The 47,023-nt window shown below is 45.5% G+C and carries 45 protein-coding genes (1 of these 45 only partly in view); 35 read left to right on the top strand and 10 right to left on the bottom strand.

The window, feature by feature from the left end; all coding sequences use genetic code 11:
* Window positions 1-267: 267 nt before the first annotated feature.
* Complete coding sequence (locus AC58PQ_RS09105) at window positions 268-1,341, top strand: anthranilate phosphoribosyltransferase (protein WP_497241634.1); 1,074 nt, start codon at window positions 268-270, stop codon at window positions 1,339-1,341.
* 258 nt (window positions 1,342-1,599) lie between these two features.
* The gene (locus tag AC58PQ_RS09100) at window positions 1,600-2,580 is read left to right on the top strand and encodes a C40 family peptidase (protein ID WP_497241633.1); all 981 of its coding nucleotides are present in this window, start codon (window positions 1,600-1,602) and stop codon (window positions 2,578-2,580) included.
* 80 nt (window positions 2,581-2,660) lie between these two features.
* On the opposite strand, the gene AC58PQ_RS09095 is transcribed toward AC58PQ_RS09100, so the two are convergent.
* On the bottom strand, window positions 2,661-3,170 hold the full coding sequence (locus AC58PQ_RS09095) for an NUDIX domain-containing protein (protein WP_497241632.1): 510 nt from the start codon (window positions 3,168-3,170) through the stop codon (window positions 2,661-2,663).
* Between the two features lie 197 nt (window positions 3,171-3,367).
* Here AC58PQ_RS09095 and AC58PQ_RS09090 point away from each other — a divergent pair, with 197 nt between their 5' ends.
* The 5 genes from AC58PQ_RS09090 to AC58PQ_RS09070 all read left to right on the top strand — a co-directional run bounded on the left by AC58PQ_RS09090 (window position 3,368) and on the right by AC58PQ_RS09070 (window position 8,470).
* Window positions 3,368-3,820, top strand: a complete 453-nt coding sequence (locus AC58PQ_RS09090) for an ACT domain-containing protein (protein WP_056610603.1) — start codon at window positions 3,368-3,370, stop codon at window positions 3,818-3,820.
* A gap of 29 nt (window positions 3,821-3,849) precedes the next feature.
* Window positions 3,850-5,136: a homoserine dehydrogenase gene (locus AC58PQ_RS09085; protein ID WP_497241631.1), complete on the top strand. Its 1,287-nt coding sequence runs from the start codon at window positions 3,850-3,852 to the stop codon at window positions 5,134-5,136.
* 64 nt (window positions 5,137-5,200) lie between these two features.
* Complete coding sequence (gene thrB / locus AC58PQ_RS09080; RefSeq protein WP_497241630.1) at window positions 5,201-6,178, top strand: homoserine kinase; 978 nt, start codon at window positions 5,201-5,203, stop codon at window positions 6,176-6,178.
* Window positions 6,175-7,041 (top strand): prephenate dehydratase, encoded by an 867-nt coding sequence (pheA, locus tag AC58PQ_RS09075; RefSeq protein WP_497241629.1) that lies wholly within the window; start codon window positions 6,175-6,177, stop codon window positions 7,039-7,041. The genes thrB and pheA overlap by 4 nt, the downstream gene beginning before the upstream one ends.
* Before the next feature lie 202 nt (window positions 7,042-7,243).
* Entirely contained in the window at window positions 7,244-8,470 is a 1,227-nt protein-coding gene (locus AC58PQ_RS09070; protein ID WP_497241628.1) for a LysM peptidoglycan-binding domain-containing protein, read from the top strand.
* 68 nt (window positions 8,471-8,538) lie between these two features.
* Here the strand turns inward: AC58PQ_RS09070 and sigW are convergent, their stop codons facing one another.
* Window positions 8,539-9,150, bottom strand: a complete 612-nt coding sequence (gene sigW / locus AC58PQ_RS09065) for an RNA polymerase sigma factor SigW (protein ID WP_497241627.1) — start codon at window positions 9,148-9,150, stop codon at window positions 8,539-8,541.
* A 518-nt stretch (window positions 9,151-9,668) separates the two neighbouring features.
* Between sigW and AC58PQ_RS09060 the strand changes: the two genes are divergently transcribed.
* The 8 genes from AC58PQ_RS09060 (at window position 9,669) to yajC (ending at window position 17,585) form a co-directional block, all read left to right on the top strand.
* Window positions 9,669-10,331, top strand: a complete 663-nt coding sequence (locus tag AC58PQ_RS09060) for a BofC C-terminal domain-containing protein (RefSeq protein WP_497241626.1) — start codon at window positions 9,669-9,671, stop codon at window positions 10,329-10,331.
* Between the two features lie 132 nt (window positions 10,332-10,463).
* Window positions 10,464-10,967 carry a crossover junction endodeoxyribonuclease RuvC gene (ruvC, locus tag AC58PQ_RS09055; RefSeq protein WP_497241625.1) on the top strand — a complete coding sequence of 168 codons (504 nt, stop codon included), beginning with the start codon at window positions 10,464-10,466 and terminating at the stop codon, window positions 10,965-10,967.
* The gene (gene ruvA / locus AC58PQ_RS09050; protein WP_497241624.1) at window positions 10,964-11,593 is read left to right on the top strand and encodes a Holliday junction branch migration protein RuvA; all 630 of its coding nucleotides are present in this window, start codon (window positions 10,964-10,966) and stop codon (window positions 11,591-11,593) included. Before ruvC ends, ruvA begins: the two co-directional genes overlap by 4 nt.
* Before the next feature lie 32 nt (window positions 11,594-11,625).
* On the top strand, window positions 11,626-12,633 hold the full coding sequence (gene ruvB / locus AC58PQ_RS09045; protein WP_477595753.1) for a Holliday junction branch migration DNA helicase RuvB: 1,008 nt from the start codon (window positions 11,626-11,628) through the stop codon (window positions 12,631-12,633).
* 149 nt (window positions 12,634-12,782) lie between these two features.
* Window positions 12,783-14,984, top strand: coding sequence for a SpoIID/LytB domain-containing protein (locus AC58PQ_RS09040; RefSeq protein WP_497241623.1), 2,202 nt, complete (start codon window positions 12,783-12,785; stop codon window positions 14,982-14,984).
* Between the two features lie 9 nt (window positions 14,985-14,993).
* A complete protein-coding gene (gene queA, locus AC58PQ_RS09035) occupies window positions 14,994-16,073 on the top strand; it encodes a tRNA preQ1(34) S-adenosylmethionine ribosyltransferase-isomerase QueA (RefSeq protein ID WP_497241622.1) in 1,080 nt (359 codons plus the stop codon).
* Window positions 16,074-16,121: 48 nt separating this feature from the next.
* On the top strand, window positions 16,122-17,261 hold the full coding sequence (gene tgt / locus AC58PQ_RS09030; protein WP_497241621.1) for a tRNA guanosine(34) transglycosylase Tgt: 1,140 nt from the start codon (window positions 16,122-16,124) through the stop codon (window positions 17,259-17,261).
* Window positions 17,262-17,276: 15 nt separating this feature from the next.
* Window positions 17,277-17,585 carry a preprotein translocase subunit YajC gene (gene yajC / locus AC58PQ_RS09025; RefSeq protein WP_497241620.1) on the top strand — a complete coding sequence of 103 codons (309 nt, stop codon included), beginning with the start codon at window positions 17,277-17,279 and terminating at the stop codon, window positions 17,583-17,585.
* 58 nt (window positions 17,586-17,643) lie between these two features.
* Here the strand turns inward: yajC and AC58PQ_RS09020 are convergent, their stop codons facing one another.
* Window positions 17,644-18,483 carry a phosphatase PAP2 family protein gene (locus AC58PQ_RS09020; protein WP_497241619.1) on the bottom strand — a complete coding sequence of 280 codons (840 nt, stop codon included), beginning with the start codon at window positions 18,481-18,483 and terminating at the stop codon, window positions 17,644-17,646.
* 99 nt (window positions 18,484-18,582) lie between these two features.
* Window positions 18,583-18,963 carry a TIGR04086 family membrane protein gene (locus tag AC58PQ_RS09015; protein WP_497241651.1) on the bottom strand — a complete coding sequence of 127 codons (381 nt, stop codon included), beginning with the start codon at window positions 18,961-18,963 and terminating at the stop codon, window positions 18,583-18,585.
* Between the two features lie 181 nt (window positions 18,964-19,144).
* On the opposite strand from AC58PQ_RS09015, the gene AC58PQ_RS09010 reads away from it, so the two are divergent.
* Both AC58PQ_RS09010 and AC58PQ_RS09005 read left to right on the top strand, forming a co-directional pair.
* On the top strand, window positions 19,145-20,473 hold the full coding sequence (locus tag AC58PQ_RS09010; protein ID WP_497241618.1) for an ArsB/NhaD family transporter: 1,329 nt from the start codon (window positions 19,145-19,147) through the stop codon (window positions 20,471-20,473).
* Between the two features lie 104 nt (window positions 20,474-20,577).
* Window positions 20,578-21,264 carry a DUF421 domain-containing protein gene (locus AC58PQ_RS09005; protein WP_497241617.1) on the top strand — a complete coding sequence of 229 codons (687 nt, stop codon included), beginning with the start codon at window positions 20,578-20,580 and terminating at the stop codon, window positions 21,262-21,264.
* An 8-nt stretch (window positions 21,265-21,272) separates the two neighbouring features.
* On the opposite strand, the gene spoVB is transcribed toward AC58PQ_RS09005, so the two are convergent.
* Window positions 21,273-22,838, bottom strand: coding sequence for a stage V sporulation protein B (spoVB, locus tag AC58PQ_RS09000; RefSeq protein WP_497241616.1), 1,566 nt, complete (start codon window positions 22,836-22,838; stop codon window positions 21,273-21,275).
* A gap of 203 nt (window positions 22,839-23,041) precedes the next feature.
* Between spoVB and AC58PQ_RS08995 the strand changes: the two genes are divergently transcribed.
* From AC58PQ_RS08995 to AC58PQ_RS08950, 10 genes are all read left to right on the top strand, one after another.
* Window positions 23,042-23,326 carry a post-transcriptional regulator gene (locus AC58PQ_RS08995; protein WP_497241615.1) on the top strand — a complete coding sequence of 95 codons (285 nt, stop codon included), beginning with the start codon at window positions 23,042-23,044 and terminating at the stop codon, window positions 23,324-23,326.
* A gap of 99 nt (window positions 23,327-23,425) precedes the next feature.
* Entirely contained in the window at window positions 23,426-24,658 is a 1,233-nt protein-coding gene (secD, locus tag AC58PQ_RS08990; protein ID WP_497241650.1) for a protein translocase subunit SecD, read from the top strand.
* Entirely contained in the window at window positions 24,648-25,574 is a 927-nt protein-coding gene (secF, locus tag AC58PQ_RS08985; protein WP_497241614.1) for a protein translocase subunit SecF, read from the top strand. The genes secD and secF overlap by 11 nt, the downstream gene beginning before the upstream one ends.
* 65 nt (window positions 25,575-25,639) lie before the next feature.
* Entirely contained in the window at window positions 25,640-26,593 is a 954-nt protein-coding gene (locus AC58PQ_RS08980; RefSeq protein ID WP_497241613.1) for a cation diffusion facilitator family transporter, read from the top strand.
* Window positions 26,594-26,660: 67 nt separating this feature from the next.
* Window positions 26,661-29,078, top strand: coding sequence for a single-stranded-DNA-specific exonuclease RecJ (recJ, locus tag AC58PQ_RS08975; RefSeq protein ID WP_497241612.1), 2,418 nt, complete (start codon window positions 26,661-26,663; stop codon window positions 29,076-29,078).
* 26 nt (window positions 29,079-29,104) lie between these two features.
* Window positions 29,105-29,617 carry an adenine phosphoribosyltransferase gene (locus AC58PQ_RS08970; protein WP_497241611.1) on the top strand — a complete coding sequence of 171 codons (513 nt, stop codon included), beginning with the start codon at window positions 29,105-29,107 and terminating at the stop codon, window positions 29,615-29,617.
* 184 nt (window positions 29,618-29,801) lie between these two features.
* Window positions 29,802-31,988, top strand: a complete 2,187-nt coding sequence (locus AC58PQ_RS08965) for a RelA/SpoT family protein (RefSeq protein WP_497241610.1) — start codon at window positions 29,802-29,804, stop codon at window positions 31,986-31,988.
* Window positions 31,989-32,010: 22 nt separating this feature from the next.
* Complete coding sequence (dtd, locus tag AC58PQ_RS08960) at window positions 32,011-32,451, top strand: D-aminoacyl-tRNA deacylase (RefSeq protein WP_497241609.1); 441 nt, start codon at window positions 32,011-32,013, stop codon at window positions 32,449-32,451.
* Window positions 32,452-32,536: 85 nt separating this feature from the next.
* Entirely contained in the window at window positions 32,537-32,710 is a 174-nt protein-coding gene (locus AC58PQ_RS08955; RefSeq protein WP_497241608.1) for a hypothetical protein, read from the top strand.
* Between the two features lie 200 nt (window positions 32,711-32,910).
* Window positions 32,911-34,809, top strand: a complete 1,899-nt coding sequence (locus AC58PQ_RS08950; protein ID WP_497241649.1) for an FAD-dependent oxidoreductase — start codon at window positions 32,911-32,913, stop codon at window positions 34,807-34,809.
* Window positions 34,810-34,903: 94 nt separating this feature from the next.
* Here AC58PQ_RS08950 and AC58PQ_RS08945 read toward each other — a convergent pair whose 3' ends face one another.
* Both AC58PQ_RS08945 and AC58PQ_RS08940 read right to left on the bottom strand, forming a co-directional pair.
* The gene (locus AC58PQ_RS08945; RefSeq protein WP_497241607.1) at window positions 34,904-35,203 is read right to left on the bottom strand and encodes a hypothetical protein; all 300 of its coding nucleotides are present in this window, start codon (window positions 35,201-35,203) and stop codon (window positions 34,904-34,906) included.
* A 302-nt stretch (window positions 35,204-35,505) separates the two neighbouring features.
* Window positions 35,506-35,898 (bottom strand): DoxX family protein, encoded by a 393-nt coding sequence (locus AC58PQ_RS08940; RefSeq protein ID WP_497241606.1) that lies wholly within the window; start codon window positions 35,896-35,898, stop codon window positions 35,506-35,508.
* Between the two features lie 158 nt (window positions 35,899-36,056).
* On the opposite strand from AC58PQ_RS08940, the gene AC58PQ_RS08935 reads away from it, so the two are divergent.
* From AC58PQ_RS08935 to AC58PQ_RS08915, 5 genes are all read left to right on the top strand, one after another.
* Window positions 36,057-36,365, top strand: a complete 309-nt coding sequence (locus tag AC58PQ_RS08935) for a winged helix-turn-helix transcriptional regulator (RefSeq protein ID WP_497241605.1) — start codon at window positions 36,057-36,059, stop codon at window positions 36,363-36,365.
* A 434-nt stretch (window positions 36,366-36,799) separates the two neighbouring features.
* On the top strand, window positions 36,800-38,065 hold the full coding sequence (gene hisS, locus AC58PQ_RS08930; RefSeq protein WP_497241604.1) for a histidine--tRNA ligase: 1,266 nt from the start codon (window positions 36,800-36,802) through the stop codon (window positions 38,063-38,065).
* A gap of 43 nt (window positions 38,066-38,108) precedes the next feature.
* Entirely contained in the window at window positions 38,109-39,890 is a 1,782-nt protein-coding gene (gene aspS / locus AC58PQ_RS08925; RefSeq protein ID WP_497241603.1) for an aspartate--tRNA ligase, read from the top strand.
* A gap of 24 nt (window positions 39,891-39,914) precedes the next feature.
* Window positions 39,915-40,676 (top strand): tRNA threonylcarbamoyladenosine dehydratase, encoded by a 762-nt coding sequence (locus AC58PQ_RS08920; RefSeq protein ID WP_497241602.1) that lies wholly within the window; start codon window positions 39,915-39,917, stop codon window positions 40,674-40,676.
* Window positions 40,677-40,825: 149 nt separating this feature from the next.
* Window positions 40,826-42,145, top strand: a complete 1,320-nt coding sequence (locus tag AC58PQ_RS08915) for a replication-associated recombination protein A (RefSeq protein WP_497241601.1) — start codon at window positions 40,826-40,828, stop codon at window positions 42,143-42,145.
* On the opposite strand, the gene AC58PQ_RS08910 is transcribed toward AC58PQ_RS08915, so the two are convergent.
* The 3 genes from AC58PQ_RS08910 to mnmA all read right to left on the bottom strand — a co-directional run bounded on the left by AC58PQ_RS08910 (window position 42,140) and on the right by mnmA (window position 44,652).
* Window positions 42,140-42,523 carry a DUF3889 domain-containing protein gene (locus AC58PQ_RS08910; RefSeq protein WP_497241600.1) on the bottom strand — a complete coding sequence of 128 codons (384 nt, stop codon included), beginning with the start codon at window positions 42,521-42,523 and terminating at the stop codon, window positions 42,140-42,142. The two genes, AC58PQ_RS08915 and AC58PQ_RS08910, sit on opposite strands and share 6 nt — an antisense overlap.
* 268 nt (window positions 42,524-42,791) lie before the next feature.
* Window positions 42,792-43,475, bottom strand: a complete 684-nt coding sequence (locus tag AC58PQ_RS08905) for an AlkZ-related protein (protein ID WP_497241648.1) — start codon at window positions 43,473-43,475, stop codon at window positions 42,792-42,794.
* Between the two features lie 88 nt (window positions 43,476-43,563).
* Window positions 43,564-44,652 carry a tRNA 2-thiouridine(34) synthase MnmA gene (gene mnmA, locus AC58PQ_RS08900; RefSeq protein WP_497241599.1) on the bottom strand — a complete coding sequence of 363 codons (1,089 nt, stop codon included), beginning with the start codon at window positions 44,650-44,652 and terminating at the stop codon, window positions 43,564-43,566.
* Between the two features lie 483 nt (window positions 44,653-45,135).
* On the opposite strand from mnmA, the gene cymR reads away from it, so the two are divergent.
* The 3 genes in view from cymR to AC58PQ_RS08885 are tightly spaced (at most 28 nt apart) and all read left to right on the top strand, a layout consistent with a single transcriptional unit that may run on beyond the window.
* Window positions 45,136-45,555, top strand: coding sequence for a cysteine metabolism transcriptional regulator CymR (gene cymR / locus AC58PQ_RS08895; protein WP_497241598.1), 420 nt, complete (start codon window positions 45,136-45,138; stop codon window positions 45,553-45,555).
* A gap of 8 nt (window positions 45,556-45,563) precedes the next feature.
* On the top strand, window positions 45,564-46,712 hold the full coding sequence (locus tag AC58PQ_RS08890; RefSeq protein WP_497241597.1) for a cysteine desulfurase family protein: 1,149 nt from the start codon (window positions 45,564-45,566) through the stop codon (window positions 46,710-46,712).
* A 28-nt stretch (window positions 46,713-46,740) separates the two neighbouring features.
* Window positions 46,741-47,023, top strand: the 5' portion of a protein-coding gene (locus tag AC58PQ_RS08885) for a PRC-barrel domain-containing protein (RefSeq protein ID WP_497241596.1). Its footprint extends 239 nt past the window's final position; the window shows 283 of its 522 coding nt (coding positions 1-283); the start codon lies at window positions 46,741-46,743; its stop codon lies beyond the right edge, outside the window.

The raw sequence follows: 47,023 nt of genomic DNA, 5'->3' as shown, positions 1-47,023 counted from the left end.
GTTAACCCCCATCATAATCCGATCCCTCCAAATAGAAAAACTGCATAGAAATAAATTCTACGCAGTCTTTAGAAAAACCTCTCAATATTGTATGTGTTTGTCAACAGCCCCAAACGGGATAGGTGCTTTTTTTTGCTTTGTACAATTTAATGTCATAATACTTGACATCTTCAATTGAAAGTATTACCATTTCAAATATATATCATGAATGATGTTATAAAATATGACATAAATATTATGTGAATAAGCAAGAAAGGAGGAGCCATGATGAAAAGATGGATACAAGCGATGGGTTCTGATCAGACGCGTATGCGAAATTTAACATACGATGAAGCTGTGGAAGCAGCCAGTGAAATGGCGAAAGGGGATTCAACAGACGCGCAATGCGCGGCATTCTTAATGGCGCTATGTATGAAAGGGGAAGCAGATGACGAATTGACGGCCTTTATCGATGTTTATCGCGGCTACTCCTTAAAATACAATGCTCAACCTAACTCGCTTAATTCAATAGGGCCTACGGAAGGGAGGAAGCGATTTCCCGTTACACTGCCTGTCAGCCTATTGCTTGCATCGGTGGGTTTCACACAAGTGATCCAAGGTGGTGAGGCGCTTCCGTCACGACAAGGGACAGCCATGAAAGAAATCATAGAAAGCTTAGGTGTGTCCTTACATCTTTCTGTGAAGGCTTGGCAATCCATGTTATTTCATATACACATTGGTTTTCTCCCTACGGAGCAGTTGTGTCCGCCAATTGGGCGACTTAAGCAGGTGCGAGAACAACTAGGTATACGAACGGTCATCGATACCATAGAGCGAGTTCTGAATCCTGTCCTTTCGACGAATTTAATTATCGGAGTGCAGCAACGTAAGTCCATGGAATCCTTGATTCCAATCTCGATCCGCACTGGCTTTCAACAAACTTATATCGTTAGTGGAATTGAGGGCTCTGAGGATTTGCCTCTTTATGAGAATAGTACGATTCGGATTGTGACACCATGGGGTGATGAGTCTCGGGTCGTCGAGCCACAGAAATTTGGATTCACAAGCACCCCTATGCCATCGCTTACGAAAGAGGATCAAATCACCATGGTGAAACGAATTATTGCTGGTGAGGATGGATTAGAAGTAAAACGCGAACGTGATCACGTCATTTTCAATACCGGGTTAAGATTAAAATGGTTTGAAAAAGTGGATACCTACGAGGAGGGCTTTCAGCTTGCCGAAGCCTTATTACAAAGGAAAGAAGCACAAAAAACCATGCAGCGTTGGATCGAGCAGAGCCAGTATTTGAAGCTGCAGGATCTTGCAGACAGCGATGATTCTCAGGCGGAAATCGGATGAAGACCTTACTATGAAGCTGTTCCTTAGACAGCGAATGGGGGGTCTTTTTTTATAAATATAGACGATATAGTTTCACGTATTAATTTGTCTATATTTTTAGATAAACACTGTGATACTTCCAAGTAGGAAGGAGTAGCCGTTTATTTCAGGGGGTTGGCGAATTGGTAGATGTTACAGCTAAAACTTAATCAATGTATATGTTACCATTTACTAGTGCCATTGTGATTCGTAATTACAAAACGCTAGGAGGCCTACATCATGAAGAAACAATTACTAGCTTTTGCTCTCATTCCTTCTCTTATATTTGGTGCTGTTACAGTCCCATTACCTAAAGCAACGTCTGCTGCAACCACTGGTGAAGTTGTTAGCAGTGTAAGCTTTCGCCAAAGCCCTGATGAGAATTCACCTCGTATCCGTTATTTAAAAGCTGGGGAACCCGTCTCCATTATAGATAAAGTAAATGCCTATTGGTATAGAATTCAAGTGACGAACGGCCAAATCGGTTATGTCTCAACAAATTCTAAGTACATTAAAGCAATCAGTCAAACGACGACGCCAACAACTGGAACAGGGCGGATCGTCGCTAGCGTGAGCTTCCGTACCGCTGCCAATCAGAATGCGACTCGAATTCGTTATCTGCAAGCGGGAGAAACGGTGCAAATTCTAGAGAAAGTAAATGCCTATTGGTATAAAGTCAAAGCATCAGATGGTCGTGAAGGCTACGTGAGTACAAGTCCTACTTACATTACAACTTCTGGTGTAGCAACATCTCCGGGTACTAACACAGGGGGGACAACGAGTGAAAAGGTTCAGAAAGTCATTGCGGCAGGCAAAAAATACTTAGGAACGCCGTATGAGTATGGGTCCAGCCGTGATAACACGTCTACGTTTGATTGTTCTGATTTTGTGCATCAGGTTTTCTTAGATGGCGTTGGACTGAACCTTCCGACCGACTCTAGAGGTCAAGGCGCGTTTGTGAAATCACTGGGACACAATGTGACGGATTGGCATAACCTCAAGGTTGGAGACCTCATGTTCTTTATGTCTTATAAAGGGACGGCGCAGTCCAATTATGCTGGACTAAATAAGTCTACACAAACGATTACGCATGTTGCGATTTATTTAGGCGATGGTCAAATCCTATCGACCTATTCAAAAGAAAGCGGCGGTGTCCGAATTGATTCCATCGCGAATCGACACTGGGAATATCGCTTCTTATTCGGAGGCAGTGCGCTATAGCACGGCAAACAAGCAAATAAGCAAACAAAGAGCAGATAACGAGAAATCGTTGTCTGCTCTTTTTCGGGCACAATCTTGAATTAGATTTGCAGCGGATCCAATAAAGGGTTCCAATGAATGATAGGTGTATCTGTTTCTACTTGAATCCCAGCGGAGCCTACCCAGGGATGCGTAGTAGGGCCAACGGTGAAATAATGTTCGAGTAAGCAGCGGAAAATATAAGGCATAGGTCGGTCTAAGATTGTCGCTCTAGGGACCCAGTGCAGATCACCTTCAGACGTAACGATTCGTGGATCCACATCTGTCTTGCCTACATAGAAAAATTGCTGACGTATTTCTTGGCCATTGAGCCGAAGTAAGACGTATTGCAGATGTAAGTCTTGAATTTCGTTCTGCTCAATGCCTGTTTCTTCCCATACTTCACGAAGGCATGCCGTTCTTGGTTGGCTAATTTCATGCGGTTCGAGATGACCGCCAATTGCGGCCCATAAGCCGGGGGAGAGCGTGCGGGTTAACGCGCGTTTCATCATAAGGAGCTCGTCATGCTTGTTCCATAAAAGTGCGGTAGACATCATTCGTAATGTAATCATGGAGAGATCCCCTCCCTTCGTTGGTTCCGTCTCAGCTTATCATAGAAAGGGAAGGGGCTGCAAAGGCGAATACTTGGATGCATTTTGCCTATTGCTTCACGAGGCATGATTCGATATAATGTCCTCTATAGGGAAACATTAGTCTTTTTGGAGAGGACGGTAGTAAGGTGCCGGAGAGCAAAGAGTTTCTTCCAACCATGAAGCACATCGGACCTGAGAGGTACTACTTAGTCCGTGAGGACATTCTTCCAGAAGGTGTTCTAAAGACAGCACAGGCCAAAGAGTTACTTGCGCGGGGTGAAGTGAAGACGATTCACGACGCTGTAGAACAAGTTGGGCTGAGCAGAAGCGCCTTCTATAAGTATAAAGATGGCATTCATCCACTCAGTAAGCTAGAACGTGAGCGAATTATTACGATTTCAATGGATCTAGAGCATCGGTCTGGGATATTGTCCCGTGTGCTCGCTCTCATCGCGAATTTGGATGGTAATGTATTGACCATTCATCAAACGATTCCATTACAAGGTATGGCCAACGTCGTCATATCATTAGAAATTTCATCCATGGGTGAAGAGATCCGGGAAATTGTGGATCGACTCGGGGCGCAAGACGGAGTTAAGCGTGCCATGGTCATCGGTCAAGGCAGTTAAGATAGCATACAATTCAGGAGGTAATTGAAATGAAGCCCATCAAGGTTGGTTTACTAGGTTTAGGTACTGTAGGAACAGGTGTAGTCCGTATTGTCGAAGGACATCAAGAGGATTTGCAGCGTCAAACAGGTTCAGTGATTGAAATTGCGAAAATTCTCGTGCAAGATAAATCGAAGCTTCGTAACATCTCTGTAGATGCAGATAAGCTAACCGAGAACGTCTGGGACGTGATTGGCGATAGTGACATCGATATCGTCGTTGAAGTTATGGGCGGCGTGGAAGCAACGAAGGCTCACATTTTAACCGCACTTGGGAATGGCAAGCACATCATTACGGCCAATAAGGACCTTATGGCGATGCATGGTGCGGAAATTCTAGCCAAAGCGGCTGAAAATAACTGTGATGTTTTTTATGAGGCAAGTGTTGCAGGCGGAATTCCAATTATTCGTGCGCTTGTGGAAGGCTTCTCTTCCGACCGCATCACGAAGATTATGGGGATTGTGAACGGAACAACGAACTACATTTTGACTAAAATGAGTCAAGAAGGCGCGGCGTATGCTGATGTGCTGAAGGAAGCACAGGAATTGGGCTATGCGGAAGCGGATCCGACATCTGATGTTGAAGGCTTAGATGCGGCTCGTAAAATGACGATCTTATCGACGCTTGGTTTTCATGCCAATGTCGCTTTGAGCGATGTGGAAGCGAAAGGGATTTCCAAGGTAACGAAGGAAGATATCCAATACGGTAAAAAGTTAGGCTATGAAGTGAAGCTGCTTGGTATCGCTGAAAATCATGATGGTCATATCTCCGTTAGCGTTCAACCGACAATGGTCAAAAATACGCACCCGCTAGCATCCGTTAATGGCGTATTCAATGCCGTTTACGTAACTGGTGAAGCAGTTGGCGAAACGATGTTCTATGGCGCAGGTGCCGGCGAGCTGCCAACAGCAACATCCGTTGTAGCTGACTTAGTGGCCGTCGTACGCAATTTGAAATTAGGGATCAACGGCCGTACTGTACAAGCTCCTTACAAAGAGAAGAAGCTTAAAACAGACGAACAAATCGCTTCCAAAAACTTCATTTTACTTCATGTTGAAGATAAAGCGGGTGTTCTCGCCCAAATTACACAAATTTTTGCAGAGCATGAGGTTAGCTTGGAATCCGTGTTCCAACATCCGAATAAATCAAATCCGAAGGCTGAGATCATCATTATTACGCACGATGCGAATCAAGCTAGCATGAAAAATGTATTGCATCAATTCGAATCCATGGACGTTATTCATGCGATTAAGAGCGTGTATCGTGTAGAAGGCTAGAAATCGGACCAGGGGCTGGACGGAGTAGCCGTTTATTTTAAGTGAAGAGAGGCGCAATTTCGAAATGAGCTACAAGACAGAACAAAAGGTAAGAGTGAAAGTACCGGCAAGCACGGCAAATCTAGGTCCCGGCTTTGACTCACTGGGGATGGCCCTGAACTTATATGCTTGGATTGATATGGCGATCTCTGATCAGACAAGAATTCAATTGATTGGCGATCAGATGAGTGGAATTCCTACGGATAAGTCGAATTTAATCTATAAGGTAGCTCAAATGGTATTTGATAAAGCAGGCGTTTCACACCCGGAGCTTGAGATTTCCATGTATAGTGAAATTCCACTCACGCGTGGTTTGGGAAGCAGCGCTTCAGCAATTGTAGGTGCACTTGCAGGAGCAAATGCCCTTATTGGGAATCGATTCTCAATCTATGAGCTGTTTCAAATCGCTTCGCGTTTGGAGAAGCACCCTGACAATGTGGGGGCAAGCCTGTACGGTGGGATTGTCGTTGCCTTCTGGGATGAAGAGAAGGCGGAATCGATCCGGATTGAGCCTGATCACAATTTGGAGGTGCTGGTGGCAATACCAGCCTTCCAGCTAGCGACAGAAAAGGCAAGAGGCGTAATGCCGCAGCATGTAACCATGAAGGATGCGGTGTTCAATCTCAGTCACTCCTCCTTGCTCGTTGCTGCATTAAGCACAGGAAACCTAGGCATGATCCGTTATGCAATGAAGGATAGATTGCATCAGCCCTACCGCGCAGCACTCATTCCTGGCATGAAGACATTATTGGATGAGTGTGAACATCATGGTGCGCTTGGTGTTGCTTTAAGCGGAGCGGGACCAACGATGCTAGCGCTCGTAGATGCGCGTAGTGAGAAGAAATCGGAGCTTGAAGCGTTCCTTCAAGGCACGTTGGCGAAGGAAGGCATTGAAGCTCAACTGTTATGGCTGAAGCCAAGCCAAGAAGGTGTGACGACGACAGAGCTTCAAAGTGGAGATGAGGGGCTTCTCAGTTTAGTAGAGAAAGAGGTGCTGGCATGAAACGAGTTGCCATACTTGGGCCAAGCACGTTCTCGGAGGAAGCTACACGTCACTTTCTAGGTGAGAATTTTACGTATGTGTCGTATAAGTTAATTTCTGAGGTTTTCAATGCCACTGCATCAGGTGAAACGGATCTGGGTGTTATCCCGATTGAGAATACGCTAGAGGGCTCCGTGCATCTGCATGTGGATTGGCTCGTTCATGAAGTCGATCTTCCGATTCGAGCGGAATGGGTATTTCCGATTGACATGAATCTCATTGGATTTCCGAGTCCAGATCCTGAAGTAGATGCCTCGAATCCATATCGGCACATTCGTAAAGTGTTGTCTCATCAAGTTGTGCCTGCGCAGTGCAACCAATTTATGAAGAAATATTTACGTGAGGCGGAGTTCGAGCAAGTGAGCTCTACAGCTGAGGGAGTACGCATTGTTTCTACGCTGCATGATCCAACGGTCGCGGCGATTGGTACGGCTATTGCCTCGACGAACTATGGCGTACCCATGCTGCAACGGGAGATTCAGGATCACAAGGATAACATGACGCGCTTCTTGCTTGTTGGCAAGGAAGCATCGGAGCTAATGTCGTCGGATGACATGAAGACGACGATTCTTGTCACACTGCCAGAGGATTACCCGGGTGCTTTGCATCAGGTGCTTTCGGCTTTTGCATGGCGGAGAATTAACCTGTCCAAGATTGAATCCAAGCCGACGAAAAAGAAGCTTGGTAACTATTATTTCTATATCGATATTGCCGGCAATATGGACTCTGTCCTTCTGCCTTCAGCTATTCAAGAGATTGAAGCTATTGGGTGTCAGGTTCGAATTTTGGGTTGCTATCCAAGCTATTCGTATATAGGTTCTTAGGGCAAATCCCTTGCGTTTATGACGCGAGGGATTTTTTTTGTGCGACAGGGGCAAAAGCCTAGAATCGCGCATAAACTGTAATATCATTATTGTGAATAAGCGAATGCTGACGCGGCCCAAGTTCAAGGCGATTGGAAGAGAAACGCGAAGGAGATGCTTTACGAAGTGAGTTTTCTGAAGAAAACTTTAAGGAGGTAAGGTTTTGAAAATCCATATTGTCAAAAAAGGCGATACCCTGTACGAACTCGCGAAAAAATACAACAACACCCTAGATCAGATTATCGCACTCAATCCGCAAATAGCCGACCCGAATCAGATTGAGATTGGGATGAAAGTGAAGATACCTTCTGTACCGAAACATGTAGATCCACCTGCATCTGACTTTGTTTACAAGCACGTCATACAGCAAGGTGACAGTTTGTGGAAGCTTGGGAAGGCTTGGGATGTGCCGTTGCAAGCGATGATTAAGGCTAATGCACATTTAAAGAATCCGAATGTACTTATGACGGGTGATGTTGTCTATGTCCCCAAAATGCAGCATGGACATACGCAAGGCAATCAGCACCACAAGAAGCTCTCTACCGAGCCATTTGCTCCCATGCCTATAATACCGACAATGCCGCCAGCAGATGCCTATCAACAGCCAATTATGCCAAGTCCACAAGCACCAGTAGTTGAAGTACCTCCGTTATCTACCGGGGAAACGGTACCTGTTGCGCCACAAGTGATGCCGGTTATTCCAGCCCCAGCCACGGATGGTCTTGGGCTCCATGAGCCATATGGGCAAGCGGTACATCCTTTTCAACAATTCCATATTAAGGCCACAGAGGTATTCGCTTATCCGGAGCAACAACACGAGGCAATGACTTATCCAGCGTATTCTCCGTATCAGGAAGAGCCGTGTGAGCCGCTAACGATGGTAGCCCCAGTTTCAGTAGTCGATGAAGGCTGTGGTTGCGGGGGACCTGTTATGAACGAGCATCCGTGGATGAATTATCCTACCCAGTATGCGAATGTACCTATGGGTAATCCATGGGATAATATGCCACAAGACATGTCGGCTATACCTGCCTTTTACCCGCCGCCAATGCCGTATGATCATCCAATGGCTCAGCACTATGCCTATCAGCATGACCCGTATGGCATTCCTTATGCAGGTGCCGGGCAGCACGCTCCATACGATGAAGCATCATTAATGCCTCAAGTTCATACACATGAGCTCAAAAAGGTATCCGATACCTTAGAGGAGATTGAAATTGACATTCGCGATAAGCAAAAAGCGGATCGACCGAAGTCCAATGGAAGTCGCACTACTCGAAAAGTAAAGCTTTCAGGAGCTTCAGCGTTGAGCAACTTCCTACAGCAACAACAACGAACTTCTGAGAAACGGGAAGTAAGTAAACCAAATAGCCCTTGGATTAATTTCTAAATGACAAAAAATAAGCCTCTAACCACGATTACAGCGTGGATAGAGGCTTATTTTTATTTTGAAGGGAATCAAGCGATCATGCCTAATGTGAAGAATGTCATTAAACCAATAACGAAATTCATACCCCACTTTTTACGAAGGAGCTCACGCCCTCGATGCAAGCGAGTTTTCACTGTCGTAATCGGCAGGTTCAGTCGCTCACTAATTTCTTGAAGAGAAAGCTCCTCTAAATAGTACAGAGTAATAATACCTTTATATTTATCTGCTAATTTATTAATGGATGCATGCATGTGCTCTTGAATTTCTGTTTGGAGCAGGGCATGCTCCGGAGATTGATCCTGACTAGCAAGCTTACTATAGTAGCTGTAATCATCATCGAGATCATTTAACTCCGCATCGAGGGATTGAACAGGTCTTTTTTTGCGTAGTAAATCTATGGCAACATTTTTTCCGATCCGATAAATCCAAGTTGAGAAATTTTGGCTTTCATCAAAGTGGTTTAAATTCAAATAAACGCGGATAAAGGTTTCTTGGACAATATCCTCGGAATCAGGACGGTTATGCAGCATTCGAAACGCAAGCTGTTGGATCTTATTACGATAAAGCTCGACTAACTCCACGAAAGCATTGCGATCGCCCCGTCTGGATAATTGAATTAATTGAAGTTCAGCCACATTCATGATGTTTCCCTCCTTAGAGTTGTCGTTTAGAAAAGGTGTACGAAAGTCTCATTTGCTTAATTCATATATATCGTCTTTCATACATGCCTATGAGAGTTTTTTATCTATCTTTGACTATATCATTTCTGCGGCTACAGTCAAATTCAAATGAGAGTTAGAGTCCTTTTATAACCATTTGTTACCGAAATCATGTAGGTTTCGTGACGCTTTATAGGGATCTTTGACGAAGTCAAAGTCTCTCTGCTAGGAATGGGGACTTGGACTTGAATGGGAGACAGAGGTTGTGTTCGAATTCGAGCTCCCTGATCCAACCTTATGAATTTCGTTCCATAAAGCCACACTTCCCCAGAATAAAATGACTCCGATAATAAGGAGAGTTGTGCGTTTAATTGGTTTTCTTCCGTTCAAGGTTTAATTCACCATCCGTCATGATTGGTTACATACTCTTCTATGGTAAATGATGTATAGTGCTTCTTGCAAATGGAAACAATACGAAAAAACAAGAAGAAGGGGATAACGTGAATGTACAACGGTTCTTGAAGCAATTGAAAAAAAGGCTACGCTGGAAACGCAGTTGGTTGACCCTAGGGATGTTCGTTCTAGTTGTTATGGTTACCTGGTTAGTTTTTGGTGATCATGACCGTCACAACCCGAAAGTTGCCATTCAAGCGACCATCGCTGGTTTAACGCCAGAAGATGATGTACGTCTTCTGGAAGCAACAAAGCGGTTGCAAACCATTTCGGATCGCAGAGAAAGCTATTTGCTCAAGTCCTATGTTTGTGGTGAAGAACGCATTCAATTGGGTTCGCATACGTCACAAGAATTACTCTCACTGCAGAAGCAACATCCTAGTTGGCAGTTAAATATCCAGGCAGCTGGCGAGGTTGTGTTTACGGAAAACATTGAAGATCTATCTCCAGACTGCAAAGAAAAAGCAGTATTCGGGATTGACGGCAGCAGCAACTTGTCGTTATTCAACGGTACCCCTGCAAACAATCACATTATTCGAACCTTTTTCCAACTCAATATACAGCAGTTAGAAAGCAGTTTGCCACGAGATACGGTTGCACAACTGCACGAGGGAATCAGAGTATCCGATATAGAGGAGTATAATAGCGTATTATCAACCTTCAGTGATTATGCCATAGAAGTTACGGAAGGTGCCATGTCGCGTCCCTAGTTCCAAGAATACCATAGATAATGCCCAAGAGATAGTTTCGGGAAATCCCGAGTCTATCTCTTTTTTTTGTTATCTGCTATAATGGAAAATGACTACATATGTTCGCTTTTTTATAGATGGGAGAGAAATGCTTTGCGTATTCTAGGGATTGATCCAGGGATCGCGATCGTAGGCTTTGGCTTTATTGATAAAATCGGCAGTAAACTAGTTCCGGTACAATATGGTTCGATTCAAACGGAAGCACATACAGATCCTGGTATCCGATTGAAGGATGTCTATGACGCTACAGTGCAATTGATAGAGAAATATAAACCAGATGTGATGTCCATTGAGAAATTATTTTTTAATCGAAATGTAACAACGGCATTCACAGTAGGCCAAGCGCGAGGTGTGATGATACTTGCGGGAGTGCAGGCTGGGTTGCCGATTGCTGAATATACACCGCTTCAGGTCAAGCAAGCTGTTGTCGGATATGGGAACGCAGAGAAGAAGCAGGTTCAGGAAATGGTCAAAATTCTACTGAAGCTTTCGCAAGTACCGAAACCGGATGATGTCGCCGATGCGCTAGCCATCGCTATTTGCCATGCACACTCCTCTGCACTTCAATCTATGATAAACGGGGCTGGAAAACGATGATAGATTTCTTACGAGGCAAGGTTGCACTACGTGAAAGTGATTACGCAGTCCTTGATGTAAATGGTGTAGGTTATCGGGTATTCTGTCCGAATCCATATGCGCTTTCGCATAAGGAAAACGAAGATGTTACGATGTTCATTCACTATCACGTGCGCGAAGACGCGCACCTTCTGTTTGGCTTTATCACACGTGATGAGCAGTCCTTATTTCGCTTATTACTAGATGTGAGTGGCATCGGTCCAAAGGTAGCACTGGGTATTCTGGCTGCAGGTGGAAGACCGGAAGCGGTCATTCTAGCGATTAGCCAAGAGAATCTAGCGTTTCTGACGAAGCTTCCGGGTATTGGGAAGAAAACGGCGCAACGTATTATTCTAGACTTGAAAGACAAGCTCGGCTCTGTGAGTTTCTCGAGTCCGGAAGCTGCTGTCGCCTTAAGTGTTGTCGGATCAGCACAATTAACAGAGGGCGGTTTGCCTTGGAGCGAGGCGAAGGAAGCCTTAATGACGCTTGGCTATACGGAGGCAGAGGTTGATCGTGCGTGGCTGCAAGTTAAGCCTAAGGCGGGGCCATCGGATACCGTTGATGTACTAGTAAAGCTTGCGCTGCAAGCTCTATTTACCATGTAAGAAACTGAACGTGCAAATGAAGGAGGGACACCATGGACAATGACCGGATCATATCGGCTAATTTTATGATGGAGGACAATGTGGTCGAGTATAGTCTACGTCCTCGTTATTTGGCTGAATATATCGGCCAGAAGCAGGCGAAGGAGAACCTCAAGATCTATATTGAAGCTGCCAAGATGAGGAAAGAAGCTCTAGATCATGTACTTCTATATGGACCGCCTGGACTTGGGAAAACAACATTATCTAACATTATCGCCAACGAGCTTGGCGTGAATATTCGTACAACCTCCGGGCCTGCCATTGAACGGCCTGGAGATCTTGCGGCCATCCTGACGAATCTGCAGGAGGGGGATGTGCTCTTCATCGATGAGATTCACCGACTCCACCGGACGGTGGAAGAGGTGCTATACCCAGCGATGGAGGATTTTGCCCTTGATATTATCATCGGCAAGGGGCCAAGTGCGCGCTCTGTGCGCCTTGACCTGCCGCCATTTACCTTGATCGGCGCCACGACGCGTGTTGGGCTGCTCTCTGCGCCTCTGCGCGACCGTTTCGGGGTCGTCAGTCGTCTGGAGTTCTACACGGTAGATGAGCTTAGCTACATCGTTAGTCGAACAGCCGACATCCTTCAGGTCGGCATCGTCGGCGAAGCTGCACGCGAGATCGGAATGCGCTCGCGGGGAACTCCGCGTATCGCCAATCGCTTGTTGAAGCGGGTACGCGACTTTGCCCAGGTGAGAGGCGACGGTATCATCACGATGGAGTTAGCGAAAGAGTCGCTAAGACTCCTGCAAGTGGATGATTTGGGCTTGGATGAAATTGACCATAAAATGCTGCGCGCTATTATTCAGAGCTTCCAAGGGGGCCCTGTCGGGCTTGAAACCATCGCAGCAACCATTGGTGAGGAAAGTCAAACGATTGAAGATGTTTACGAGCCGTATTTGCTTCAAATCGGTTTTATGCAGCGTACTCCTAGAGGTCGGACCGTGACGCCACAGGCCTATCATCACCTTGGGTTACCTGTACCAGAGCAACGTTAATTCGTTACGTCATTTGGTAAGCTTTTGCCGCTGCTGAAAGGGCGGGCAAGAGCTTTTTTTGTCTTTTTTTCTGCGAACAAACAAAACTTCTGTCTCTTGCTAGAGTCTACATTACTAGATGAACGGGAAAGAAAGGATACGATACCTTTATGTTTGGAAAACATCAGCTGGTTAACCCAAAGCGTATTGCCATCTTAACGACAGCGGCTTTCATATTTACAGCCATTTCATACGGGGGTTCTGAGGCCAATGCGGCGGGAATCAAGCATTTGGATCAGATTCGTGTTGCTCTTGTTATTAACGCTACCAAATATAAAAAGATAGAGCCGCTAGTTTCACTCTCATCACCGGGTGGCTTTGAGATCGGCGTTCGCAGCTCAGTTAACACGTTGGCAACGCCATGGGCTTCGATTTCGGATACAACCATTCGGATGTCATTAGATCAGTATAGTATGATGATGCTGGAAACGTCAGACTTCACAGCGGCAAAGACATTGAACGCAAAGCTTGCTGTGATGCCGGAGGAAAGCTATGTGTTAAGTCGTGCAAAGCTGGGGAAAATGGTGTATCAAGTCTATTACGGGAATCTGCCTACGAAGGCTGAAGCCGAGAATGCGGCAGCCCAAGCGTTAAAGGACACGTCGGTTGCTGCCTTGACGAAACCGGCTGCTCCAGCGATCAGTGGTCCCCTCCATTTGAGTGCGGGGACGTTTGCTTCAGAGGCGGCAGCACAGCAGCAAATCGCTGTGTATACACAAGCTGGTGTTATAGCTGATCTGGTTTTACAGGCAGATGGCACAGGTAAAGTTAGCTATGGCGTTTGGGTAGGTCGTGAGGCGACGGACGCCAAACTCGAGGCTGTGAAGCAAGAAGCGCTGAAAGCAGCGCCGGGCACACCTCTTCAAGCTGCGAATACGAAGGCTGCGTACTTGATCCGCAGGTCAGATGTAACCACCTCAAGCAGCCCTGCAGGCGCAGTGGTCCACTATGTGTCTGCCGTAGGTGAGCAGAAAACGGTGGTTCATCCTAAGAAACAGGGCATCGCTGTGAAAGAGCGTTTGGACCGTAGTTTCCGCGGAGATATGGAGATAAGCACGTATCATGATCGACTAGCCTTAGTGAATGAAGTTCCTATGGAACAGTACTTATATGGGGTTATAGGTGCAGAGCTTAGCTCGCAATGGCCAACAGAAGCGTTGAAGGCGCAGGCTGTTGCGGCGCGAACGTATGCGATCTATCAAGGGAATAAGTATGAGATCGCACAAGTTACAGATACAACACTTGACCAGGCGTACTACGGCTTGGATAAAGAATTTACTGCCGGCAATCAAGCGGTTGATGCAACGAAGGATGAAGTCATTTCAGATAAACGAGGCTTGATTTCACCTGTATTTGGGTCGAATGCTGGTGGCATTACAGCGGATTCTACGGAGGCATGGGGGAATTCAGTCGATTATCTGCGTAGTGTTCCAAGCCCGGATGAAGGCGCTGAGCAGGGCAAAGCCATTTGGTATCAGATTCAACTGACAGACGGTCGTATCGGCTTTGTACATAGCATGTATGTAAAGGATAGTGGACAGAAAGACAAGGCAGGTAAGGCTATTTATGAGGCGACAGAGCAGGATGTCAATGTGCGTCTTGCGCCTTATGTGGATAATGTTGCCAATCCTGCGATAGCTAAACTGGCTGCCAAAGAGAAAGTCGTCATTCTTGATCAAGAGCGGGAATCGAATGCTTATTCCTGGATTAGAGGTCCTTATACATTAAGTGAAATCAAAAGTAAGCTTGAAGCCGCTAAGATAACCATCAACGGGGAGTTGACCTCGTTGGAGGTTTCCAAGAGAGGCCCTTCTGGCCGAGCTATCGAGTTGAAAGCGAACGGTATTGTCGTGAAGTTGGATAATCCGGATGCCATTCGCGCTGCACTTGGTGGTTTACCAAGCACACTGTTTGAAATAGAAGGAGCAGGCAGTTATACTGGTACTAGCTCTAATGTTCCAAGCTTAGCTATCCTGAGCAGCACGGGTGTTGTTGCGAGCAGTTTGTCCTCCGATAGTGTCTATGTGTTATCTGGCAAACAATCACAGCCGACTGCCGTGAAGAAAGTGGATTTAATGATGTTAAGCAGTACGGGCTTAAGTAAGCCTGCGTTGACAGGAACGGGGTCTCATGGCATCCCAAGCAAAGGAACGACTACCCTGCAAGGAAATCAAATTATTTTCCGTGGAAAAGGGTTTGGTCATGGTGTAGGTATGTCGCAATGGGGTGCAAAAGGCTTTGCTGATAAGGGCTACGATTACAAAAAAATACTTCAGACTTACTATACTGGGGTTAACATAACGAAGGAATGAATAACTAACATGGAAGTACAAGCATTCGATTTTGAATTACCTGAATCCTTGATTGCCCAGACGCCGCTGCTGCAACGCACGGCGTCTAGATTGCTTACACTGAATAAAGAAACAGGCGAAACCGCTCATCGCACATTTGAAGATCTGATCGACTACCTAGAAGCCGGGGATTTACTCGTGATGAATGACACACGAGTCATTCCAGCACGGCTTTTTGGTATGAAGAAAGACACAGGCGCTAAAGTTGAATTATTGTTACTGAAGCCACTCGGCGAGGATCGTTGGGAGGCTTTAGTCAAGCCAGGCAAACGCATGCAATTAGGGGCCATTGCGGAATTCGGCGTGACAACTGACGAGGGAAGTGAACCGCTTCTAACTGCGGAAGTCGTAGAGGTGGGAGACATGGGAGCTCGTGTGCTGCAATTCAGGTACACAGGTATTTTCAATGAAATCCTTGATCGATTAGGCGAGATGCCGCTTCCTCCCTATATCAAGGAGCAACTATCGGAGCGGGAACGATACCAAACCGTCTATGCGAAGCATGAAGGGTCATCCGCCGCACCAACAGCAGGCTTGCACTTTACAGAGGACTATTTGGAAAGAGTAAAGGCCAAGGGCATTCGGCTTGCCTTCGTAACGCTGCATGTAGGTCTAGGGACATTCCGCCCTGTATCGGTGGATAAGATCGAGGATCACCAAATGCATGCCGAGTATTACATACTATCAGGGGAAACAGCATCTCTCATTAATGAGACCAAATCAGCGGGTAAACGCGTTATCGCTGTCGGAACGACATCTGCTCGGACGTTGGAAACAGCCGCTGGATTGAGCCGTGAGCAAGCAGGCTGCATAGAGGGCGAACCTTTACTTATTCAGCCTTCGCAGGGCTGGACGTCGATTTTCATTTATCCCGGCTACACGTTTGGCGTCGTAGATGCGTTGCTAACGAATTTTCATCTACCAAAGTCAACATTACTCATGCTCATTAGTGCATTGGCTGGCAAGACGAATGTCATGCGAGCTTACGAAGAAGCTGTGAAAGAGCAGTATCGATTTTTCAGTTTTGGCGACGCCATGCTGATTTACTAAGACAATAAACGAACAAGATGAGTAAGCTTAGAATAGGAAGTGGATAACATGACAGCAGCAGTAACTTATGAACCGATCAAAACCTGTAAACAATCCGGCGCTCGTTTAGGCCGCGTGCACACCCCGCATGGCGTTATTGAAACGCCGGCATTTATGCCAGTGGGCACACAGGCAACTGTGAAAACGATGAGTCCAGAAGAATTAAAAACAATGGACGCCCAAATCATTTTAAGCAATACGTACCATTTGTTCATTCGTCCTGGACATGAAATTGTGAAAGATGCTGGCGGATTACACAAGTTCATGAATTGGGATCGTCCCATCCTAACGGACAGTGGTGGGTTTCAAGTATTTAGCTTAAGTAATATGCGTAAAATTACCGAGGAAGGCGTTACTTTCAAATCGCATTTGAATGGTGACAAGCTATTTCTTTCTCCGGAAAAGGCAATGGAGATTCAGAATGCGCTAGGTTCGGACATCATGATGGCTTTTGACGAATGTCCGCCATTCCCAGCTGAATATGAATATGTGAAAAAATCGTTGGAGCGTACGACGCGGTGGGCTGAGCGCTGTCTCCAAAGTCATGCTAGACCCCAGGATCAAGGCTTGTTTGCCATCATCCAAGGCGGCATGCATGAGGATCTCCGCAAGCTGAGCGCAGAGCAGTTGACTTCCATGGATTTCCCGGGGTATGCTATTGGTGGACTGAGTGTAGGTGAGCCTAAGCATTTGATGTATGAAGTGCTAGATTACACGACACCTTTAATGCCTGCGAACAAGCCTCGTTATCTGATGGGAGTTGGCTCACCGGACGCCCTAATTGAAGGCGCTATTCGAGGCATTGATATGTTCGATTGTGTGTTACCGACGCGGATTGCTAGAAACGGGACTTGCATGACAAGTTCAGGACGTCTTGTTATTCGTAACGCGAAATATGCGACTGACTTTGGTCCGCTAGATGCCAAATGTTCCTGTTACACGTGTACGAACTATAGCCGCGCGTATATTCGTCACCTCATCAAAGCGGATGAAACGTTTGGCATTCGATTAACGACGATTCATAATCTTCACTTTCTACTACAGCTTATGCGTGAGGTTAGAGAAGCTATTAAGGAAGATCGATTACTTGATTTCCGTGATACCTTCTTTGCTGATTACGGGCTGAATGATAATGAAAGAGGATTCTAAGAGAGGAGGATACCGATGTTTTTATCAGCTGAAGAAACTACTGGAGCAGTAAGTTACTTGTATACATACGGGCCTTTAGTGCTCATGTTCGTCGTTCTGTACTTCTTACTTATTCGTCCACAGCAAAAAAGACAGAAAACACGTAGTCAAATGCTCGGAGGATTGAAAAAAGGGGATAAGGTTGTAACGATTGGCGGACTTCATGGCACAATTGTAGAAATCACAGATGACATTTGTGTACTTCGTGTCAACGATGCAACGAAAATGACATTTGATCGCTCAGCGGTTAATGCGGTTGCACAAACGACTGCTGCTAAGGAATAAATTTAAAAAGCGAGGACCTATAATAGGCTCTCGCTTTTGTTTGTATATCCACTTGAAATTAATATTCGTTATTCTTTACTCGACGCTTGAGGAGTGCGCGCTCACCAAGGATGAGACGACCTTCGGCAATACGAAGACCCATTCGTGCAGCTACGACACCAAGTAGAACACCGGCACACATATCAGATACCCAGTGAATGCCTAGATAGAAGATTGTGAAAATAATAATGGCTGCTGTGCTGGGAACGAAAATTTTCCAAAACGTATTTCGACTTTTTACTGCGATGACCGCCATTGAAATGGAAATCGAAGTGTGTAAGCTAGGAAAGCAATTGTCTAGACCTGATAATGGTCTGTAATCTTGCTCGAATGTTGGGAATACATCTAAGATAAGTAGATCTACTTTTGGATGGAAAAACCATACTTCATTAACCGGGAAGAAGAGATAAAACGGAATGGCAATCATATAATTGAACATGAGTGCATAACAGACCGCATAGAAAAGCTTATGTTTCTTCTGGTACGTGTAGATTGCAATGGAAGTAATCATGATGGATGGGAAAATAATAACATAGAAATAACTGCAAATGACCGTAAGAATATCATTGTGGAAAAAGTTTTGAATCGTTGCAACAAAGTCACCCTCGATGCCGTAGATCGACTTCGTAAAATCGGCTTTGTATTGCATCCCTTTTTCGATGGCCATCTCCATCTTGTTGAACATTAAAATCATAATCAACGCGATGAAATGAAAAAGGAATTTGCGTGAAGTAAATATTTCTTGAACCAAGCTGCTCGCAATGGTGTATGGACTCTTTCGCGTTGCGATAATTACAAAAGCGAAAATTGTTAGTACAATATAGACTGTCGCATGCGTCATAGATTGAAAAGGGCTCATGTTATATCCCCCCCCTATATATTGGAAGTTTTGTGCGGCAATAACTATGACATTATACCACATTCAACGGGGGGGAAGTGTAATCTTCACGGAAAAAACTTATTTTTGCGTATTTACACCAAGTATGCCTCCGAGCGCCCCAGATGCGAATAAAATGCCAAGTAATTGGAGGGATTGAAGATTCAACCCTGCATCAAATGCCAGAAAACCGACTAAGAAAATAAGTAAGAAATAGAAGACGCCTACCATGCCCCCATGATACCAGCCGCGGCTCCCGGCTCTTTTACCTGAAACCCATCCTCCAATAAATAAAGAGACCGCGTGGATGATCGTTGTAAGTGTGTGTAAGGAGCTTTCTTGTGTGCTTGTTAAAAGCAAAAACAAGGAGGTTAAGATGGTTCCAATGGTCATCATCGTAAATGAATAGACGAGTCCTGAAAATAATGGTGATGTTATTCGAACCTGACTGACCGTTTTCATAGGGTTCACAGGCATCATTCCTTTCCTATATTCGAACGCTTCATTATCATCATTGTATGGCCAAGCACATAGAATTAGTACAAACTATTTAAAGCGTATGCTGCAGATAGCGAGTTTTGACGCTGCAATACTCCGCTTCGCTTGCGTGGGCTATTCAAAACTTTTAGGAGTGTGATTATTTATGACTGAATTCTCTCAGGGTCCTGCTATGTGGCAAGCAATAGCGGCGCTACTTATTTTCGCGGTGGCTTATATGTGTATATTGATTGAAAAATGGGATCGTATGTATACCGCGCTAGGTGGAGCCTTGCTCATGCTGATTTTAGGCATTGTACCCCTTCAAAAGGCACTGACAAGCTACGCGAATTGGCCGATTTTGATCTATCTCGTGAGCCTTTTCATCCTATCCAGCCTCTTTCAGAAAACAGGTATTATTTCTTATATCGTAAGTTCAATTGTGCGAAAATACCGGATGCGGGCGCTAACGCTTATTATTAGCCTTTCGCTGCTTGGAGCGCTCATGTCTGCTCTGTTGGATAGCTTAATGGCTGTCGTTGTCATTGTCCCTTTTATCATTGTCGCTTCTAAGAAAATGAGATTACTGCCAGCTCCCTTTCTAATCTCCTTGTTATTATCTGTACATATTGGCGGAGCAGCAACCATTATAGGAAATGTACCTAGCCGTATGCTTGGGGCGTCTGGACATATCTCGGCAGGGGACATGTTCATGAGGCTGTTACCATTGATCATCTTGCTATTAGCCGTGGTCTATCTCATCATGTGGTTGATCTATCGAAAGCGTTTGGTTGCAGCCGAAGCTTATATGCGTGAGCTGCTCAGTTTAAAGCCAAGCTCCTATTTATCAGTAAATCGAGGATACATTCTGGGAAGCAGCCTAATAACGGGCTTGACCATTGTAACGCTTTGCCTTCATGGTGTATTAGCATGGAGTCCAGCTTATATTGCAGCCTGCGGGGCAATCGCATTACTCGCAATGAATTACAAGGACATGATAAACCTTATAAAAAGTAAAGACTATGGCACAGCGTGGCATCATCTGAAAGAGACACAATGGCTCTTTTTCTTAGGATTGTTCATTATGGTTGGGGGCTTAACCTATGCGGGCTTTTCGGGGTTCATTGCAAGCAGAGGGCTTGAACTAAGCCAAGGTAGTATTCCCTTCTTATCCATTCTATTGCTGTGGCTGAATAGCTTTGGAGCTGCGATGATGGACAATATCCCTTTCATTGCGGCTATGATTCCGATTGTTGACCACATGGAGCAGCTTGTAGAGGTATCTACTCAGCCGATTTGGTGGGCATTGATCGTTGGGAGCGGCATCGGAAGCGGTGTAACGCTAATTAGCTCAATCGCAAGTTTATACGCAGCATCATTTACCTATTATGACGGAGTTAAGCTAAAACAAAGTGAGTATGTGGTGGTTGCAGCACCGATCTGTTTCGTTCTGCTGTTGATTTCAACCGTATATTTCAAATTATTCTTGTTGTAATTGCCAACAATTGAATACGTAATATCTGCATGATGAAGTGCGTAGGCGGTCAGAATACCAGTGAACTCCGAGAACAAGCAAGAGCTTAGATCAGGGAGGTTGCGATGGATATTCTGACCATTTTTTTGCGTACGGTGCTTATCTATTTTGTTGTTTTTCTCATGCTGCGTATCATGGGGAAACGTGAAATCGGTAAACTGTCGCTTTTCGATCTTGTCATCTCTATCATGATTGCAGAAATTGCTGTTTTCGTCCTTGAGGATGCAAATAAACCCCTTATGTCTGGACTATTACCCATGGGGACGTTGGTGCTTATTCAAGTTGTTATTGCTTATATCACATTAAAAAGTCGCACAATTCGTGTGCTTTTCGATGGTAAGCCAAGCGTTTTAATCAATAAGGGAATGATCGATCGTGAGGAAATGAAGAAGCATCGTTATAATTTAGATGATCTGATGCTGCAATTAAGACAAAATAAAATTATGAACGTGGCTGATGTGGAATTTGCCATATTGGAGCCTTCGGGGAAATTAAGCGTTGTTGAGAAGGAAAAATATCAGAAAGAGACAGGGGCCGGGGTTACGAAGTTAAAAGAAACCATTCGTTACGAAGGCTTACCGCTGCCTCTTATCATGGATGGTAAAGTCCAAGACGATAATTTAGAGAAAATCGGTCAAACAAGATTTTGGTTGAAAAACCAGCTCCAAGAGAAAGGAGCGCGGGATTTTAAAGAAATCTTCTACTGCTCGATTGATCATCGCGGCAGAATGTTTCTCGATCGTAAAAGATAAACCGCGATTTAGCGTATTATTTTTTTGCCCATATTCATCAGACGCCCAATATCCTTAACACTGATGAGGCGGAATATCGTGATGAAAAAGATATAAGAGAAGAGCCCTAGAAGTAAGGAAGAGACAAATCGGATCCAAGTCACAGAGACCCAAGGCGTGTACATGATGAAATAGCTAACAACACCGGAGAGAAGCATGGCGAACCCAATTTTCCCAAAGATGCTGCCTTCCATTCGGAATTTGAGTAGTCGGACTACACTGTTCCAATGAAGCAAAGTAACAAGGACAATATTGACAGTAATCGCGAATACAGCCCCAAGTATACCCATTTCTGGCTTGCTGGCTAACCAGCAGATCAATACCAACTTTACAGTAGAACCAATTAATGTGTTGATTAGGGCAGCGCCAGGCTTGTTTAATGCTTGTAGTGCTGATTGCAGAGGGGCTTGAAAATAAATAAATATCGCAATTGGGGCCATCATCTTGAGCATGCCACTAACATCGGGTTGATTGTACATATATGTACAAATGGGTTCAGCTAATACAAACATCAGCACTGCGAAAGGGGCACCAGTAACTAAAGCGAGCTTCAAGGATTGATGTAAACGCATATGAATGGTTTTGAGGTCTTTGCGAGCGGCAGCTTCACTTAGCGAAGGAATTAGAGAGACGGATAATGACATGGTAAGAGCACTCGGTAGAAGGATAATGGGAATGATCATGCCTTGTAATGCGCCATACTGCGCGGTTGCAAGGGAAGTGGTAATACCAGCGATCGCTAAGCTTTGAGCAATTAGGATGGATTCAAGTAAATAGGAGCCAGCACCGATGAGTTTACTTCCTGTGATCGGGATGGAAATACGTAAGATTCTGCGTAAATTCGTTAATCGACCTGTTGTTTTTTTAGTACCGATTTGAGCCAATGGTGTCTTCGGTGCAGCCTTTTTATCCCATCTAAAATGAATAGCTAAGACAGCAAGTCCGCCTATTTCACCTGCTAGGACGCCAATCATCGCGCCTGCTGCTGCATATTCAATTCCGTAAGGAATCATCATATACGAACAGATTAAGACCATGATAATACGAATCAACGTCTCCATAATTTGCGAGGTTGCGGTGGGAATCATGTTTTGTCTGCCTTGAAAGTAGCCGCGATACACGGCCGAGATGCCGATAATAGGAATCATGGGGCTCATACATAGGAAAGTGTAATAAACGCGCGAATCTGTCAGCAAATGCGAAGTGATCCATGAGGCTCCTGCGATGCAGATAATCGTAAAAATGATGCTTAGGGTTATAGTGATCGCTAAAGATATGCGCAAAATACTTCGAATACGGGTCTCATTTTTCTCTGCCTCTGCTTCTGCAATCAGCTTGGCGATAGCGACAGGAATGCCCCCAGTAATGATGGTTAGAATAACAGATAGGAATGGCCAACCCATTTGATAAATACCAATGCCTTCGGCCCCGATCACGCGGGGTAAAGTCATTCGGGGTATGAAGCCAAGTATGCGATTCAAAATACCTGCGGCCAACAGGATCATAGTACCTCTAATAAACGACTGCTTGGTCACTGCCATACCCTCTTCCGATAATGTCATACCTATGACTATGCGCCAGCTGGCCAAGCTCATGCTAAGATTTTATGGACAAGGGCGTAATCGGCAGGAAATTGCGAGGTGAGTCTCGAATTACACAACATACAGGTAAAACCATGCCTTAGCCTATGCTTACGAAGTTAGTTTTGCTAAAGCAAAACTTTTAGGAGGATCCCCCCATGAATGACGAACAGGATAATGGAAGTGAAGAAGAGAAACCGGATCTTTCGGATCACGAACTGAATGAAATCATCGAAAGCTTATGTTTGAGCAAGGTTGAAGAATTCATTTTGCTTGGATATGAGCATGTGACCGGCAAGGATATATGGGATTGTGTAAGCGATAGATACCGCAAAACAGGGTTGCCCTCTCTCCATCAAATCGTAAATGACATTTTATCCCTCAAATCTACAGCGTTTATGAACTGGATGACGATTAGTATGTATAGAGGAGCCCAATTCTAAGAATGGGCTTATTTTTCATGAAACGACTTAAATTGACTCATTTTTCAGACCTGAGTATAATAGGCATATTGAGTATTGAAGGGAGACTAGCAACAGATGCTGGATTGGAAAAGAATTTCGTTCTTTATTCTAACGGTTGTCATTGTTCTTGGCGCAGTTGGAGCAACGAGCCCTGGGCTTGTAGATCGTATTAAGCTTGGATTGGATTTAAAAGGCGGTTTTGAAATATTGTACACCGCGGAGCCGTTAACGGCTGGACAGCCCCTCACGAAGGAAACGCTTTCTGAAGCAGCTGAAAGTCTTGCGAAACGTGCGGATTCACTTGGTGTTGCGGAACCTGAGGTTTATCCTGAAGGTTCAGATCGCATCCGCGTGCGTCTTGCAGGCGTTGAGAATGAGGATGAAGTGCGTCAATTGATGTCCAAGCCTTCTGTTCTAACCTTTAGAGGCCCAGATGGAACGGTTTACATGAATGGAACTGACTTCGTGGAGAACGCAGCGAAACTAAGCTACGATCCGAATACGAAGCAACCGATTGTAGAAATCAAAATGAAGAGCAGAGAGAAATTTAAGGAAGTTACAACGAAATTGGTAGGCAGTACATTGTCTATTTACTTAGATGATGACTTGCAATCAACGGCGTCTGTCAATTTCCCGATCGATGACGACTCTGCTATCATTACACAAACTAGCGTGTCCGAAGCTACGAAAGTAGCCAAAATGATTAACTTGGGTGCTATGCCGCTAAAATTAACTGAGAAATACATACAACGTGTTGATGCTACGTTAGGGAAAGCTTCGTTACATGAGACTGCTAGAGCAGGGTTAATTGCATCGATCTTGATCTTCTTGTTCATGGTGCTATACTATCGTGTGCCAGGACTTGTAGCTGCTTTCACATTGATTACGTATGTTTGGGTATTACTAGCGATCTTCGACTTTATGAATGCGACGCTGACGTTGCCTGGTATTGCTGCCCTTGTCTTAGGCGCAGGGATGGCTGTTGATGCGAACATTATCACATACGAAAGAATTCGCGAAGAAATCCGTGCAGGCAAGAGTATCCTTTCATCCTTGAAAGCAGGGACCAAGCATTCCTTCCGTACGATTATGGATGCGAACGTAACAAATTTAATCGCGGGTATCGTGCTCTATTATGTAGGTAACGGTGCAATTCGCGGATTCGCAGTTATTACGATGATGAGTATTATTATCAGTATCTTAACGAACGTCTTGTTCTCCAGATGGCTGCTACATCTTATTATCCGAGGTAATTTGCTGAAAAAGCCAAGTTATTTCGGTGTGAAGGAGGCAGACATCCGTGGACTATAAGAATAAGTACGATTTTGTAAAAAATCGCAATAAATTTTTCATCGTATCGGCTGCAATTCTTATCATTGGGTTAGTCGTTATATTAACCTCGGGTATGAATTTCGGTGTCGATTTCAAAGCAGGAACGAATATCGATCTTGTTGTCGGTAAACAGATGGATAGTGCTAAGGTTGAGGAAATTTTGCATGGTTTGACCACGAGTGGTGATGTGAAGTCGAAATATGCGGATCCTACAATTGGTGGAAATAATAGCGATCGTGTGTCGATTCGTTTCGATGATGTTCTGGACGATGCGACGGTGAACAATATCCAAAAAGCATTTGCAACAGCATATAGTGCAGAGGTTTCAAAGGAAATCAACACCGTTGATCCACAGCTAGCCAAAGAACTATTGATGAAAGCGGTGTACGCTGTCGCAATTTCAAGCGTATTAATTTGCTTGTATGTCAGCATCCGCTTCGAATGGCGATTTGCCTTAGCTGCCATTATTGCTATTCTGCATGATGCGTTCATTGTTATCGCGATGTTTGCAATCTTCCGCTTTGAAGTGAACCTACCGTTCCTTGCGGCAGTTTTGACCACAATTGGTTATTCCATTAATGACAAGATCGTTATTTTTGACCGGATTCGTGAGAATCTACGTTTTGCTAAACTCAAGACAGACGCTGACCTAGTTGCTTTAGTCAACGACAGTATCTGGCAAACGATGGCGCGTAACATCAATACGGTACTCGTCGTGTTAATTGCAGCAGGTTGTTTATATCTATTCGGAAGTGAGTCCATTAAGCTGTTCGCACTAGCCAAGTTAATTGGTTTAACGAGCGGTGCCTATTCTTCCATCTTTATTGCTTGTTCCTTGTGGTATTTGTTTAAAAGAAAGTCATTATCACGTTCTAAAAACAAAGCTGCAGCGTAATAACCTTAATAACCGGCCGCGTGATTGTTGCGCGGCCTTTGTATCCGTTCAGGGGGAATGTCCACGTGAATGACGAGGGTTTTCAGAAGACAGAATACGCGCTTTGGGCAGGTATGCTCGTCCTTACCGTGCTGGCTTGTCTGAAGGGCGTAGTTGGCTTTCAGGTACATAGTGATTCGCTGCTCGCAGCCGCGGCTCAATCGGCAGCAGGCATTTGTGTGCTGGCTGCTGCGATCATGCGAGTAAGAACGACGAGGATGCAGCTTACAGCGACTTCTTTCCGAGGATTGGATAAAAAAAGTTCAGTCGGTTCAATCCTACTCATTGTCTTAATCATGGTGATTGGCACTGAAATGGGAATTATTTCGGTCAAATCATTGCTAAACCATGCAGAATATGAACCCAGTATGATTACTCTTGCCGTGCTAGTTATTTCGTTTCTTACTAAGGAAATCATGTTCCACTATTTGAGTAGGCTCGGCAAACAAGTTGGGACAAAGGAATTCATTGCCAATGCGCGAAGACATCGTTCCGATATATACTCTACTTTTGTAGTCGTGATTGGCATACTCGCGACGATGCTAGCCCATGCATGGGGATATCCCGCATTGTATTATGTAGACTCAATTGTTGGACTGATCATTGCACTTTTTATATGTTTAATGGGATTCTCTATAGTTAGCAAAACGATATCTACTTCAGCAGAAAATGTTCTTCATCAGGAAGAGGCAGCTGATTTCGTTACGGCTGTTCAAAAGATTCACGGGGTTATTACAGTTGATGAGCTGAGTGCTAGAGAACATGGCCATTATGTTGTGATCGAAATGACAATCAGTGTGAATCCTAGGCTCTCTGTATGGGAGGGGTATGAGGTATCAAAGAAAATAAAACAACAGCTGATGAAACAGTATCATCATGTGACCAACGTGTTCATCCATGTCAATCCCTACGATGCAGGTTATCCCTATAAACAACAGGCAGATATGGAAGCTAGTGAACAGCCGTCTGTTTTACACTAATTCATTGTTTTCGAAATCAAAGCAATCATGAAATTTTCTTAGGAAAACGCCAAGGAGGACCCACCAAGTGCTAGCACCGAAGGCAAGATGGAACATTGGAAATGCGGATGAAGCACTTGTAGAAGAATTTGTACGTGAACTACAGCTGGATCCCTTGGTTGCCCGTATTCTAGTGCTTCGGGATATCCGTAGCGTGCCAGAGGCCAAACAATTTATGCAGGGTGGCATCGGCGATTACCATGATCCCTATTTGCTGGACGGGATGCTTCCAGCTGTGGAGCGAATTCGCAAAGCGCTGCGGAACAACGAGTTGATTCGTGTTTACGGCGATTATGATGCCGATGGTGTCAGCAGTACGTCCTTAATGGCGCATATGTTGAAAGGATTAGGGGCTCGTTTCGATACCTATATCCCTCATCGGATTCGCGAAGGCTATGGTCTGAATCGCGCTGCAATTGCGTTAGCGAAGGAGCAAGGTGTTCAGCTCCTTATTACCGTTGATACGGGAATAAGCGCTGTTCAAGAAATTGCTTATGGTCAAGAAATTGGCTTAGATATCATCGTAACGGATCATCATGAGCCGCCAGAGGTGCTGCCAGATGCCTTTGCTGTGATTAACCCTAAGAAGCCTGGGTGTCCGTATCCTTACAAGCTATTAGCAGGTGTAGGTGTTGCATTCAAGCTCGCGCAAGCACTTCTTGAGCGCTTTCCTGAAGAGCTTCTCGAATTCGCAGCGCTTGGAACGGTTGCCGACCTTATGCCGCTTACCGGTGAGAATCGGTTACTTGTTAAGATGGGCCTAGCACGTATGCAGGATTCCAGTTACGTTGGATTTCGTTCCCTTATCGGTGTATCTGGCATTGAACGGAAAGAGATTACCGCAGGACATATCGGATTCTCGCTTGCGCCCAAAATTAATGCGAGCGGTCGATTAGAAGCAGCGGACATTGCCGTTAGACTGCTAACCACGACGGATGAAAAAGAAGCGGAGCAAATTGCCTTCGAATTGGATATGCTGAATAAGGAGCGTCAACAAATCGTCGAGGATATGGTCCAAGAAGCGTTTGCCATGGCTGAGGAGCAGCGAGCAAAGGGCTTGGATAAAGTCATTGTCGTAGCCAAAGAGAACTGGAATGTTGGTGTCGTCGGGATTGTTGCGTCAAAGATCGTGGAGAAATTCTACCGGCCTACACTTGTGCTAAGCATTGATCCTCAGAAGGGCATGGCCAAAGGGTCTGCGCGTTCGATTGCGGGCTTTGATTTACACAAGGCATTGACAGCTTGTAAGGATCTTCTTGACCATTACGGCGGGCACCAAGCTGCGGCTGGAATGAGCTTGGACAGTGGTCATCTACAAGCTTTCGCTGTCCGCTTAAATGAACTTGCAGAGACAACTTTAACGGAGCAAGATTTCGTACCTGTGTTACGGGTAGACAATCAGTGCAGCCTTGCAGATGTCCCAATTGCAAGTATTGAAGGCTTGGAGCTATTAGCTCCTTTCGGAATGGGAAATCCATCGCCTAAATTCATGTTTACAGATTTAGGACTTGAAGATATTCGAACCATGGGCAAAGAAAAGCAGCATCTGAAGTTGGGACTCACTCAAGCTAAGGATGAAGTCAGTTGTACGGTTGAAGCAGTAGGCTTCGGCAAAGGTAGCTTAGCAGCGCTAATTGCTCCCTCCGCCAAGGTTGATGTGCTCGGTGAGCTCTCGATTAATGAGTGGAACGGCGTCAGGAAGCCGCAAATCATCATGCAGGATCTGCGCATCCCGCATACACAGGTGTTTGATTGGCGGGGTACGGGGCAGTTGCATCTGAAGCTTACGGCGCTTGCGAGCAATCTCTCAGCGGGACCAGCGGTGCCGTTACGATCACCGGGTATTGTGCTTTTTGATGAAGCGGACGTAGCCTTGTTCCAGTCAACTGCTACTCAGGTTGGCCATCATGTGCCGTATTGGATTGTGCAGGAAACCGAGCAAGTGATGCCGGGCAATGAGGCTGCTAGCGGGATGACGTTCTGCGAGCTGCAAGATGTCATTTTGTACACATTACCTCGTCGTATTGCCACGCTAGAACAGGTACTCCAGCAGGCAACAGGCATGATGCGGTGTTACCCTGTGTTTGCAGAGTTAGGGCAGGATAGTGGAAATACATTGCCTTCCCGCGATATGTTCAAGATGCTCTATGGTACTTTGCAGAAAGAGAAATCACTTCAATTGCAAGATACCCGAATGATGACGGCTTTTAGTAAGCGTTCAGGACTATCTCTCGGTATGATTCATTTTATTTTATCTGTCTTTGAGGAATTAGAATTTGTCGTGAAACATGATAATATAGTTACGTTGAGTTCGACGCCTGCCAAAAGAGATTTAACCACATCACGGTTGTACCAGCATCGATTGCATCGTCAAGAAGTTGAAGCGATTGTTATGTATTCTTCAGCCAAAGAGCTGGAGCAATGGATCGTTGATCACATAAAATAAACAGAGTTTACATTGGAGGAAATCATATGAATTTCAAAGATTACATTCGCGTTATCCCGGACTTTCCACAACCAGGCATTCGTTTTAAAGATATTACAACACTGCTGCAGAATGGCCCTGTGTACAAAGAAGCTATTGAGCAACTTAAACAACTCATCCAAGACAAGGAAATCGATGTGATTGCAGGTCCGGAAGCACGTGGATTTGTCATCGGAGCTCCTCTGGCTACTGCACTCGGCGTAGGCTTTATTCCAATTCGTAAAAGCGGCAAATTGCCTGGCGAAACGATCGAAGCTGATTATGCGCTTGAATATGGCAAGGATAAGCTTGCTATGCACAAGGATGCGGTTAAGCCTGGACAGAAAGTACTTATCGCTGACGACTTGCTTGCAACAGGCGGAACGATTCAAACGTCCGTTGATTTGATCAAACAGCTTGGCGGAGAAATTGTCGGAGCTGCTTTCTTAATCGAGCTTACGTACTTAGATGGCCGCAGCAAATTTGATGGGTTTGATGTTGTTTCTCTTGTTCAATATTAAGATAGGTCTGGAGAATCGAATGCTCGTTATTCGATTCTCTTTTTCATAGCATTTTACGAAGTGAATGCGATGCTTTGAGGCATCTATGATGCTTTTTGTCGAAAGCGTGTAGGCGAATAGTTGACGAGGGGCCTGACTTGCAGGCATAATGGATAAAAATCGACTAAAGGGAATGGGTAGATGCATGGGTATAGAGCAGCTGCTGGAAAAGGCCGCCACCTATCTGAAAGAGAATGATTTGCAGAGGATTCGGGAGGCCTATGAATTCGCGGATGAAGCCCATCATGGCCAAGTGCGCAAATCAGGTGAGCCCTATATTCTGCATCCACTCGCTGTTGCAGATATATTGGTGAATATGCAGATGGATGTCACTTCGGTGATCGCTGCGCTTCTGCATGATGTTGTTGAAGACACAACAGTTTCGCTCGAAATTGTTCTAGATAAATTCGGGAAAACGTGTGCGATGCTCGTTGATGGTTTGACGAAGCTGGAGCGCATTAAGTTCAAATCCAAAGAAGAGCAGCAGAACGAGAATTACCGCAAAATGTTCGTCGCGATGGCGCAGGATATTCGCGTTATTTTGATTAAGCTTGCGGATCGACTGCATAATATGCGGACATTGAAGTATCAATCGGAAGAAAGCCAGCGCCGCATTGCAGAGGAAACGCTGGAGATTTTCTGTCCGATTGCACATCGACTCGGTATTTCCACGATCAAATGGGAGATGGAGGACATTGCCCTCCGTTATTTGAATCCGCAGCAATACTACCGGATCGTCAATCTCATGCAGAAGAAACGAACTGAGCGTGAGCAATATATTGAAGATGTGATTCACAGCATCAAAGAGAAATTGGATGAGATGGGGATTCAAGGGGATATCTCGGGAAGACCGAAGCATCTATACAGTATTTACAAGAAAATGAGCTCCCGAGGCAAGCAATTTAACGAAATTTACGACCTGATGGCTCTGCGTGTCATTGTTGATGGCATTAAGGACTGCTATGCCTCATTGGGAATCATTCATACGTTATGGAAACCGATGCCTGGACGCTTCAAGGATTATATTGCGATGCCGAAGCCCAATATGTATCAATCCTTGCATACGACCGTTATTGGTCCGAAAGGTGAGCCTCTTGAGGTTCAGATTCGTACGTGGGAAATGCACCGTACATCCGAGTTCGGGATCGCGGCGCATTGGGCTTACAAAGAAGGCGGTTCAGTGGTTCCATCAGGCACCTTCGAAGATAAAATGAGCTGGTTCCGTGAAATTCTAGAGCTTCAGCATGAAACGAATGATGCTTCGGAATTCATGGAATCCATGAAGATGGATTTCTTCTCTGATCTTGTTTTCGTCTTTACGCCAAAAGGGGAAGTTATCGAGCTACCGGCAGGTTCAGTTCCGCTTGATTTTGCCTATCGCATTCATACCGAAGTCGGGAATCGTACCATTGGTGCCAAAGTCAATTCGCGGATCGTTCCGCTCGATCATAAGCTTAAGACCGGCGATATCATTGAAATTCTAACGTCCAAGCATTCCTATGGGCCAAGTCAAGATTGGATCAAAATCGCACAATCCTCGCACACACGCAATAAAATTAAGCAATGGTTTAAGAAAGAAAAGCGCGAGGAGAATGTTGAAAAAGGCAAGGATATGATCGAACGTGAACTTAAACGGTTAGCGATTGATCCTCCGACCCTAATGAGTGACGATAAATTGCTGGAAGCAGCGAAAAAATACAATTTTAGCGATATTGAAGACATGCTCTCAGCTGTTGGTTTTGGCGGCATTACGGCCGCTCAAATATGTACCAAGCTTACAGAGAAGCTTCGCAAGGAACAGGAAGAAGCCCAGGTTATTAAGCTGAGCAGCGAAGTAAAAGAGGTTAAAGCTCCAGCTGTTGCAGAACGTAAAAGCCGTCCTACGAACGGTGTGCGTGTTAAAGGTGTAGATAACTTGCTTGTACGTTTTGCTCGTTGCTGCAATCCAGTGCCTGGGGATCTCATTATTGGCTACATCACCCGCGGACGCGGGGTGTCTGTCCATCGCGCGGATTGTACGAACATTCCGACGAGTATGGGTGAGGAAGAACGGGTTATCGAAGTGGACTGGGCAGAGGCTGTGGAATCCAATTTCAATGTAGAGATTGAGATTACGGGCCATGATCGCCGCGGCTTCTTAAACGAAGTGCTTCAAGCCGTATCCGAGAGCAAGACCATGATTTCAGCTGTTTCGGGGCGTTCCGATAAAAATAAAATGGCGACGATTCATATGACCATTTTGATTAAAAATATCGATCATCTACAGTCTGTTGTAGAAAAAATAAAACGTGTCAAAGACATATATTCCGTTCAACGCATTATGCAGAGCTAGCATGTAAGGAGATTTAGGGACGATGAGAGTAGTTGTTCAACGCTGTAAACGTGCGGAAGTAACCGTTGATAATCAAACCATCGGTCAGATCGACCAGGGGCTGATGCTGCTAGTTGGCATTACCCATGAAGACACGGAGCAGGATGCGAAATACCTCGCAGATAAAGTGGCGGGGCTGCGTATTTTTGAGGATGAAACCGGTAAAATGAATCTTTCCGTCATGGAGATAGGTGGAGCGATTCTTTCCGTGTCACAATTTACGCTGTATGGTGATTGTCGCAAAGGTAAGCGTCCGAATTTCATGTCAGCTGCAAGACCTGAGCAAGCTGAGCCGTTGTATCATCAATTTAATAGCTTGCTCAGGGAACAGGGTTTACAGGTTGAAACCGGCGCATTCGGTGAAATGATGGACGTTTCCCTAACGAATTGGGGACCTGTTACCTTAATTATCGATAGTAAATAAACCTTTTATGGTGAAGGATTTGGGATAGGCAGCTCGACCACTGGTTATACTAAAAGAGTATAAACTAGCGGTTAGGAGCCTACAGATGCGTCAATCTATCAAAGAAAAAATCATGACTGCTCCGGTCCAGCAATTGTTCCATACCTCTATAGCTGAACGGATGAGTCAAGCTTCTGCATTTGCGGATGTTGAAATAAGTGCGGAATTCACTTCTGATCAAGAAAAAATGAAGAGTATTCCTAAAAAATCGTTTCGGTAATTCATAAAACCACGTGTGTGCTGATCGTCAGCCCTACGTGGTTTTATTTGTGAAACGGGCATAATTTCTCTACCACTACAAATTGTGGTAAACTAGCGTATGGAATTATGGTAAGACATGCAGGAGATAAGGTGGGTGCTTACGTCGTAATGGTAAATTCAAATCGCAACAAATCCACATCCAAAGGATGGCTATGGTTGATGGGCATATTGATTGTACTTACGCTGCTGGCTGCAACGGCCGCGATGTACTATCAATATAATCACCATAACAGCTCCAAAGGACGTAGTGGGCAGCAACAAGCCCTTGAAGAAGTGAAATCGGTGAAGAAGGCAAAAGATGCCTATGATGTAATTGTCGTTGGTACGGATCCAGAAGGCGTAGCAGCTGCGGTTTCGTCAGCTCGGAATGGATTAAGCACGTTGCTTGTCGATGGTCGGGATCGCGAGATTCTAGGCGGATTGATGACGCTTGGCTGGATCAATTCCCTTGATATGAATTATTCCACGAGTAAGAACTTGCTAGGTAAGGATGATGTGTGGAATAAAGGTTTTTTCTCTGAGTGGTATGCCAAACTAGAAGGAGACTCCTTCGATGTGAATACCGCAGCAAATGCGTTTTATAATGCAGTGAAAAATGAAAAGAATATAGATCTTCTGATGAAAACCAAAAAGATTGATCCACTGCTTTCTTCGGATAAATCAGCCGTGCAAGGCGCTACGATTACGCTTGAAAATGGCAGCACACAAGTTGTTAAAGCGTTATCGGTTATAGATGCCACACAAGATGGTGATTTCGCAGCAGCGGCGGGTGTTCCGTTTACCATTGGGCATGAGGATATCGGAGATCCGAAATCTAAAATGGCGGTAACGCTAGCTTTTCGACTGAAGAATGTAACGCCAGAGGTTTGGAATCTAATGGCTCAACGTCTGAATGGAGATAACAATCCAGACACTGGCGTAAATGAGGTAAGTGTATTCGGTTATGGGGAAATGAGCGCCTACCCGGCTATTAACAAAGAGAGAGCCAAGATGAGAGGCTTTAATATGGGCAGGCAAAATGACAATTCAGTACTTATTAATGCGTTGCAAATTTTTGGTGTGGATACGTTAGATCCGAAGTCGGTTCAGGAAGCGTTTGATATTGGCAATAAGGAGTTGCCTAATATTGTAGCGTACATGCAGAAAACATTTCCTGAGTTTGCTACCATCGCATTGGATGGATCCGCACCTGAGCTCTATGTGAGGGAAACACGTCATATGCAGGGCGAATATCGATTAAATATCGTAGATGTTTGTACAAACGTGGACCAATGGGATCGGATTGGATTTGGTTCCTATGCAGTCGACATCCAACGGATATCCCCGACAGATTCCGGCAATGTCGTGTGTAAGCCTAAGCAATATGCCATTCCTTTCCGAAGTATCGTTCCTCTGAAAGTTGATGGATTACTCGTTGTTGGTCGAGCAGCAAGCTATGACACACTTCCGCACGGAAGCGCTCGTGTTATGCCAACGGGTATGGCAGAGGGAGAAGCAGCTGGAGCAGCAGCTAGCTTAGCGAAGTCAGAGAATAAGACCTTCCGTCAGATTTCGACGTCGAAAGAAAGTATCGCGAAGCTACAGGCTCAGCTGAATAAGCAAGGTATGGAAATTCAGCCAATAACGATTAAACCTCAACCATTTATGGAACATAAAGCATATGAGGGAGTAAAAACAGCTTTGATGTTAGGACTTGCATCCGGAGCATACGCGAATAATTTCCGTCTGGATGAAGCAGCCAATCCGAAGCGAATGGTCAATGTGGTTGGTGGGGCACGGAAAATGAAACCTGATGCGTTTACGGGGGATGTGAATCAAGCTATTGCCAAGCTGGATAATGCGGACAAAATACCGTTGACTCTTGAGCAAGCTTGCTATACCTTTACACAAGCCCTAGGCATGAAAGTTACAGCTGCTGAAGCGCAAGCGAAGCTCCTAGAGAGTAAACTGCTAACAGCAGAAACGGTTAAGGGGATTGCAGATCAGCAAAAATTAACAAATGGCGACACGTATATGATGATTCGAGACGTTAAGCTTGGTTTGACAGGTAAGCCTTAACAACATAAAGAGCCTTATTGCCGCATTGAATGTGGCTGTAAGGCTCTTAGTTTGTGGTTGGCAAAGAGAGAGTGAATGGTTGCGGTTACATTTCTTAGTCTTCGTCCGCAGCTTCTTCTTCAGCTTCTGCTTCCGCGTCATCCTCTTCTGCAGTAACTGGATCCTCGTCAGAAGATTGTTCGCCCTCAGCTTCCTCTGCCTCTTCAGCTTCGGCTTCTTCCTCATCAGCCGCTTCTTCCGCTTCAGTATCCGACTCTTCAATGGCCTCTTCTTCGGCTGCTTCGTCGTCATCAGTTTCTTCTTCTGCTTCAACTTCGGCTTCGGTTTCGGATTCTTCAGAGAAAAGCACCACGAGATCTTGACGTTCCTCTTGAAACTCGTTTTGTAGTGTCATTGTTACAGCCTCCAGATGTTATATTCAAGGCCATCTGCCTTGTAGTACATGTATATGTGAAAACAGAATGAATATACGAGTGGAACGAAATGAAAATGATTGAAAATATGCGATAATTCTGTGTAATGAAATTGTAATAAGAGCTTCATCTTCCTTTAATCTAAGAAGGATATACTAATTATCGACCCCCTTTTAAATATAAACTATTGAAAGCCTGCAGCCATGTGCCGCAGGCTATTTTCTTGCACCACAAAATAAAAACCGCCACAGCTGAGCTGGACGGTTTCGTATTTACTTTCAACTTAAATAAGAGCATCAATAGCGTAATCACCGGCTCCGATCAACGCAACCCCAAGGGCAACCACGATCAAAGCAGCATTGTATTCAAATCCATTGGAACTTACCCAATAGCCATTCGTGCCATGCACTTTAATAACCGCCATAATCATAGTAATAATAATAAGAGCAGCTCCAACTTCTGTCCATAAACCAGCGGCGAAGAGTAAGCCACCAGCTAATTCCGCTAAACCAGCTGTTACAGCCATCAAGACGCCTGGTTTAATGCCGATGGATTCGAAGAATCCGCCTGTACCTTTAGGTCCGTAACCACCAAACCAACCAAACAATTTCTGTGTACCATGTGCCGCCATCGTTAACCCAATCACCAAACGAATAATAAGAAGTCCTAATGCCATACTAACATCTCCTCTGTAGATATATTTTATTTAAATACTTACTTTATGTTAGTATATTATTACGAGTCACTTACTTTTGTCAAGCGACTATGATAAAATAGTTTTACGGACATGTATGAAGCAAGTGTTCATGCAAGAACTCGGAGGAGATGATTAAGATGGAAGGTTATCAACTATGTCCCAAATTCGAGAATGCATTTGAACTTCTAGGAAAGCGTTGGACAGGACTTATCATTAGTGTGCTGTTAACTGGGCCCAAGCGGTTTAAGGATATCTCAGTACTCATCCCGTCCATGAGTGATCGCATGCTTTCTGAAAGATTCAAGGAACTTGAAGCTGCAGAGATTATTATTCGACATGTGTATCCAGAAACGCCGGTTCGAATTGAGTATGAATTAACGGCAAAAGGAAAAGGACTTCAGCCCGTTATGGAAGAAGTGCAAAAATGGGCGGACACATTATCCTAAATACATGAGGGGGCAAGTTATTAGGAACGACTATCTCTTGACTTTGCCCTTACCAATGTTTACAATAACCATAATGTAATTCTATAAGAATGTGATCCGTTGAAGGGACACAGTAATTCGCACCCACATGTACAGAGAAGGAAGTCTAGGCTGCAAGCTTCCAATGATGAGCGAATGAAAAGACCTCCCCGAGGACCAACTGGGAACAGCGCTTGAAATATGTGCTAAGTAGCAGTTGTGCGAATAGCGGGCGTTAACCGCAAAGAGCAGAATTGTTTTTGCTTGCGTAAGCGAGGAAGCAAGGTATGCTGAATGTGGGTGGTACCACGGGTGAATTGTTAATTCAAATCTCTCGTCCCTGACGGAAGTCGGGGATGGGGGATTTTTTGCTTTTGGTAAGAGCGCGTATGCAGAGATAAAGGGAGGTTACTTAGATGAGTATTCAGAAGCCAAAAGGAACACAGGATCTTCTTCCAGGCGAGGTGGAGAAGTGGCAGTACCTCGAGACTAAGGCGAGAGATTTGTGTCAACGTTTTAACTACAAAGAAATTCGTTCGCCAATTTTCGAAAGTACGGAGCTATTCTCGCGCGGGGTTGGAGAAACGACGGATATCGTCGAAAAAGAAATGTACACATTTCTTGATAAAGGCGACCGCAGCATGACGCTGCGTCCAGAAGGAACTGCGGGTGTCGTTAGAGCCTACGTAGAAAATAAGCTATATGGGATCCCAGATCTTACGAAGCTGTTTTATGTGGGACCTATGTTCCGTTATGAACAGCCGCAAGCAGGAAGATACCGCCAGTTTCACCAGTTCGGTATTGAAGCATTCGGATCGGTGGACCCAAGTATTGACGCAGAAGTGATTGCGCTTGGTTACACCTTCTATAAAGAAATTGGGCTCAAAGAAGTAACCGTGGAAGTTAACTCGGTGGGTACACCAGCAGTTAGAACGGCTTACCGTGAGCAGTTGCAGGCATTTTTTGCTCCAGTGAAGGATCAGTTGTGTAAGGATTGTCAATCTCGTTATGATCGAAACCCAATGCGGATTCTCGATTGCAAAATCGATCAAAAGCATGGTATAGGCGCTCCTGATATCCTAGAATTCTTGGATGAGGAATGTCGTACACACTTTGCACAGGTACAAGAACATTTAACGGCGATGGAGATTCCATACCGTATCAATCCTCGCCTTGTGCGCGGGCTTGATTACTACACGCACACAGCGTTTGAATATAAGGCAGCTGGGATTGGTGCCATCGACACGATAGGCGGAGGCGGGCGTTACAATGGTCTTGTCGAGCAAATTGGCGGACATGGAACAGATCAACCTGGTGTAGGCTTAGGACTTGGTCTTGAACGTATTCTACTCGTCCTGCAAGCACAAGGGGTTGAAATTCCGAAACCTGAGCCGCTTGATGTGTACTTGATTGGTCTTGGTGAAGCAGCGGAGAAAGAAGTGACGAAGCTTCTGCACCAGCTAAGAGTGCAAGGATTAAAGGCGGAGAAGGACTATCAGGGCCGCAAGATGAAGGCTCAAATGAAATCCGCAGACCGTTTTCAAGCAACCTACGTGGCGATACTTGGTGACGATGAGTTAGCACGCGGCGAAATTACGTTGAAGAAGATGGAAACTGGAAATCAAATCACGCTAAGTTTAGTGGATCTTGCCTCAAATGCAGCAAAGACACTATTCGAATAGATAAGTACACCAAAATGAACACTACTAGGAGGATGAAACAATTATGATGCTCAAAACACATCATTGCGGGCAGCTTACGAAAGCCCAGGTTGGCGAAACAGTAATACTTAACGGGTGGGTTCAAGTAAGACGCGACTTTGGCGGCCTACTTTTTATCGACCTACGTGATCGCAGTGGTTTAATCCAAACGGTGTATAGCCCGGATTTCTCTGGCGACGCATTGGCGATTGCTGATCGTGCACGTAATGAATACGTACTTGCAGTTAAAGGGAAAGTCGTTGAACGTGACGCAGAAACCGTCAACAAAAACATCCCAACAGGTGAAATCGAAATCCAAGTAACTGAAATCGAAATCATGAACGCGGCGAAAACACCTCCATTCTTTATCGAAGATGGCATTGAAGTGGATGAAGCGGTTCGTTTGAAATATCGTTACCTTGACCTGCGTCGTCCTGAAATGCAACGTACGTTGATGCTACGTTCCAAAGCATCGAACGTATTCCGTAATTTCTTGGATTCCCAAGGCTTTATTGATGTAGAAACTCCAATCTTGACGAAAAGCACACCAGAAGGCGCACGTGATTACTTGGTACCAAGCCGCGTGCATCCAGGCGAGTTCTTCGCGCTTCCGCAATCCCCACAAATCTTCAAGCAATTGTTGATGGTTAGTGGTCTTGAGCGTTACTACCAAATTGCACGTTGTTTCCGCGATGAAGATCTTCGCGCAGACCGTCAACCTGAGTTTACGCAAGTCGACATCGAGACTTCCTTCTTATCTCAGGATCAGCTTCTTGATATCCTTGAGGAGCTTGTTGTTAAATTGATGCAAGAAACGGCAAATGTGGAGATTCTACGTCCTTTCCAACGGATTACGCATGCAGATGCAATGGCGAAATACGGCTCTGATAAGCCAGATCTTCGTTTTGACCTTGAGTTGAAAGATGTATCCGATATCGTTTCAACTTCCGGTGTGCAAGTATTTGCTAGCGTTGTAAACGGCGGTGGCCAAGTGAAAGCACTTAATGCTAAGGGCTGTGGCACATGGAGTCGTAAAGAGATCGACGACCTGCTGCCATTCGCAGCGCGTTATGGAGCAAAAGGTCTTGCTTGGATTCAAGTGAAAGACGGCGAGTTCAAAGGGCCAATCGTGAAATTCTTCAACGAGGCTGAAATCGCAGCATTGACAGAGCGTCTTGGAGCAGAAGAGGGAGATCTTCTATTATTCTCTGCTGACAAGAAAAAGGTTGTTGCAGATGTTCTAGGTAACCTTCGTTTGAAAATTGGTCGTCAACTTGGTCTTATCGATGACTCCGTCTTCAAATATGCGTGGGTTGTAGACTTCCCACTTCTTGGGTATGACGAAGAAGCGAAACGCTATGTGGCGGAACATCATCCGTTCACACGTCCAAATGAAGATGACATCCACTTCTTTGATACAGATCCAGGTCAAATTCGTGCGCAAGCTTACGATCTTGTCTTGAACGGTTACGAAGTGGGCGGCGGCTCCATGCGGATCTACCAACGTGAGGTACAAGAGAAAATGTTCGCAGCACTTGGCTTCTCCAAAGAAGAAGCGGTTGAGAAATTCGGCTTCTTGCTAGAAGCATTCGAGTATGGTACACCTCCGCACGGTGGCTTTGCATTCGGATTTGACCGTTTGGTGATGTTAATCACAGGCCGTACGAACCTGAGAGAAACCATTGCATTCCCGAAAACAGCAAGTGCAACAGACTTGTTGACGGATGCACCGGGAACTGTGGACGACAAACAACTAGAACAACTATCGATTCGCTTAGCGCTTAAGCAGCCTGCAGCCAAAGCCTAAGAACCTTGAAGAGGAAGTGTTCCTATGCTTCACCAATTTTCGCGAACAGAATTAGCTATTGGCCCTGAGGGTCTTGAAATTATGAAAAATAGTACAGTTGTCGTACTCGGTATTGGCGGCGTTGGCTCCATTGCGGCAGAAGCCTTAGCGAGATCAGGGGTTGGACGTTTGATTCTGATCGATAAAGATGTCGTCGATATCACGAATATCAACCGCCAGATTCATGCCCTTACGACTACGGTAGGTCAGCCTAAGGCTGATCTGATGCGTGATCGCATCCTTTTAATCAATCCGGAGTGCGATGTGATCTCTCTTCGGATGTTTTACACAGAGGAAACGTATGAGCAAGTATTCGCGTATCCAATCGATTATGTGTTGGACGCAAGTGATACAATTTCATACAAGATTCATCTGATTAAACAATGTCTCGATCGTAAAATCCCGATGATTTCTTGTATGGGTGCTGCGAATAAAATGGATCCAACGCAATTTAGAATTGCGGATATTTCCAAGACAAGTATGGATCCCATCGCACGCGTCATTCGCCAAAGATTACGTAAAGAAGGCATCAAGAAGGGCGTGAAGGTCGTATTCTCGATGGAAGAACCAATGAAACCAAGGGAAGACGTTACGGAACAAATCGTGCCTGCGGATGCACCTGAAAGACGTAAGGCGCAGCAGCCGCCTGCTAGTAACTCCTTTGTGCCCCCTGTAGCAGGGCTTATCATGGTGAGTGCAGCTGTGAAGGAATTGCTGGAGATCGGTACGAAGAAGAAATCATTGTAAAGAAAAACGGATGCCCCGATGATGGGTGTCCGTTTTTTTGCGATTAAATGAGAAGCGTAATGTCAATTTGATGGTGACACATGACATGCCCTCCGGGGCGGAGTATAATGAAGATTACTACTTTCAACACCAAGTAAAGGAAACTAACCATGGATTTGTTTACATATGCGGCTTCACAAGATCCAGGAGGCAAGCTGCTCGCTGATCGGATGCGGCCAACAACGTTAGACGAATATATTGGCCAAGAGCAAATCGTTGGCAAAGGCAAGCTCCTGCGTCGTGCGATTGAGGCCGATCAAGTCACATCGATTCTCCTCTACGGGCCGCCAGGAACAGGGAAGACGACGCTTGCGAACATTATCGCGAATCGCACACAGGGTGAGTTCATGAAGCTCAACGCCGTTGATGCTTCCGTCAAGGACGTACGCGAGATTATTGAGCTGGCCAAAAGCACGAAAGCGATGTACGGTCGCAAAACGACCCTATTCCTAGACGAAGTCCATCGCTTCAACACCTCGCGGCAGGATGCGCTGCTTCCTGCTGTTGAGCAAGGCATCCTCATCTTCATCGGGGCGACCACAGAGAACCCCTTTCACCATGTGAACGGGGCCCTCTTGTCGCGCTCGACGTTGTTTCAGCTCGAGCCTCTGACGGCGGAGCATGCGCTCATCGCCATGCGCAGAGCGATATTCGATCCCGTGAAGGGGCTCGGCTTCATGCGCCTCCACGTGGACGAGGAGGCGCTAGAGCACTTCGGGCAGATGGCCAATGGCGACATCCGCCGATCCCTGAATGCGCTGGAGCTCGCAGCGCTGACGACCTCACCTGAACCGGACGGCACGGTTCATATCACACGCGAGGTGGCGGAAGAGTCGATCCGCCGCCCGATCGTGAAAGCGGACGAGTCGACGCAGTATGACGTCTTGTCCGCCTTTCACAAGAGCGTGCGCGGCTCAAGCGATGCCGCGCTGTTCTGGTTCTTATATGCCGTTGAGAAGCTCGGCATGGATCCTATGACCTTCCTGCGGCGTCTCATCGTCGCTTGCAGCGAAGATATTGGACTCGCCAACCCGCAGGCAATGGTTCAGTCTGTCACGGCGATGGATGCCTACCATAAGATCGGCTGGCCAGAATCGAAGTACATCATTTCCCAGGCAATTTTATTCGCGGTAGAGAGTCCGAAGTCCAACTCGATTCCGCTCGCCATTATGCGTGCACAAGAGCTGATGGAGCGCGTGAAATCAGCCGAAGTTCCCTTGCATTTGCGCGATACTCATTACAAAGGCGCAGAGAAGCTTGGTCATAAAGGCTACATGTACCCGCATAACTACCCTGGGCATTTCGTTCGCCAGCAATACTTGCCGGATGACATCCAACATGAGGTTATTTTTGCGGCAACGAATCAGGGTACAGAAGAGAAGATGAAGCTGAATCAGCATAAAAGAAGAGGGACACCTACAGATTCATAGAATCCGTAGAGTCCCTCTATTTTCTTGTTCCATAAGAATTGTGAATACCTTTTCTGTAACGGGATCATAACGAATCGAGACGATGAGTGGAAACTCTGCACCATTCTTTTTGACCCAGAATCGGAACTGCTGCTGAGCGACACCTGGGGCCACGGTGGACTTTCCAATATATTTGTAATCCAACAAGGTATATACCTTGCCTGCTTCGTGAAAAGCAAGACGGCTCCACTTCGCATAGGAGGGGTCATGTACAGGAACCCTTTCCGCAAGGTCGCCGCTGCCTAGCTGGTGCGTCTCTGCAATTGCTGGCGATGAGACACCCAAGCTCAGCCCGATTAGGAGTAAAACAGCTATGATTTTGCTCAGTATCGCTCCCACCTTTCGCTAGTAGCGTGTGCGACGGCGGGAGCGTACATGCGTAAGTTGCGAGCGGTAAATAACAGCAAAAGTGTGCGTGCTAATCGGGAGAACTGCCAAAGTCTGCTTTTTTTTGCTCCCACACAACCAAATTTGGCGAATTAGTTCGGTAGAATCGGACTATTGTATTTCTCGAGGAGGAATCTTCATTTTAGTTCGGATATATCCGACTAATTCCGCTCGCCCAACAAAAAAGGAGCACCCCTGTGCTCCCTTGTGCTCCATCACTTTATAACTTAAAAATCTTCCCCAAATACTTATCAGCAGAGTCACTAAAATGCTCCTGAAGCAGTGTACGTAACTGAGCTTTAGCTTCAGGTGTTGGAAGTGTGTTCTTCGCAATCCCATGCAGCTCCATCCAATGTGAGGCCGTCATATAACACGTGCTGTTCCATCCGTTTTTCGTGCCATTAGCATTTAGTCGCTCACTAATTCCTGCAATCACGATGTCGGCTTTACTCTGTAAGTCGATCAGAGCACGGTCGAACTCGGCCTTTGATTCCTTGGATTTCAAATCAGTTGCAGCACGCAAAGCTTTCACATCGATGCCTTCATTCCCAGCAATGGCGTGATACACGTCAACGGCGGCTTTGGACAGCTCACCATCGGAATACCGCTCGTCCACTGTGTAAGGGTCTTCTAACAAGTTTTTGATCAGCGGAAAGAGTTCTGAAGCTATCAACAACGGCTTCTTGGCAAAAAATCGCCCATAGGCAGCTAGCCCATCCCCAGGAAGGCGATCGCGCCATAACCAAGGATCTGTCTCTAATCCAGTATGCCACTGCTCATGGACCGTCAAGGATTCAAGAGAAGGATGCTCAGGAATGAACGAAGAGAGGGGGAGAATACCAATTTCCTTAACGAGCTTCTTCACATCTTCATACGTATCAGCTTTCATCGTTACCTCGTTCATCGCCACATACATTCTCCTTCACACTAATCTTCGCACTTATCTCTTGCCTTGGCACTTTTCATTGAGCACGTAACTCTACAAGTACCCCTTACTTATGCACACTATCAATCACACCGCCGCCTAAACATATCTCACCATCATAAAAGACAACGGATTGGCCTGGTGTCACCGCTTTCTGAGGCATATCAAATACAACTTCACAGCTGCCGTCTGCCCGCAGGGTAATCACAACGCCTTGATCGGCTTGGCGATAGCGGAATTTGGCTGTACATGTGTAAGAACCTTCTGGCTTTTTCGAAGAAATCCAGTTCACATCGGTTGCAGTCAGCCCCTTGGAGTAAAGCCCAGGGTGCTGCTCACCTTGAACGACGAGCAATTCATTCGTCTCCAAGTTTTTATCCACGACGAACCAGGGCTCACCTGACCCTGATCCACCGATGCCCAGGCCTTGTCTTTGCCCTAACGTATAATACATCAACCCGTCATGGCGCCCCTTGATCTCACCGTTACGGATATCGATCATGTTGCCTGGGCGTGCAGGGAGGTATTGGCTGAGGAATGTTTTGAAGTCACGCTCGCCAATGAAACAAATCCCCGTGCTGTCTTTCTTCTTCGCCGTTGCTAGGCCAGCTGCTTCAGCGATTTCACGTACCTTGGACTTCGGCAGATGACCGATTGGGAACATCGCTTTTGCAAGCTGACCCTGGTTAAGGACGTTAAGGAAATAAGTTTGATCCTTGTTCGAATCATTTCCACGCATTAACACGAATTCACCGTCTTGTTCCTTCACTTGCGCATAATGTCCGGTAGCAATGTAGTCGCCGCCTAAATCGAGTACCTTCTGAAGCAATTCTCCAAATTTGATTTCACGGTTGCACATGACATCGGGGTTCGGTGTGCGTCCCTTGGTGTACTCGTCCAAGAAGTAGGCAAAAACCTTGTCGTAATACTGCTTCTCGAAATTTACTGTATAGAAAGGAATGTCGAGCTGGTCACAGACCCGTCTAACATCCTCTGCGTCTTCTTCTGCGGTACAATGACCGAATTCGTCGGTATCGTCCCAATTTTTCATGAATATGCCAATAACCTCATACCCTTGCTCCTTCAACAGCAGCGCGGCAACGGATGAATCGACACCTCCGGACATCCCAAGGATGACACGTTTTTTTGTTTGCATAGCGTAAACCTCTTTTCTATCATGCAAGACTTTTTCCAAACACCTACTATTATACATGCCTATTGCTCAAAATTAAAATATTTCATGAGAATGTCATTGTTTTTCCCCCACAATTCAAGGGTTTTGTGATAACATAGATACGATATACGGATGTTTTGGAATGTTTTTGCGAAAAATGGAAACGCTGTTTACCTAGATAGGGACGACCCTGTGTTAAAGCGTGGGTAGCAAGGTTGGTAAGCATCTCAAGTTTTAGCGATGAGAAAACCTTTATCGAGGCAATTCAGGGATGAGCGACCGCTATTCTACCCCACAAAGTGACGATAAGCTTCGAAGCAAATTCCGATTACTTTGTGGGGACCCCGAGAGATGAAGGTTTTATCGCCAAATAGAAAGATGTATTCGGAATCCGAAAACTTATACTTTCTATTGTGGTAAATACAGACTCCTTGATGGCAGATCATGTTGAATGAGGTGTTAATTTTGAAGATTTCCACAAAAGGTCGTTATGGTTTAACGATCATGATGGAATTAGCCAACCGAGTGGGTGAAGGACCAACTTCACTGAAAAGTATTGCTGAAAAACATCAGCTTTCTGAACATTATCTTGAGCAACTTGTAGCTCCATTGCGTAATGCGGGTTTAGTCAAAAGTATTCGTGGAGCCTACGGTGGCTATATTCTTTCGAAATCTGCCGAGCAGGTTACTGCAGGTGAGGTTATTCGCGTACTTGAAGGACCGATCAGCCCCGTGGATTTTACGGAAGAGGATGACCCCGCTAAACGGGACTTGTGGATTCGAATTCGTGATAGCATAGCTGAAGTTCTTGACTCCACAACATTGGCGAACCTGATTTCTTTCGAGGATAAAGGCAAAAACGATAACTACATGTTTTACATTTAAGGTGACTCATGGACCCCATATATCTTGATCATGCTGCAACAACGCCCGTACATGCTGATGTATGGGAGGCTATGTTGCCTTTCTATACAGCGAATTATGGTAACCCTTCCAGTACGCATAGTTTTGGCCGTGCCGCAAGAACTGCGCTGAATCGCTTCCGCGATGGCATGGCGAAATCCTTAGGATGTTTGCCTAGTGAGCTTATTTTTACAAGCGGCGGAACGGAAAGCAATAACATGGCGATCTTTGGAATCATGCATGGGGACCAAGCCGGCAAAAAGCACATCCTGACGACAGCGATTGAGCATCATGCCGTACTGCATCCCTGTGAACGATTAGAAAGCCTTGGATTTGAAGTCACCTACCTACCAGTAGGTCCAGATGGACGTATTCAACTAGAAGATGTAGAAGCGGCTATCCGTCCCGATACAGCTCTAATCTCTATGATGTATGTGAATAATGAAGTGGGCACCATTCAGCCGATTGAGCAAGTAGGCCAGCTCGCTAGACAGCATGGCATTCCCTTTCATGTCGATGCGGTGCAGGCTTTAGGGAAGTTACCTTTGAACCTTGCTGACTTACCGGTCGATCTAATGAGTCTGTCCGCTCACAAAATGTATGGACCCAAAGGTGTAGGCGCCCTCTATGTATCGAAGCATACGAAGCTGCTTCCTCACGTATTCGGTGGCTCACAAGAACGCAAGCGCCGTGCTGGTACTGAAAATGTACCCGCTATCGCAGGCTTTGCTAAAGCAGTTGAAACCATTCTTCCGCTCCAAGAACGCAACTACACACAGGCAAATCAGCTTCGCGAACACATGATTTCCATCTTAGAGCAGCAATTGGGCTGTGATCGTTTTATCATAAACGGGCATAAAATATGGCATGTTCCCCACATTTTGAACATCTCCTTTCCGGGTATCTCAACAGAAACGCTGTTAATGAACCTTGATTTAGAACAGGTAGCTGCTGCTAGCGGCTCCGCATGCACGTCTGGCTCGCTCGAAGTATCTCATGTCTTACAGGCCATGAAACTTCCAGAAAATGTGACACACTCCGCGGTGCGATTTAGCTTTGGAATGGGGAATTCTAAAGAACAAATCGAAACGGCTGCCCATAAAGTTGCAACTATTATCCATCGGTTGCGTAATAAGTAGTACTGGGTGGTTCTAGGAGGCGTTACGTTTGCGCAGAGCGCAGGAATTAATAGGACTTCCCGTGTTAACCGTTGAGTCGGGTAAGCAAGTTGGTGAAGTAAAAGATTTATTGATTGACCCAACGTGGAACATAAGCGGCATCGTGCTCGAAGCGAAGACGTGGTTCTCGTCCTTACGATACATATCATGGGAGGGAATCGTCGCAGCCGGAGAGGATGCTATAACCATACCGAACGACAGTGTCATTTGCGAATTTGGGCAGAAGAATGAGTGCCATGCTTTTCTTGAGGGAAGCGACAAGATAAAGGGAC

This window comes from Paenibacillus sp. J22P143 (assembly GCF_059692035.1).
The sequence above is the reverse complement of the archived record's forward strand: the minus strand, read 5'-3'. Positions and strand labels throughout refer to the sequence as shown.

What these genes read in the sequence shown, in the direction of transcription:
- AC58PQ_RS09005 (WP_497241617.1), top strand. Translation starts at nt 20,578, where the DNA reads ATGGATATTCTGACCATTTTTTTGCGTACGGTGCTTATCTATTTTGTT.
- yajC (WP_497241620.1), top strand. Translation starts at nt 17,277, where the DNA reads ATGTTTTTATCAGCTGAAGAAACTACTGGAGCAGTAAGTTACTTGTAT.
- AC58PQ_RS08935 (WP_497241605.1), top strand. Translation starts at nt 36,057, where the DNA reads ATGGAAGGTTATCAACTATGTCCCAAATTCGAGAATGCATTTGAACTT.
- AC58PQ_RS09095 (WP_497241632.1), bottom strand. Translation starts at nt 3,170, where the DNA reads ATGATTACATTACGAATGATGTCTACCGCACTTTTATGGAACAAGCAT.
- AC58PQ_RS09105 (WP_497241634.1), top strand. Translation starts at nt 268, where the DNA reads ATGAAAAGATGGATACAAGCGATGGGTTCTGATCAGACGCGTATGCGA.
- AC58PQ_RS08970 (WP_497241611.1), top strand. Translation starts at nt 29,105, where the DNA reads ATGAATTTCAAAGATTACATTCGCGTTATCCCGGACTTTCCACAACCA.
- AC58PQ_RS08995 (WP_497241615.1), top strand. Translation starts at nt 23,042, where the DNA reads ATGAATGACGAACAGGATAATGGAAGTGAAGAAGAGAAACCGGATCTT.
- AC58PQ_RS08920 (WP_497241602.1), top strand. Translation starts at nt 39,915, where the DNA reads ATGCTTCACCAATTTTCGCGAACAGAATTAGCTATTGGCCCTGAGGGT.
- sigW (WP_497241627.1), bottom strand. Translation starts at nt 9,150, where the DNA reads ATGAATGTGGCTGAACTTCAATTAATTCAATTATCCAGACGGGGCGAT.
- AC58PQ_RS09090 (WP_056610603.1), top strand. Translation starts at nt 3,368, where the DNA reads ATGAAGCACATCGGACCTGAGAGGTACTACTTAGTCCGTGAGGACATT.
- AC58PQ_RS09085 (WP_497241631.1), top strand. Translation starts at nt 3,850, where the DNA reads ATGAAGCCCATCAAGGTTGGTTTACTAGGTTTAGGTACTGTAGGAACA.
- AC58PQ_RS08915 (WP_497241601.1), top strand. Translation starts at nt 40,826, where the DNA reads ATGGATTTGTTTACATATGCGGCTTCACAAGATCCAGGAGGCAAGCTG.
- AC58PQ_RS08955 (WP_497241608.1), top strand. Translation starts at nt 32,537, where the DNA reads ATGCGTCAATCTATCAAAGAAAAAATCATGACTGCTCCGGTCCAGCAA.
- AC58PQ_RS09010 (WP_497241618.1), top strand. Translation starts at nt 19,145, where the DNA reads ATGACTGAATTCTCTCAGGGTCCTGCTATGTGGCAAGCAATAGCGGCG.
- ruvA (WP_497241624.1), top strand. Translation starts at nt 10,964, where the DNA reads ATGATAGATTTCTTACGAGGCAAGGTTGCACTACGTGAAAGTGATTAC.
- hisS (WP_497241604.1), top strand. Translation starts at nt 36,800, where the DNA reads ATGAGTATTCAGAAGCCAAAAGGAACACAGGATCTTCTTCCAGGCGAG.
- pheA (WP_497241629.1), top strand. Translation starts at nt 6,175, where the DNA reads ATGAAACGAGTTGCCATACTTGGGCCAAGCACGTTCTCGGAGGAAGCT.
- AC58PQ_RS08905 (WP_497241648.1), bottom strand. Translation starts at nt 43,475, where the DNA reads ATGAACGAGGTAACGATGAAAGCTGATACGTATGAAGATGTGAAGAAG.
- AC58PQ_RS08890 (WP_497241597.1), top strand. Translation starts at nt 45,564, where the DNA reads ATGGACCCCATATATCTTGATCATGCTGCAACAACGCCCGTACATGCT.
- thrB (WP_497241630.1), top strand. Translation starts at nt 5,201, where the DNA reads ATGAGCTACAAGACAGAACAAAAGGTAAGAGTGAAAGTACCGGCAAGC.
- AC58PQ_RS08950 (WP_497241649.1), top strand. Translation starts at nt 32,911, where the DNA reads ATGGGCATATTGATTGTACTTACGCTGCTGGCTGCAACGGCCGCGATG.
- aspS (WP_497241603.1), top strand. Translation starts at nt 38,109, where the DNA reads ATGATGCTCAAAACACATCATTGCGGGCAGCTTACGAAAGCCCAGGTT.
- AC58PQ_RS08945 (WP_497241607.1), bottom strand. Translation starts at nt 35,203, where the DNA reads ATGACACTACAAAACGAGTTTCAAGAGGAACGTCAAGATCTCGTGGTG.
- queA (WP_497241622.1), top strand. Translation starts at nt 14,994, where the DNA reads ATGGAAGTACAAGCATTCGATTTTGAATTACCTGAATCCTTGATTGCC.
- AC58PQ_RS09020 (WP_497241619.1), bottom strand. Translation starts at nt 18,483, where the DNA reads ATGAGCCCTTTTCAATCTATGACGCATGCGACAGTCTATATTGTACTA.
- mnmA (WP_497241599.1), bottom strand. Translation starts at nt 44,652, where the DNA reads ATGCAAACAAAAAAACGTGTCATCCTTGGGATGTCCGGAGGTGTCGAT.
- ruvB (WP_477595753.1), top strand. Translation starts at nt 11,626, where the DNA reads ATGGACAATGACCGGATCATATCGGCTAATTTTATGATGGAGGACAAT.
- tgt (WP_497241621.1), top strand. Translation starts at nt 16,122, where the DNA reads ATGACAGCAGCAGTAACTTATGAACCGATCAAAACCTGTAAACAATCC.
- AC58PQ_RS08940 (WP_497241606.1), bottom strand. Translation starts at nt 35,898, where the DNA reads ATGGCATTAGGACTTCTTATTATTCGTTTGGTGATTGGGTTAACGATG.
- dtd (WP_497241609.1), top strand. Translation starts at nt 32,011, where the DNA reads ATGAGAGTAGTTGTTCAACGCTGTAAACGTGCGGAAGTAACCGTTGAT.
- AC58PQ_RS09040 (WP_497241623.1), top strand. Translation starts at nt 12,783, where the DNA reads ATGTTTGGAAAACATCAGCTGGTTAACCCAAAGCGTATTGCCATCTTA.
- AC58PQ_RS09015 (WP_497241651.1), bottom strand. Translation starts at nt 18,963, where the DNA reads ATGAAAACGGTCAGTCAGGTTCGAATAACATCACCATTATTTTCAGGA.
- AC58PQ_RS09100 (WP_497241633.1), top strand. Translation starts at nt 1,600, where the DNA reads ATGAAGAAACAATTACTAGCTTTTGCTCTCATTCCTTCTCTTATATTT.
- AC58PQ_RS08965 (WP_497241610.1), top strand. Translation starts at nt 29,802, where the DNA reads ATGGGTATAGAGCAGCTGCTGGAAAAGGCCGCCACCTATCTGAAAGAG.